The following is a 57,469-nucleotide window of genomic DNA, read 5'->3' as shown; positions in this document are numbered from 1 at the left end:
AATTTCAGGCCGTTGCCGGCGATGGCACGGTTGATCTCGACATCCTGTTCCACGATCTCATCGGCGCGCGCATAGGCAGCTTCCGCCCGCTCCAGCGGATCAATCGGCGCGAGACTCGCGTGCATCTCGTCGAGCGCCCATTTCAGATTGATCGCAGTCGGCCGCGCCACGACGAGCCTGTCGTAGGCGCGTTTCAGGCCGGCATCGGAGGAATCCTCGCGCATCGCGAGCGCCATGCCATAGGCCGCAGTGGCGCCGATCAGCGGCGCGCCGCGCACCAGCATGTCGCGGATCGCGACCGCCGCGTCCTCGCACGAGGTAAGCCGCGCGACCACGAACTCATGCGGCAGCCGGCGCTGGTCGATCGCGCCGACCGACCAGCCGTCATGCTCGCGCCAGATGCTGCGGAAATGCTTGCCGTCGACCTTCATGGCATTCTGCCTTTCGTCTCAACCGCGCAGGATGCGCCCCGCCACGGCATCGAGCTTCTTCAGGAGCTCGGGATCGCGCGCCTCTGGCGCAGTGATCAGCGCGGTGTCGAGCGCACGGTCCGAGCCAATCGGGCACGGCTCATGCTCGCGCGGAAAATCCTTGGCGAGCCGCGCCACCAGCGACTTCGCCTTGTCCGCGTTTGTGGTCAGCACGCGGATGATGTCCTGAACGGTGACCGCGTCATGATCGGGATGCCAGCAGTCGAAATCCGTCACCATGGCGACGGTGGCGTAGCAAATCTCGGCCTCCCGGGCGAGCTTCGCCTCGGGCATGTTGGTCATGCCGATCACCGAATAGCCCAGCGTCTTGTAGGTCATGCTTTCCGCATAGGTGGAGAATTGCGGCCCCTCCATGCAGACATAGGTGCCGCCGCGCGCGAACGCGATGCCCTCGGCTTCGGCGGCCGCGGCGAGGTGAATATGCAAGCGCGGCGACACCGGATGCGCCATCGACACATGGGCGACGCAGCCCCGGCCGAAGAACGAGCTCTCGCGCTTGTGGGTGCGATCCACGAACTGGTCGACGAGGACGAAGGTGCCGGGTGGCATCTCCTCCTTGAAGGAACCGCAGGCCGACAGCGAGATCAGGTCGGTGACGCCGGCGCGCTTGAGGACGTCGATATTGGCGCGATAGTTGATGTCGGAGGGCGACAGCCGGTGACCCTTGTCATGGCGCGGCAGGAATACGATCGGCAGGCCGGCAATGGAGCCGCGCCGCAGCGGCGCCGACGGCTCGCCCCAGGGACTCTGGATCACCTCTTCGCGAGCATTCTCAAGCCCCGGCAGATCGTAAATGCCGGAGCCACCGATGATGCCCAATACCGCCTGCGTCATGCCTGCTCCACCCTGTCAGCTACGTGCGACAAGGTTAAGCTATGCCAGTTTTGCGGCGGTTTTGGAACGGGGGTGGAGCGGCCTTGCAGTCCGGACGAGACGAGCGTTTGACTAAGCCGCGGTCGCCGGCTGCAGCTGGGTCGCGACCATGCGCTCCAGCGTCTCGACCGACTGGAAGTTCTCCGGCGTGATCTCGGACTGGGGAATGGTGAAGTCGAACTCGGCTTCGACGCCGAGCATCAGGTTCACCATGTCCATCGAGGTCAGGCCGACGTCGACGAGCTTGGTCTGCGGCGTGACGTCGGCGACGAGCGAGTTCTGCTCGAGGATACCCTTCACCAGCTTGATGATGCGATTGCGCACGTCAGTATCGAAGGCCTGCATCGGCAAATTCCCGTTTGTCTGTCATAAGGTCGGACCGGTTGCCGGGTACGATGGGCACGACGCGACGATCCTGCAATGGTCGGTACCATTACTTCGCGTTTCTTAGTAAACGATGACTCAGATTGTCTGGAATTCGAGCTTCTTCCAGATTCCTAACGCGATTGCGGAAACTTGGGTGATGCAAACAACCCGACCTTAACTGTTCATTCGGAATTGCAGATCGTTTACCCTGTATTTCATCGACGAATTTGAATTAAATCCGTAGCCTCCAATCACAAGCAAAGATGGTCGGAAGATCGCTTTAAGCGGCATCGCGAATGATGCCGGCGATCTCGAACGGCAAACCGGAGGCGGACGAGCATGAACGTGCGTGAAGCAGTTCTCACTGTCGACGAGACGCAGACGAGCTTTCTCGAGCAGGGTCCTTCCCTCATCGAGCGCGCCGCCCGAACCTCCGCCGCGGCGGCGGCCGACGCAGACGGGGTCGATCGCGACGCCCGATTCCCGCACAAGGCTTTCGAGATCGCGCGCGAGCAAAAGCTGCTCGGCGTCATGGTCCCGGTCGAGTTCGGCGGGCTTGGTGCCTCGATCCACGACGTCACCGACATCTGCTATACGCTGGGACGCGCCTGCGCCTCGACCGCGATGGTCTATGCGATGCACACGACCAAGGTCGCCTGTGTCGTCAGGCACGGCCACGGCATTCCCTGGATGGAAACCATGATGCGGCGCGTCGCACGCGACCAGTGGCTGCTCGCCTCCTCCACCACAGAAGGCCAGAACGGTGGCAACATCCGCGCCAGCGCGGCTGCCGTCGATCACGCCGGCGACACCGTCTCGCTCGTGCGCGACGCCACCGTCATCTCCTACGGCGCCGAGGCCGACGGCCTCGTCACCATCGCCCGCCGCGCCACCGAAGCCGCCGCCTCGGACCAGGTGCTGCTGGCGCTCGCCAGGGACGATTATTCGCTGAAGCAGACGCAGGGATGGGAAACGCTCGGCATGCGCGGCACCTGCTCGACCGGTTTCGAGCTGAGGGTCGACTGCCCCGCCGACCGCGTCTTCCCTGAATCCTACGACAAGATCCACGCCCAGACCATGACGCCCTTCGCGCATCTGTGCTGGTCATCCGCCTGGGCCGGCATCGCCGCTGCCGCGGTCACGCGCGCGCAGGCCTTCGTCCGCAAGGCGGCGCGCGGCTCCGGCGGCCAGATGCCCCCGGCCGCGGCGCATTTCACCGCCGCGAAGATGTCGCTGGCCAAGCTGCGCGCGCTGATCTCGGCCAATATCGACGCCTTCGCCAACGCCGAGCATGACGAACGCGCCCTGAGTTCACTCGACTTCCAGTCTTCGATCACTCTGTTGAAGGTGCAGGCCTCCGAGCTCGCAGTCGAGACTGTGATGCATGCGATGCGCACGGCCGGTCTTTCGGGCTACCGCAACGACGGTGAGTTCACCATGGGCCGCCACCTGCGCGACGTGCTGTCGTCGCCGATCATGATCAACAATGACCGCATTCTGGCCAATGCTGCGACCTCGACGTTGATGAGCGGCGTGCCAACCAGCCTTCGCGATTGAAAAGCTTTCGGGACTGACGTGCCTTACGGACCGACAAATCTTCTCGACCAACAACAATAATTTCAAATAGCAGGAAGTCGAATATGAACATTGCTGTTCTTCCCGATTCACCCGAGACCGCCCCGCAAGCCATCGATCCGCTCGATCATCTCGCCGACAAGCTGTTTCACCCCATGGGTTCGGACGGCGTCTACGCCCGCACCGCGCTTTATGAGGGCGTTGTCGAAAAGCTCGCCGCACTGATCACGAGCCATCGCGAGGCCGGCACCGAGGTGATGCGCTTCCCGCCGGTGATGAGCCGGGCCCAGCTGGAAAAATCCGGCTATCTCAAGAGCTTTCCGAACCTGCTCGGCTGCGTCTGCGGCCTGCACGGCACCGAGCGCGAGATCAACGCCGCGGTGAGCCGCTTCGACGCCGGTGGCGACTGGACCAGTTCGCTGTCGCCCGCCGACCTCGTGCTGTCGCCCGCCGCCTGCTATCCGGTCTATCCGATCGCGGCGAGCCGCGGCCAGTTGCCGAAGGGCGGCCTGCGCTTCGACGTCGCCGCCGACTGCTTCCGCCGTGAGCCGTCGAAGCACCTCGACCGGCTGCAATCGTTCCGGATGCGCGAATATGTCTGCATCGGAAGCCCCGACGACGTCGCCGATTTCCGCGAGCGCTGGATGGTGCGCGCGCAGGCGATCGCGGCCGATCTCGGTCTCACCTTCCGCGTCGATTATGCCAGCGATCCCTTCTTCGGCCGCGTCGGCCAGATGAAGGCGGTGAGCCAGAAGCAGCAGCAGCTCAAGTTCGAGCTGCTGATCCCGCTGCGCTCGGAGGAGCAGCCGACCGCCTGCATGAGCTTCAACTATCACCGCGAGCATTTCGGCACGACCTGGGGCATCCAGGACGACGATGGCGAGCCGGCCCACACGGGCTGCGTCGCCTTCGGCATGGACCGCCTGGCCGTCGCGATGTTCCACACCCACGGCACTGATCTTTCCGCCTGGCCCGCCAAGGTGCGCGAGCTCATGGGCATGCAGCCGCACGTCGCGGCCGATGCTCATGGCGAAGGCTGGCGCTAACGGAACGAGGCCTGTCATTTCCACGGGAAAGACGAGCGTGATCCACACCAAGGTCCGATGCCGCGAGATCACCGAGGCCGACGTCGAGGCGGTCGCAGACCTTTTGACGCGCGGCTTCGTGGGCCGCTCGCGCGACTATTGGATCCAGGGCCTGCGCCGGCAGGCCTTCCGGCCGGTGCCGGAAGGCTACCCGCGCTTCGGCTACATGCTCGACAATGACGGCACACCGGTCGGCGTGCTGCTGCTGATCTACACGACGCGGAAGGCCGGCGACGAGGTAGCCATCCAGTGCAATTTGTCGAGCTGGTACGTCGATCCGGCTTACCGCAACTATGCGCCGCTCCTGACCAAGATCGCCCAGCGGCACAAGGACGTCACCTATCTCAACATCAGCCCGGCGCCTTGGACCTGGCCGATCATCGAGACGCAAGGCTTTCGCGCCTATTGCCGTGGCATATTCTTCTCCGTACCCGCGCTGGCACGCGTCCCGCGCTGGAGCAAGATCGAGGTCATCTCGCAGCACGCCAAGACGATCGATGGACTTTCCGAAGTCGAAACCGAGCTCCTGACGCGGCACGCGCGCTACAATTGCCTCAGCCTCGTCTGCCGTACCCCGAAGGGAACGTTCCCCTTCATCCTGCAACCGGTGCGCATCCGCCGCGGCTTCATTGCGCCGCCCGCGATGAAGCTGATCTATTGCCGCAACGCTGCCGAGTACGTCGAATGCGCAGGGCGCATCGGCCGGCTGCTGCTGCGGCTCGGCAAGATCTCGGTCGCCGTCGACTCCAATGGCCCGGTTCCCGGCCTCGTCGGCATCTACACCGAGCGGCGCGGCCGCAAATATTTCAAGGGTCCGCACCGGCCGCAGCTCGCCGACCTCACGGATACGGAACTCGTGCTGTACGGACCGTAGGAGGTCGCGCCCTCCTGTAGCCCGCATGAGCGTAGTCTGTACGGCCCACTCTCCGCCTTGCTGGTCACCCTCCGTAAACTACTGCGCTTAAGGGAATTTTCCCGCCTCTTCGCTACCCTCGGCGGCTGAATTACGCTGCGTTAAGTCTATTGCCCGCCGAGACCTGCCGATCCCATGACGTCGACCCGCGACAACGAGCTTGGTGCACGCCGCGAAGAGGGCCCGCAGGCCCTGGTCGGGCTGAGCCAGCTTGCGCTCGATCACATGGAGCAGGGCGTCTGCGTTTACGACGCCGCCAACCGGATCGTGCTGGTCAACCAGCGCTATCTCAGCCTGTTCAACATGTCGGCCGAGACCGTCCGGGTCGGCACGAGCTACCGCGACGTGCTCGCCCACAGCGCGACGCTCGGCAACATCCCCGCAGGGGAAGTCGATGCGCTCTATGCAGCGCGCATGGCGCGGATCGCGGCCGGCCAGCCGTTCCGGACTGAACAGACGCTCGCGAGCGGCCTCGTCATGGCGCTCGAGCTGAAGCCGCTCCCCGGCGGCGGCTGGATGACGATCTGTGACGACGTCAGCCGCCTCGCACGGCTCGAGGCGGAGCTGCGCGTGCAGACCGAGCGCAGCCAACACGCGCTTGCCAACATGTCGCACGGTCTCATCATGTATGATTCCGACAGTCGCGTCGTCGTCTGCAACGAACGTTTCCTGAAGCTCTACAATCTCGACCCCGAAATCGTGAAGCCGGGCGCCACGCACGGCACGGCCATCGATCACTGGCTGTCGCGCGGCAATTTGCCGGGGATGTCGGCCGACGAGTTCCATGACGCCAGGCTGGAGGACGTGCGCGCCAGGAAGGCGAAAACCCTGCTGGTGATGCGCTATGACGGGCGGATGGTGCAGGCGGTCTCCCGCTTCCTGCCGGACGGCGGCTGGGTGACGGTGCATGAAGACGTCACGGAGCGGCTGCAATACGAGGAGACGCTGCGGCAACAGAACTTCATTCTCGATGCGGCGCTGGAGAACATGGCGCACGGGCTCGCCTTCTACGACAGCGGGATGCGCCTGCGTGTCTGCAACACCACCTACCGGAAGATCTATCGGCTGTCGCCGGAGGAGACCAAACCGGGGACGCATCTCGCCGAGTTGATCGAGCGCTCGATGGCGAAAGGTGCGTTCTCCTCCGAATATAGTCCGCAGCAGCTCCTGGAAGCCGCCAGCGCGAGGATCGCCAACCGCGATTCCTCGCCGATGCGCCGGCGCATGTCGAACGACACCATGATCTCGGTGCGATACTGCGCGCTGGCCGAGGGCGGCTTCGTCGCCACCTATGAGGACATCACCGAGCGCGAGCACGCAATCGAGGAGTTGAGCGAGCAGTATCGGCGCTTCGACGCGGCCTTGAACAACATGAGCCAGGGCCTCTGCATGCTGGATTCGAGCCTGCACGTGATCGTCTGCAACCGCCGCTACATCGAGATGTACGGCCTGTCGCCGGACGTCGTGAAGCCAGGTGTCTCGATGCGCGAGATCATGGAGCACAGCTGCGAGCTCGGCACCCATCCGAACACCACCGCCGCGCGGCTCTATGCCGATTATGTCGAGAGGCTGCGCGAGGGCGAGCACACGCTGCACCGCCATTTGAGCGACGGCCGGATCATCAAGCTCAATCACAAGCGAATGGAGCACGGCGGCTGGGTCGTCACCTACGAGGACGTCACCGAGCGCCACAAGGCCCAGGCTCGCGTGGCGCACATGGCGCGGCACGATTCGCTCACCGACCTGCCCAACCGCACTCTGTTTCGCGAGAAGATGGGCGAGGGACTGAACCAGGTCGCGATCGCCGGCGGCGCGATGGCCGTGCTGTGCTTCGACCTCGATAATTTCAAGACCGTCAACGACCGCCTCGGCCACGCGGCCGGCGACCGGCTGTTGCGCTGGGTCGCGGCGCGGCTGAAGGAGAATGTCGGCGAGCACGACACCGTCGCGCGGCTCGGCGGCGACGAATTCGCCGTCCTCCAGCGCGGACCGCAGCCGCAATCGGCGGAAAAGCTCGCACGCCGCCTGGTGGAGATCATCGGTCACCCGCCGCCGCTGGAGAACCAATCGATCCATGTCGGCGTCTCCGTCGGCATCGCCATCGCGCCCGATCACGGGCTCGATGCCGACGAGCTGATGAAATGCGCCGACCTCGCGCTGTACCAGGCCAAGGCCAAGGGGCGCGGCGCCTTTCAGCTGTTCGAGCCCGAGATGGAGGAAGAGGCGCGCAGCCGGCACGCGCTGGAGCACGATCTGCGCGGCGCGCTCGAGGCACGTGAGTTCGACCTGGCATTCCAGCCGCAGGTGCGGCTCGACACCACCGAGCTGACCGGCTTCGAGGCGTTGCTGCGCTGGAAGCATCCGTCGCGCGGCTTCGTCTCGCCAGCCGAATTCATTCCGATCGCGGAAGAGAACGGACTGATCGTCCCGATCGGCGAATGGGTGCTGCGCACCGCCTGCGCGACCGCCGTGTCCTGGCCCGATGTCACCGTCGCGGTGAACCTGTCGCCGGTGCAGTTCCGCTCGCGCGGGCTGGTGGCGATGGTCACGAGCGCACTTGCGGAAGCCGGCCTGCCGCCGCAGCGGCTCGAGCTCGAGGTCACCGAGACGGCGCTGCTCGACGACAGCGAGGCGACGATCGAGATCCTGCACCAGCTTCGCGCGTTAGGGGTGCGCGTCAGCCTCGACGATTTCGGCGTCGGCTATTCCTCGCTGAGCTATCTGCGCAAGTTTCCGTTCGACCGCATCAAGATCGATCGCTCCTTCGTCGGCACGCTCGGCGAAAGCCCGGAGAGCATTGCCATCGTCCGCACCATCGCCAGCCTCGGCTCAGTGCTCGGCGTCGAGACCACGGCCGAGGGTGTCGAAACGATCGAGCAGCTCGACTTCGTCCGTGAATGCGGCTGCACCGCCGTGCAGGGCTATTATTTCGGCAGGCCGTGTCCGGCGTCCGAGGTCGGACGCGCCATCGAGACGCTGAACGCGGTTCGACGCGTGGCGTAAGGATCTGCGTTGGGTGGGTTAGCTCGCAGCCGCGCGAAGCGCGGTCCCTACCCCGCCGCAGGCAGCGCGCTATCCGGCGGCGTGCCCCACGGCCGCTCGGCCGACGCCAGCCCGATCAGGCGACCCTGGATGTAGTCGCAGCCCCAGTCGCGAAGCATGTTTGCGGCTTCTTCGTCCTGCACCCATTCGGCGACCGTCTTGATGTCGAGGCGGCGGGCGAGATCGATCAGGGTCTGCACGAAGGCGCGGTCGTCGGCCGAATGGGTGATGTTCTGCACGAAGGCGCCGTCGATCTTGACGATATCGACGCCGAGCTTGCGCAAATTCCGGAACGAGGTGTAACCGGCGCCGAAATCGTCGATGGCGATGCGGCTGCCGAAATTCTTCAGCCGGGTGACGAAGCCGCGCACGTCGTCGATGTCCTGGATCGCGACCGTCTCGGTGATCTCGACGATCAGCCGTTCGGCAACGCCGGGATGGGCCAGCATCAGCGACTCGATGCCCGCCCACCAGTCCGGATCCATCGTGGTATCCGGCGAGATGTTGAGGCTGAGGCAGATGTCGGGCGCGGCCGCGAGCTCGGCGACCACCAGCTCGAGCACGCGATGATCGACGAGGCGGATGAGGCCGAGTCGTTCGGCGACCGGCACGATGTCGGGCGCCAGCAGCACCTGGCCGTCGCCCTGGTCCATCCGCACCAGGCATTCATGGAACGCGCGCTCGCGCGAGGCGGCAGCAACCACCGGCTCATAGGCGAGCTTGATCCGGCGCTCGTTCAGCGCGGTGACGATCTCGTCGGTGACGCGGATGTTGACGCGGCGCTGGGCGTCGCGCGCGGCATCCGGGCGCCAGGCCGCGAACGAGCCGACGCGGCGCCGCTTCGCGGCGTCCAGAGTCTCGTGGGCGCGATTGACGGCCTCGTCGGTGTTGCGGGCATAGCGCGGCACGCTGACCGCGCCGATCGAGGCGGTGACCGAGACTGGGCCGGATTTGGTCGGCACAACCTCGTCGCGGATGCCGGCGAGGAAGCGCTCGGCGGCGACGTTCATGTCGTCGACGGTGCAGTTCTTCAGGATCAGGCCGAACTTGTTGCCGGAGAAGCGCCCGAGCACGTCGCCGCCGCGCAGGCGCGCGCGAATGCGCTTGGCGACGTCGAGGATCACGGCGTCGGCAACGTCGAAGCCGAAGGCGTCGTTGACGCGGGCGAGATGATCGATGCCGACCAGCATGAAGGCCGCGGTCGAGCGGAAGCGGGTCGTCTCCTCGATCGCCTCGGCCAGCGCCGCGATCAGATGCGAACGATTGAGCTCGCCGGTCAGCGGATCGAGCCGGGCCAGCTTCGTCAATTCCTCGTCGCGGGCGTGGCGCTCATTGTTGATGCGGACGGAGCCGATCGCACGCACCGGGCGGCCGTCGGGCCCGGCGAACCAGCGCCCGGTCTCCTCGATCCAGACCACGGGATCGGCGGCGCTCAAGCGTACGCCATATTCGACCCGGTAGGGCGTGCCGTCGGCGCCATGTACGGCGGCGGTTTGCGCCAGCGCCGCGGTCCGCAGCGATTGCACGGGCTCGATCAGCTTGGCGAACTCGGCGCCGGTGGCCAGCCGCTCGGCGGGAATGCCGGGGAAGATGGCACTGGCCTGATCACCCCAGACGATGGCATCGCTGGCGACGTCCCAGGCGAACACGGCCTGGCCGAGAGCAGCCAGGATGTCGGAGGCTTGCGGCAATGCGGGGGTCAAAATCGCCTCGTTTCGGGACAGCGGAGAGTCCTGGGTCGGCACAGGATAGAACCAGATTCGCCTTTGACCCTAGGCAAAGTTCATAAACAATTTGGAAACCACGTTCTGCAGGCCTGCGGAACTAAACCGGCCCGGCCGGCATAGGCCTTGCGAGTACGTGACACGCACCGGCGCCAGCGTCCCGAAACGCGACAGGCTCGCCGGACCAACGGTGATTGCGATGTTCAGTACTGATCGATCGGTCCAGGCGGACAACGGCACTGGCACGGCCCTGGTGCCGCTGCTGCCGCTTCTGCGCTTGGCCAACAAGGCGCCGCTATCGCGCCCCGATTCGAGCTTCGTCACCCAGCTGATCGCCAATGCCGAGCACCTGCCGCAGACGAACCGGCTCCGCTGCGCGTCTTCCGAAGACGCGCAGATGGCCTATGGCAGCAAGCATCCGCTGGGAAGCGTCAGCGCGCGGACGCGACAGGTGGCTTGAGGCCGATCAGCGCGGCGGCGCGTCGGGAGACGGCGGCGTGCCGTTGCCCGGCTGCAAATCCGGCGAAGGCATGCTCTGGACGGGCTTCGGTGCCGGGTGGTCCATCAGCACGGATTCGGCGACCGACTGCGCAGTGGGCGCGGGCGGCGCCGCCGGGGCCGGCTGCGGCGCAATCAGCGGCTCGAACTTGGGCTCGGCGACGGCTTCATCGGCCGGCGCTTCGGCCTGACGCCTGGCCTTGCGCGAAGCGGGCGCTGTCGTCTCGCCGGCATAGGCGACGCGGCGGCGCGTGCGCTGGGCGATGCCGCCGAGGAAATCGGCCATCGCGAGCAGCACCAGCAGGAAATAGGTGGAGTTGCCGAATTTCGGCCACATCACGAATTCGGCCGCAGCCGCGCCAAACACGATCAGCGACAGCAAATGATCCATCAGGAATCTCGCGCCCGGCCGCGCGCCCTTCACCACCTCGAGCAGCAGCAGCACGATTCCGAGCGCGAGCATCACGTCGGCGAGCGTGACCGGCCAGGCCTCGCCCGTGATCATGGGCACCTTGAACAGCACGTCCGTAAAGGACACGCTCGGCATCAGGAAGGCGATGATATTGTAGACCGCGAGCGGGATCAGGAGCAGCGGGAAACCGACCATCGGCGAAATGCCTTCTCGATCAAGATATCCAGACAGGACAATGCGGCGGCGAAGCATTCGCTCCGCCGCCGTCACCGTCATATCTCATGGGTTGGCCGAAATCAGGCAGGCGAAATGATCCCGCCCGGAGAAAGATCCTTAACTCAGGACTCTTTCTTCTTCAGGACCTGACGGCCCTTGTACATGCCGGTCTTGAGGTCGAGATGATGCGGACGACGGAGCTCGCCGGAGTCCTTGTCTTCCACATAGGTCGGCTTCTTGATGGCGTCTGCCGAGCGGCGCATGCCACGGCGCGACGGCGAGGTTTTTCTTCTCGGAACGGCCATTTCAATATCCTCTAGGGATTGGTGTCATCAGGGCATCGTCCACAGGACGGCTCAGCACCCAAACGGGGCGAGCGGAATGCCGATCAAGGCCGCGCTTATAGAGGAAGGCTGGCCCTAAAGCTAGGCTCTTGGACCGGAAAATACGTCCGGAAAGGGCCAGAAATCAGCGATTTTCCCGCCAACAGGTCGAAAGCGAGCTGGCCTGCGCCCTGGCAACATAGGTCCCGGCCAGGCGCCTGACACCCGGTCCAGGGGTCCTGGCGCTGCGTTTGACCGGATTCGGCAGGATCGAGGCCAGAAGGGCGGCTTCCCGGGGGGACAGGTTGGCCGCCGACTTGCCGAAGGCATAGGCGCTGGCGGTCTCCACCCCGAACTGGCCCTGCGGTCCCAGCTCGGCGATGTTGAGGTAGATCTCCAGGATCCGCGCCTTGGGCAGGACGAAGTCGATCCACAGCGCCAACGGGAATTCCAGCGCCTTGCGGACGAAGTCCCGCCCCTGCCACAGGAACAGGTTTTTTGCGACCTGCTGGGTGATCGTCGAGGCGCCCCGGAACGGCGTACCGTCTTCGTTCGCGTCGTCGATCGCCTCGCGCAGCGCGCCCCAATCGATGCCGTGATGCTTGCAGAAATGGGCATCCTCGGCCGCCACCGCCGATCGCGGCAGTGAGGCCGACATCGCCGCCAGATCGATCCATTCCCGATGCATCGGCGCGCCCCGCAAGCTTCGCCAGGCCATCAGCGTCGAAACCGGATGGCCGGTGCGGTAGAACGGCGCGATCACATAGGGCGCGAGAGCCACGACCGCGAGCGCTACCAGCAGGATTTTGACGATGCGCAAATCGACCTTCCCGGCGCAAAATGAAACGCGGCCACGGCTCTCGCCATTAAGTCTGTGATAATTCGGGCCTTTTCCAGCACTTTTTAGCCCTTCCAAACGATTGACTGAAGCGGGCGCATAAAGGATTGTCCCGCCGAATTTTGGTTCTGGAGCCCTTCTTGATGACCGGCACGTCCCCGTCCGATTTCGCCAAACGTCTGGACAAGACCGCTGATGACACCGAGGCCCTGCTCGGGCGCCTGTTGGCGGACGACATCCTGCCCGATGAGATCGCCCGGCCCAAGCGACTGATGGACGCAATGCGCTATTCGAGCCTGAACGGCGGCAAGCGCCTGCGACCGTTCCTTGTGGTCGAGAGCGCGGCCGTGTTCGGCGTGCCGCGCGAGGCGGCGCTGCTTGCCGGTGCCGCGCTCGAATGCATCCACTGCTACTCACTGATCCATGACGATCTGCCGGCGATGGACAATTCGGACCTGCGCCGCGGCCGCCCCACCCTGCACAAGAAGACCGATGACGCGACCGCGATCCTCGCGGGCGACGGCCTGTTGACGCTCGCCTTCGACATCATCACCCGCGACGAGATCCACCGCGACGCCAATGTGCGGCTGCTGCTGACGCGCGCGCTGGCGCGCTGCGCCGGCATCGGCGGCATGGTCGGCGGCCAGATCCTCGATCTTGCCGGGGAAGGCCGTTTCGGCGACCGCGAGCCGGTCGATGTCGCCCGTCTCCAGCAGATGAAGACCGGCGCATTGCTGCGCTATGGCTGCATCGCCGGAGCGATCCTCGGCCAGGCCTCGCAAAAGGAATATCAGGCGCTCGACGATTACGGCCGCGCACTTGGCGAGGCCTTCCAGATCGCCGACGACCTGCTCGACGTGGAAGGCGACGCGGCTGCGCTGGGCAAGCCGTCGGGCCAGGACGCCGCGCTCGGCAAGACCACCTTCGTCACCCAGCTCGGCATCGAGGGCGCCAAGCAGCGCGTGCGCGACCTGCTCGCGCGAGCCGACAGCGCCGTGTCAATCTTCGGCGACCGCGCCGCAGTGCTGCAAGCCGCGGCGCGCTTCGTGGCCGAGCGGAAGAACTAGCCACGCGATGACGGGCGGCAACAAAGAGGATCCCGCCCTCGTCCGCTTCCGCCAGATGTCGCGGCCGATGCGGCTGATTTACGCCCGGCCGCGGACGTTCATCTCGCTCGGTATCGGCGTCCTCGTCTGCCTGCTAGCGCCGGGCTCACCGCGGCTGACGACGCGGCTCGTGCTCGGCTGGGATGCGCTGATCGCGGTTTATCTCGTGCTGGTCTATGCGATGATGCTGTGCAACGACCACGAGCACATCCGCCGTAGCGCCGCGATGCAGGACGACGGCCGCTTCGTGATCCTGCTGGTGACGGCAATCGGCGCGTTCGCCAGCATCGCAGCGATCGTGGTCGAACTCGGCACCCATCGCGGCGCGGCGGAGCTGACCATCGCGATCACCACCATCGCGCTGTCCTGGGCCGCCGTGCACACGACTTTCGCGCTGCATTACGCGCATGATTACTACCGCCACGCCGAGCCGGGCGGTCTTCAGTTTCCGAGCGGCGACAAGGAAGATCACGCCGATTATTGGGACTTCGTCTATTTTTCGTTCGTGATCGGAATGACCGCACAGGTCTCCGACGTCGGCATCACCGACAAGACCATCCGCCGCACCGCCACGGCGCACGGCATCGTATCCTTCATCTACAACACGGCGCTGCTGGCGCTGACGGTAAACATCGCGGCGAGCGCGATCGCGACCTGATCCCAGCGACATTGTCACGGCTTCGCCGGACAATGTCGAGGGACGCAGTGCCCTCAGTTGCAGACCTCGGCATTGGCATCAACGTGAGGGCCGCCGCCACCGCGATATACGAGGTGGCAGCCGCGCTGGACCGGACGGCAGAGAAGATCGTTGCAATAAATCTGACCACTGCCGCCCGAGGCGCGACCAGCGCCGGCCGCGGCGCCCGCGATGCCTGAGCCATACCCTCCGGCGGAGCCCGTCTGCACGCGCTTCTTTGCCTGACGATCCTCGCTGTCGTCACGTCGCGAGGTCGCGGGCTTGGAAGTCGTCGGCTTTGCGGCACGCTTCTTCTCGCATTCGTTGTCGTCGTTCAGCGCGAAGCCATCGCCGCAAACGATCCTGGTGCACTTGTCGCCGTCGACCTTGAAGCCGTGCTCGCACACCAGCGGGCAGACGCGCGACGGTTTTGACTTGACGGTGTCGAGCGCATCGGTGCTTGCCACCTTCACGTCGAGCTTGGTGCCAGCATAGCGGTTGAACTGCGACAGCGACCGCTGCGCGGACGTGTTCCAGTTGCCGTCGGCGGCGCCGGAGAAGCAGCCGACGCGGCCGAGCTCAGTCTGCACGGAACGGTTGAGATCGGCCGGCGCAGTGGCCGGTGTCAGCGAAGCAACGTTGGTGCCTGAGGGGCTCGCCGTGCTGGCTGGCGCAGCACTCGGCGCCGTTGCGGCGAGATTGACGCGCTGCTGCTCGGCGGCGGCCGCCTGCTGCTGTGCCTGTTCCTTGGCTTTCTGCGCGGCGAGTTGCACCTGCTCCGCGGCCTTTGCATCGGCCGCAGCCTTGGCCTGCGCATCCTTCTGCGCGCCAAGCGCGGCAAGACGATCTCGTTCAGCCTCGGCCTGCTTGGCCTTTTCCGTCGCCGCCGCATGGACCTGCTCGGCGCTGATTTTCTCGAGCTGAAGCTTGGCGAGGCTGGCATAGAAGCCGTCGGGGTGCTGGGCGAGAAACGCGTCCCAGGCCGGCCTGTTGCCGACCTGGAGCGCGAGCTCGTAATCGCGGCGGATGTCGGCCTGAGGATTCGGCGCGGGCGCAGCGGCAGCCGTCACCTTGACCGGCACCAGCGGCACGTCGTCGCCACCGAGCGAGCCGTAGACGAACGGTTCCTGCTTGTTACCCGTCGACTTGAGCACGTCGTCGCGCACGAAGCCGAAGGCGCGGCGGACGTCGAGGCCGGGCGTCGTCAGGTGCTTCGACAGCGCCACGGTAAAGGGGCTGTTGGCGCCGTCGCCGTCCTGCGCCGTGAAACCGGCCTTGGCCGAATAGGCGATCAGCGTGTTGGAGCTGGTCGGCTCGACCTGGGCGAGGCCGCGGCCGATACCGCGCGAGGCAATCGTGCGCTTCATGGTCTTGCCGAACGGATTGTCGCGGCAGGCGTCCAGGATCACGAGGCGAAGCTGTTTTGCGGGTTCGACCGCGACCAGAACGCGGTCGAGCGACAGCGCCTCGTCAAACACGTCGGTGTCGCGCTCGAGCTTGGCGTCGACGGGGATCAGATAGTTCGAGCCTTCGACCTCGATGCCGTGGCCGGCATAGTAGACCACGGCGATATCGGCATCGCGGGTTGCGTCGGCGAATTCGCGCAACACACGCCTCGTCTCCAGCGCCGACAGGTCATGCCGGGAATCCACGATGTCGAAGCCGGCCTCCTTCAGCGTCCTGGCCATCACCGTGCCGTCGTTGACGGGATTGGCGAGCGACGGCGCGTGCTGATAGGCCGAGTTGGCGATCACCAGCGCCACGCGCTTTCCGGCGAACGCAGGCCCGGCGCCGAACAGCAGCGTGAGAGCGAGGAGAAGCGGACCAAGTCTGAGCAAATGGCGCATGACACGACTTCCGAGTTCAGGGCCGTACGGGCCCCCTTGGGATCGCTTTAGCAAGTTCCGGCGCGGGTGCTTGTGATGGAGGTCACGAAGGCCGCGCCCGCGGGGTGCCGCAAAAGGCCCCTTTTGTTTGTCGTGCCAGCCCTGCCGGGGTTCGCTGACGGGCGCACGCGCGGGCCGGGTTCCCTCAGCCATCTCCAATATGCCCCCGATATTGCGGTAGATCGTCTGTAATTTCGTGCCAGGGCGCCTTCGAGCCCACGAAAATGTGGGCGCCCGGCCGGATCGAGGGGGCATCGACCAGGGTTCCCATGGCGACATGGACCCATTTTCCCTCGCGCACCCGGGAATAAAGCAGCGAGCCGCAGCGAGCACAGTGGGCGTCATGGGTGGTGTCGTCACCATAGATGGTGCGCTGGTCCTCACCCCTGACGATGCGCAGCTTGCTCCGCTCGATCCCGGCGAACGGCTTGAAGGCGGCGCCGGTGGTGCGGCGGCAATTCGAGCAGTGGCAGTTCATCGCATAGGAGAACGCGTCAGCCACCTCGTAGCGCACCGCGCGGCAATAGCATTCGCCGGTCAGGATGGGAGCGTTCGCATTCTCTGATCCGGTCATCACAGCGTCCTTGCGCAAATGGTACGGACACCATAGCGCATTTTGACATGTACGACTAAGTTCACCCCGAGCCATCATTCAAAGGGATGACCCATGAGCCAGAACCGTTCGAGCGTCGAAGCCGTCGTGCAATCCTATTTCGACGGACTTTACGAAGGCGACGCCGAAAAGCTCGGCGCCATCTTTCATCCCTCCGCCGATTTACGCTGGGTCGAGAAGGGCGAGCTCCAGGTGCTGACCGTGCCCGACTGGCTCGACCGCGTCCGCAAGCGTCCCTCCGGCAAGGCCGAAGGCAAGCCGCGCGAGGATTTCATCGTCACCATCGACCGTTCGGACGACAAGACCGCCTTCATCAAGGTCCGGTGCCAGTTGCCGCCGCGGTTTTTCACCGACTATCTGGTGGCGATGAAGCTCGCCGACGGCTGGCAGATCGTGTCCAAGTCTTATCGGTATGACCTGAGGGAATGAGGGGCCTGATCTTTCGTTGCCCGAAATCGGGCGCACTCGTTGCACGGATGGCGTGCACACCGCATCTCCACCTGCCCGTCTCTCTCAAAAGGCCCCCCATGCCTCTCGACCGCCGTTCTCTGCTCGCCTCGCTGTGCTGGTTTGCCGCCTCTCCCGCGCTCGCCGCGGAGACGCTGCCGGAACTCGAGGCCTATGAGCGCGACAGCGGCGGCCGGATCGGGGTCTATGCGGAGAACCTTGCGACCGGCGCGACGATCGCCTGGCGCGCCGACGAGCGGTTCGTCATGTGCTCGACCTTCAAGGCCTCGCTCGCGGCCTGCGTGCTGGCGCGGGTCGATCGCAGCGAGGAGCAGCTTGCGGCCATGATCCCTTACGGCCAGGCCGATCTTCTGGACTACGCGCCGGTCGCCAAGCAGAATCTCGCGGCCGGTGCGATGTCGGTCGCCGACATGTGCAAGGCGATCATCGAGCTCAGCGACAACACCTGTGCCAATTTGCTGCTGGCGCGGATCGGCGGTCCGGCCGCACTCACCGCGTTCTGGCGGTCGCTTGGCGACGCCACCTCGCGGCTCGACCACAACGAGCCCGAGCTCAACCGTTCCCCGCCGGGCGATCCCCATGACACGACGACGCCGGTGGCGATGGCCGGCAATCTGCGCCGGCTGGTGACGGGCGAGGCGCTGTCGCCGGCCTCGCGTGCTCAACTCACCGAATGGATGGTGGGCTGCAAGACCGGCGCGAACCGGCTGCGCGGCGGGCTCCCCGCGAGCTGGAAGATCGGCGACAAGACCGGCAACAACGGCAAGGACGCCTCGGGCGATATCGCGGTGGTCTGGCCCAAGCCGGATACACCGGTCCTGATCGTGGCCTATACCCAGGGCGGCACGCCGAGTGCGGCACGGATCGAAGCCGTGTTCGCCCGCATCGGCCGCATGGTGGCCGAGCGGCTGGCGTGAGCCGCGCGCATTGACCTTGCGGTTGCTTCCGGGCCAAGACAGGCCATGATCGCCGCTAAATTTCAGACCTTTCTCATCCTGCTCGCCGTGCTGGCGGGCACGGCACTTGTCGCGCGCCGCTTCAACATCGCGCCCGCCATTCTCCTGATGCTCTCCGGCGTCGGCCTCGCCTTCGTGCCGGGCATGCCGCCGGTCGAACTGCCGCCGGAACTGGTGCTGCTGATGGTGCTGCCGCCGCTGATCTACTCGGCCAGCGTCGCCATGAGCTGGCGCGAGTTCAGGAACAATCTGCGCCCGATCGTGCTGCTCGCGGTCGGCGCGGTGATCTTCACCGCAGCACTGGTGGCGGCCGCCACTCATTATATGATCGGGCTGCCCTGGACGGTCGGATTCCTGCTGGGGGCCATCGTCGCGCCGCCGGACGTGGTGGCGCCGCTCGCAATCGCGCGGCGACTGCACCTGCCGCGCAGGCTCATGGTCATCCTCGAAGGCGAAGGGCTCGCCAACGACGCCACCGCGCTGATCCTCTACCGCTTCGCGCTCGCAGCGATCATGGTCGGGAATTTCTCGCTGCCTCTGGCGGGCGGCGAGTTTCTGCTCATTATCGCCGGCGAGATCGCCTTCGGCATCGGCGTCGGCTGGCTCTCCTTGCGCTTCCGCAAATGGTCGGGGGATCCACAGGTCGAGCTGACACTGTCGCTGATCACGCCCTACGTCTCCTACTGGCTGCCCGAGCATCTCGGCGGCTCCGGCGTGATCGCCACGGTCGCCTGCGGCCTCTATGTGAGCTGGAACGGCCCGCTGCTGATCTCGGCATCGACCCGGCTGCAAGGCATCTTCTTCTGGGACCTCGTGATCTATCTCATCGAGGGCTTGCTGTTCCTGCTCACCGGATTCCAGATGCGCGCGCTCTACGAGAAGTCGAAGGCGTTTCCGCTCGACGACATCATGATCGCGACCGCCGTGGTGCTGGCGGTCGTCGTGATCGCACGCTTCGCCTGGCTCTATCCCGCGACCTATCTGCCGCGGATGCTCAGCAAGTCGCTGCGCGCGCGCGACCCGTCGCCGCCATGGCAATGGCCGTTCGTGCTCGCGTTCACCGGCGTGCGCGGCGCCGTGTCGCTGGCGGCAGCGCTGGCGCTGCCGTTCACGCTGCCGGGCGGCGAGGCGTTTCCGTTTCGCGACCTGATCCTGTTCGTCGCCTTCGGCGTCATTTTCGTCACGCTGATCGGGGTCGGCTTGACGCTGCCACCGGTGGTGCGCTGGCTCGGCGTCGCGGACGCCGGCCGCAACGAGCATGTCGCCGAGCACGAGGCCGAAATCGCGGCCCGGCGCCAGGCCCTCGACGCGGCGCTGAAGTCGCTCGACGCGCTGACCGGGGAAAAGGACGTGTCGGACGAGGTGATGCGGCTCCTGCGCGCGCGCCACGAGATCCGCGTCAACCAGCTTCCCGATTCGCTCGATCCCACCCACCATGACGTTTCCGCCGCCGGCACCGCGCTGACCCGCGACCTGATCGCCGCCGAGCGCAAATTCATCCACGACCTGCTGCGCGACGGCCAGATCACCGACGAGACGCGTCGGCGGATCGAGCGCGATCTGGATCTGGAGGAAGCGAGTTTGGCGAACCGGGAGTATCGGGGGACACCGCTGTAGCTTCTGTCATCGCAAGCAAAGCCGACTACCGCTTCCCGCAAAACTCCCGCGCCGCTACCGCCACGGCGTCCGCAATCTGGTCCTGTCGCTCCTGCGAGTTCATCGTCATTTCCTCGTCGCGGTTGATGATCGAGCCGGCCTCCAGCAGCACGGCGGCGCTGCGGGTTTGCGACAGCACGACGAGCCCGTCGTAACGGTAGACGCCGACATCCTTGTCGAGCAGCTGACGCCGGTAGCGGCCCATCACCGGCAGGGTGTATTGGCTGGCATAATGCAGTCCCTGCTCCTTCAACTGCCTGCCGATCATCCGGGCCAGCATCAGGCTGGTGGCGAAGTGCGGATTCCGCTCCGACACGAACAGCGAATGGCCTGAAAACCGGTCGCTGAAATAGCTGTTCGCGCCATCGAACTCCCACGTCTCGAGCAGCTTGTCCGGCACCGAATCGTGATGGATCGACAGGAAGAGATCGGCCCGGCCGTCATTCGCGGCACTGACGCGCTTGAACAGGCTCGGCCGCGCCTTGCCGTCCGTGACGAGCAGGCGGGTTGCGCCAAAGCCTTCGGACTTGAGCTTGCCCGTGATCAACCTTGCAAGCCGGAAATTGAAGCCGAACTCCGTGTCGTTGCGCGCGCTCAACGCGCCGTAGGAGTCCGGCGTGTGCCCGACATCCACGACGATCCGGAATTTCGACATCTCGCATTTGGCCGCGGATTGCGTCGGCTTCGGTTTTACCATTTTTCGCAGCGCAACGGCTTGACCGCTGCCGAGCGTCGACAGCACGATCGACGCGACGAGCGGCGAGACGAGAATTGCGATGATGCTCCGCGATCGCCTCAAGTCCTACTCCGCTGCCGCAATCCTGGGGTGGCCGACGAATCCCGCGACGTCGCCAAAGCGTTCCAGCATCACCGCGGGCAGGTCTTTGGCCTTGCTGGTGACGCAGGCGCCGGAGCGCACGGCGTAGCGATCCTGATGCGCAGCCTGCGGCGGCGGCACGCCCTGCTGGAGCGCACGCGCCAGCTCCATCACTGTCTTGCGGAAATGCATGATGCCGAGATCGGTCGGGCCGAGATGCTCACGGGTGCGGTCGGCAATCGGGCCCTGACTATCCTGCACGGCGGCGTCCTGTTCGGAGACGCCCTTGATGCCGGTATAGCTCCTGGTCTTCTGCAGCTTGCGGTCGATCAGATAGTCGTTGCCCTTGTGGCGCAGTGGAACGTAATTGTCGTCGACTTCCGCGATCACGCCATTGCCTCGGTCGAAGGCGTCGCGCTCGGCTTGCGTCAGTCGACGGTCCGGATTCCAGGCATAAGTGTAGATCCAGCAATTGGTGTCCGTGACCGGAACGAAGGTCTGGCCAAAGATGTTCTCGCCCGGCATCGCGCTCGGCGCATAGGCGTGGAACGGCATCAGGAACTGCGCGATGCGCCAGTAGATGTTGTCGCCGCCGGTGAGCCGGCCGCCTGCGATGGTGAGGCCGGCGTCGTGCGGGGCGATCTTGATCACCGGCCGCGGGTCCTCCGCGATCCAGCGCATGTGATCGCTCGACATCCGCGCGATCGGGTTCACGAAATGCTTCTTGATGTCCAGAATCTCGTTCTCCTCCTTGTCGAAGGAGAGATGCGCGAAGGTGAAGTGCGCGGTGTCGATCGAGCCTTCCAGCGCCTGCACCCAGTTGCAATCCTGCCATTTCTTGCTGACGTAGCGGTGCGAGGACGGCAGCAGCGCCATTTCGAGATCGGGCAGCTCGGGCATCGCATTCGCGGGGCCCATATAGGCCCAGATCATCTCGCCCCATTCGCGCACCGGATAGGACTTGATGCGGATGAGATCCTTGGCGTTGAGATCGGGATAGGAGGTCGGCATGTCGACGCAGCGACCTTCGGTATCGAACTTCCAGCCGTGATAGACGCAGCGGATGCCGCATTCTTCATTGCGCCCGAGCCAGAGATTGGCGCCGCGATGCGGGCAGTACTGGTCGATGATTCCGACGACGCCGCGTGAGTCGCGGAAGGCGAGCAGCTCCTCGCCGAGGACGATGATCTTCTTCGGCTCGCCATCGGGTTCGGGAAGCTCCTTCGACAGGAGCACGGGAATCCAGAAGCGGCGCAACAATTCGCCCATGCCCGTTCCAGGGCCGGACTCGGTCAGGAACTTGTTGTCCTCGGCTCGGAGCATGGCTGATCCCCCCGATTTGTTTTTGGGAAGATTGGCGCGGGAGCAGGAGGACGTCAACGCAAGAAGCGGCGTCTACACCGGCCTCTCGCCCTTCACCGTCACCCGCGTGCCGGACCGCGTATGGGGCCAATAGTCCCACATTGCGCGGTGCTGGGTGCAGCGGTTGTCCCAGAACGCGATGGCGTTCTCGGTCCAGCGGAAGCGGCACTGGAATAGCGGGTTTTCCGCGTGCTGATAGAGGTAGGCAAGCATCGCGTCGCTCTCGTCGCGCGGGACGCCGTTGATGTGGCGGGTGAAGCCGCGATTGACGTAGAGCGCCTTCTTAGCCGTGACCGGATGCGTGCGCACCACGGGATGCTCGGCACTCGGATAGGATGGACGGTCGGCGACGCCGTAATTGGCGTAGAGCCCGCGATAGATCGGCTCGCCGTCGTGCAGCGCAGTCAGCCCGTCGAGATAGGCCTTCATCCGATCCGACAGCGCCTCATAGGCCGCATACATGTTGGCGAACAGCGTGTCGCCGCCGCGCGGCGGGCATTGCTTGATGTAGAGGATCGATCCCATCGGCGGCTCGAGATCGCAGGACACGTCGGAATGCCAGCCCTCGCCATTGGCACGCGGCGAGTTCGCATCAGCATAGATCTTCATCAGCGCCGGGTCTTCGTCCTCGTGCGGGGCGGCGGGATGGAAATGCAGCTCGCCGAACTTGCGGCCGAAGGCCAGATGCTGCTGCGGCGTGATGTGCTGGTCGCGCAAGAAGATGACGAGGTTTTCGGCCAGCGCGCGCTGGATCTCGTCCATCTGCCGGTTGGAGCGGGCATCGTCCGAGACGAGCTTGCCGATGTCTACGCCGGATATTTCCGCGCCGATGATAGGGGTCAGCTTTTCGACCGCGATGGTTTCGTAAGGCGTGCCGTCTTCCGCCGTGTGGCGGTAGCGCGGGCCCTGCTTGCCGGCGAGTGAGCTCATGGGTGTTGCTCCCAATCATTGTTGATTGAGAGCCATCGTAGCGCGCGGTGACAGATACGCAATCTGCGCTGCAAGCACAGCCGTCGTCCCGGGGCGCGCAAAGCGCGAGCCCGGGACCCATAACCACAGAATTGGGTTTGACGATGATTCGGAGTGACAGTTCACATAACCACAACGGCCTGTGGTTACGAGCCCCCGCCTTCGCGGGGGCGACGAGCAGAGCGCGGGTTACAGCTGAGTGAAATCACTCCGCCGCGGTCACCGGCACCTTGGCGCCCTGGCCGTAGCGCTGGTCGATGTAATCGATCACGAGCGCCTTGAAGTCGGCGGAGATGGTCGGGCCGCGCAGCGTGCGGAACTTCTTGCCGTCGACGAACACCGGGGCGGCCGGCGCTTCGCCCGTGCCCGGAAGCGAGATGCCGATATTGGCATGCTTGGATTCGCCGGGGCCGTTGACGATGCAACCCATCACCGCGACGTTGAGTTCTTCCACGCCGGGATATTTCGTCTTCCAGGCCGGCATCTCGTCGCGGATGAAATCCTGGATCGAGCGCGCCAGCTCCTGGAACGTGGTCGAGGTGGTGCGGCCGCAACCGGGGCAGGCCGCGACCAGCGGCACGAAGGTGCGAAAACCCATGGTCTGCAAGAGCTCCTGGCCGACCTGCACCTCGCGGGTGCGATCGCCGCCCGGCTCCGGGGTCAGCGAGATGCGGATGGTGTCGCCGATGCCCTGCTGCAGCAGGATGCCGAGCGCGGCCGAGGACGCCACGATGCCCTTGGTGCCCATGCCGGCTTCGGTCAGACCGAGATGAATCGCATAGTCGGAGCGGCTGGCAAGATCCTGATAGACCGCGATGAGATCCTGCACCGCCGAGACCTTTGCGGACAGAATGATGCGGTCCTTCGGCATGCCGAGCTCTTCGGCACGCGCGGCCGAGAGCAGCGCGGACTGCACCATGGCCTCGCGCGTCACCGCGCGCACGTCGCGCGGGTTGGCGGACGCGGCGTTCTCGTCCATCAGCTTGGTCAGCAGTTCCTGGTCGAGCGAGCCCCAATTGGCGCCGATGCGCACCGGCTTGCTGTTCTTGTTCGCGATCTCGATAATGTCGGCGAACTGGGTGTCGCGCTTGTCCTTGAAGCCGACATTGCCGGGATTGATGCGATATTTGGCGAGCGCCTCGGCGCAGGCCGGATAGGCGGCGAGCAGCTTGTGGCCGATATAATGGAAGTCGCCGATCAGAGGCGTGGTGATGCCTCGCTTGAGCAGGCCGTCGCGGATGTGCGGAACGGCGGCAGCGGCCTCCTCGCGGTCGACCGTGATGCGGACCATTTCGGATCCGGCGCGCGCGAGCGCTGCGACCTGGGCAATGGTGCCGTCGATATCGGCGGTGTCGGTGTTGGTCATCGACTGCACGACGATCGGCGCACCGCCGCCGACGGCGACGTCGCCGACCTTGACCTGGGTGGTCCTGTGCCGGGGCGCGGGGCCCGCGACGTCGGAATCGATGGGGTTTGCGAGCTTGTTCATGGCGTCCAAATATCAGGTTTTGGTGACGTTCAGCAATGCATCAGGCGGCGCCACAGCCGTTCGGCTGGGACGGTTAACCAGAAAAAGCCCAGCAATTACAAGGACGGCCGCCGCGCCGAAAGTCAGGCTCAAGGTGTCGTGCATGATGAAATAGCTACCCACCACGCCAAACAAAGGGGTGATGAAGGTAAAAGCCGACAATTTGCTGGCCGAATAGGTCTTCACCAGCGCGAACCAAAGCGTGAACGTGGTTCCCACCACCCAGATCGCCTGAAAGGCCATCAGGCCGAGCGATAGCGGGGACGGCGTGTGGGTTATGGATTCGCCGAACAGCCAGGCTGCCAGCCCCAGGATCGGGATCGAGGTCGCGACCTGATAGCCCAGCGCCTTCTCGGGCGCGGCGAAGCGCAGCCGCGTGCTCTTGGCGACCAGTGTGGTCGCAGCCCACAGCGCCGCGCCGCCGACGATCATGAGGTCGCCGAGCAGAACGTGGGAATCGACATTGGGCTGCGGCACGCCGATGGCGAGCGCGACGCCGGCAAAGCTGATGGCGAGCCCCAGCCATTGCGTGCCGCCGAGCCGCTCGCCGAGCACCTGATAGGAGCCAAGCGCGACGAAAAACGGAGCGGTGTAGAGAAACACCACCGCGCGGGACGCAGGGGTGAGGCGCAGCCCCTGGAAGATCAGCACGAATTCGATGCCGAACATCAATCCGGCGATGAGGCCCGGTTTCCAGGTGCCGTCGCGCTCGAAGAATTTGACGCCACGCAAGCTGCCTATGATGAACAGCACCGGCAACGCGCCCATCGAGCGGATCATCGCCTGAAGCATCGGCGGGATGTCCGGCAGCACCAGCTTCACCGCGATCTGGTTGAACCCCCAGGTCAGGCACAGCATGAGCATCAGCGCGATGGCGCCGGCACTGAGAGGGCGCCCGGTGGACGGTATGGCTTGTGGTGAGGACATGTCTTCCCGAAAAACCGGCTTTGCGCCGTTGTTGCTTATGCAGCTTTCTGACAATGGGCGCAGACGCCCGTGATTTCCACCACGGACAATTTGGGGGCGAAGCCTGAGCTGCGCGCGGCGGAGTTGAGGTCCCTGGCGAAGGAGGCCGACGGAATCTCGCCGACGAGGCCGCAGCGCTCGCAGATCAGGAACGTCACCGCCGACGTCGCGTCATGATCGTGGGCGGCGCAGGCCAGATAGGCATTTCGGCTTTCGATGCGGTGCACGAGGCCGTTGGCCATCAAGAAATCGAGAGCACGATAGATCGTGATCGGCGCCGGCCGCGGCATCGATTTAGCCAGTTCGTCGATCACCTCGTAGGCGCCGAGCGGACGATGGCTGGAGAGCAGCGCTCCCAGCACCTGGCGCCTGATCGGCGTGAATTTCTGCGCGCGTTGCTCGCAAACGGCCTCGGCATGCGACAGCGCGTCCGCGGTGCAGCGGCCGTGATCGTGGTCGGGCGTCGGAAATGCCGGCTTTGCGAGGGTCATGTGGCCTGACTTCTAGCATTTCGCCGATGGAACCCAAAGCGCGACCGGGGGTCTTGGCCACCAGCCATGCTTTCGCGGCGGGACAGCGTCCCGCTAACCCGCCGTGAAATAATCATAAGCTTGCTTATCATATGCGAGCTTATAGGAGACAAAGCTTATGACCCGCGGGTCGGTCGACCAGAACTTCCTGTTCACGCTCGGTGAGCTCTACCGCCTGTTGCGCGTCTACGCCGACAAGGAGGCCTCGCGCTTCGGCATCACCCGCGCGCAATGGGCGGTGCTGTCCAAGGTCGAGCGCAGCGAGGGCATGAAACAATCGGAACTCGCCGAGCTTCTGGAAATGCAGCCGATCACGCTGACGCGGCTGATCGACAAGCTCTGCGACAGCGACTGGATCGAGCGCCGCAACGACGCCTCGGACCGCCGCGTCAAACGGCTCTACTTGAAGAAGGCCGGCCGGACCTTGCTCGGCAAGATGAGCGGCCTCAAGTCCGAGCTTACGGCCAACGCGCTCGACGGCATCAATCCGGCGGACGCTCACCGTCTTCTCACCCAACTCGAATCCATCAAGGAAAACGTGCGTAACGCGATCCAGACCAGCGGAGCGGAACAAGCGCGTAAGGAGCAGCGCTATGGCTGACCAGGTTCTCAAATTCCAGCCTGAGCAGAAGAGCGACAGCGGCAAGCCGACCAAGAAGGCCGGCACCGATCCGCGCCGCCGGCTGATGGCGGGTCTGCGCCGCTATCGCCGCGTCCTCCTCCTGGTCGTGCTGCCGATCGTCGTCGCCATCGGCGGCATCACCTTCTATCTCAACGGCGGCCGCTATGTCGGCACCGACGACGCCTATGTCGGCGCCCAGAAAGTGCTGGTGACGCCCGACATCCCCGGCAAGATCCTGAAGGTGGTCGTGAAGGAAGGCCAGTCGGTCAAGCGCGGCGACGAGCTGTTCGAGATCGACCCCGTGCCGTTCCGCCTCGCGGTGGACGAGGCCAGGGCGCAGCTGATGCAGGCGCAGTCGACCTATGACAATCTCGTTGCCAACATCAAGATCTATGGCGACATGCTCAACCTTGCCCAGCAAGGCATCGATCTGAAGCAGCGCGACGTCGAGCGCAAGCAGGCGCTGGTGAAGAACAATTTCGGCTCGCAGCTTGATCTCGACAACGCTTCGAATGCTCTGGTCACCGCCGGCGCACAGGCGCAATACATCAAGCAGCAACTCTCCAACGCCAAGACGCAGCTGCTCGGCGACCCCGCCTTGCCGCTGGAGCAATTCCCGCCCTACGCACAGGCGAAAGCCAAGCTGGACGATGCCCAGCGCAACCTCGACCACACCGTGCTGCGCGCTCCGATGGACGGCGTGGCGACACAGGTCGAGCAGATCCAGCTCGGCCGCTTCGTCACAGCCGGCACGCCCGTCTTCTCCATCATCGACGTCGCCCATCCCTGGGTCGACGCCAATCCGAAGGAGAGCGACCTCACCCACGTTACCGAAGGGCAGGCCGTCACGCTCGAGGTCGACGCGTTCCCGAACCACGTCTTCAAGGGCAAGATCGGCTCGCTCTCGCCCGGCACCGGCGCGCAATTCGCGATCCTGCCGCCGCAGAACGCCACCGGCAATTTCGTCAAGGTGGTGCAGCGCGTGCCGATCCGGATCTATTTCGACGAAACCGACAAATACGTGCGGAAGCTGAAGGCCGGCATGAGCGTCTATGCCACCATCGACACCGGCCATCAGCGCTCGCTTGCCGGCCTGTTAGGCCTGTCGGCAACGGCGAACCAGGACAAGGACTGATCCGGTGTCCGGCCCCAATGCCCATTTGATGGTCCCCGGCCTGCGCCGGAACATGGTGACGATCTGCGCCATGACCGCGACCATCATGCAGGCGCTGGATACCACCATCGCCAATGTCGCCCTGCCCTACATGCAGGGCACGCTGTCGGCCTCGCAGGACCAGATCAACTGGGTGCTGACCTCCTACATCGTCGCCGCCGCGATCATGACGGCGCCGGTGGGCTGGATCGCCAACCGCTTCGGCCGCAAGCGCATCTTCATCATCTGCGCAGCCGGCTTCACCATGGCCTCGGTGCTGTGCGGCCTCGCGCAAGACATCAACCAGATGGTGCTGTTCCGGCTGCTGCAGGGCGTGTTCGGCGCGGCCCTGGTGCCGCTGTCGCAATCGGTGATGCTCGATTATTACACGCTGCAGGAGCGCGCCAAGGCGATGTCGATCTGGGGCATGGGCGTGATGATGGGCCCGATCATGGGCCCCTCACTCGGCGCCTGGCTGACCGAGACCTATTCGTGGCACTGGGTGTTCTTCGTCAACTTGCCGTTCGGCTTCATCACCGTGCTCGGACTGATCGTCTTCATGGACGAGACAGACAGGAATCTCAGCCTCAAATTCGACTGGTTCGGCTTCGCCGCGCTGGCGGTGGCGATCGGCTCGCTGCAGCTTGCGCTCGACCGCGGCGAGCAGCTGGGCTGGTTGGAATCCAATGAGATTCTCGCGGAGTTCATCATCTCGGCCGTCGCCTTCTACTACTTCCTCGCGCACTCCTTCACGACCTCGACGCCGTTCATCCGCTTCGCGCTATTCCGGGATCGCAACTTCGTCACCGGCTGCATGTTCATGGTCGTGATGGGGCTCGTGCTGTTCTCGACCATGGCGCTGGCTTCGCCCTACATGCAGAACGTGATCGGCTATCCCATCATCACCGCGGGCCTGCTGCTGGCGAGCCGCGGTTTCGGCACCTTCTTCGCCATGATGCTGGTCGGCCGCATGATGCGTTATTTCGAGGCGCGCACGCTGATCATCTCCGGCCTGACGCTGACCGCCGGCTCGCTCTACCAGATGACCGGCTGGACCGATTTGACCCAGGTACCGGAGATCGTGACCGTGAGCGTCATCCAGGGCTTTGGCTTCGGCCTCGTCTTCGTGCCACTCTCGACAGTGGCGTTCCTGACGCTGTCGAACAATCTGCGCACCGACGGCACCGCGATGCTGACCCTGATGCGCAACGTCGCGAGTTCGGTCGGCATATCCGTGGTCATCGCCCAGCTGACCCAGGGCACGCGGCGGACCTATGCGATCCTCTCCGAGGACATAAACCCGTTCAACCACACGTTGCAGATGCCCAACGTCAGCGGCATGATCAACCTCTCCACCGACGCCGGCCGCGCCATGGCAGACAGAATGGTCAGCGTGCAGGCGCAGATCATCGCCTTCGCACACGACTACCAGCTGGTGATGGTCTTCATCCTCTGCACCATCCCGCTCGCTCTTTTGATCGGTTCGACCAAGGCCACTCTGCGCAAGCAGGCCGCGGGGCCGGAGCATGCGGTGATGGAGTAAGGGGGATCACAACTTCCGCCGTCGTCCTGGACAAGCGAAGCGCAGGTTCAGCACCCCTACCCCAAAAACTCTTCGCAGCCGAGATCGTCGACAGCGAGCATCACGCGCTCCAGATTATTCCACCAGATCACCGGGGGGATATTGATGCTCCATTGCCAGACCGGCTTGGTGATGTGCCAGAGCACCGACCAGCGATAGTCCTGATCGAGCGCGCCGCGCGTATAGCCGCTGACGCCGTGCGCGATCAGCGTGTCGTGGTAATGGTTGAGCAGAAGGCGCTCGAGCGCCTGCCGGCGTTCCGGATACCAATGCAGCGCCATCATATAGGCGAGGTCGCGGGTCGGCACGCCGATCCGCCACTGGTCGAAATCGAAGATACGGACGGTGTCCGTCACGCCGGCACGCGGCAGCAGAAAATTCCAGATATGGGCGTCGCCATGGGTGATGGTGAGGTGGCGGTGCGAATGATAGCGCCGCAACAGCCGGTCGGACTGATCGATGAAGCGGCGGTAGAGCGTGCGGCGCTCTTCACTGAGACGATCGCCGAGCTGATCGGCGAACCGGTCGTAATGGGATGCGAACGTCTCCAAATCTGCGGCTGTATCGTCCGTGCTCGCCCAGGTCCCGGCGGTCTCGCCGAGACCGGCATGGTCCCACCACGCCGCGTGCCAGCGCGCGAGCGCGGTGACGATGGCCAGCGCCTGACCGCGCGATGGCGGCAGCGGCCATTGGCTCGCGATCTCGTGGCTGTCGGTGAGATCCTCCAGCAGGAGATGCCAGGCGAGGCTCTCCTCGTCGAAATTCCCGTCGAAGCAGCGCGGCACCAGCTGCGCCGGCATTCTGGGCGCAAGCTGTGTGTAGTAGGCCACCTCGTGGCGACCGGCATTCGCCAGCGGCTTGGCGAACGCGGCATGCGGCGTCTTGAGAATCAGAGACTGCGGCGAGCCGGCGGATTCCCCGACATAGCGCAGGCCGAGCCGGGTGATATGCGACACGACCGTGTCGCGCTCATGCAGCACCTTGACCTCGCGCACGGCACCTGCGTCCAGCGCGCCGGCCTTGCGCAGTGCCGCGGTGAGATGTGCGGCGTCCGCCGCCTCCGGCAATCGTGAATCTGTCATGAGCGCCCGACCCCCGTCGCGTTGCTCCATTCTGCACAACCGCGCTGCCGGGCGCCAGCGGCCGCAGCCGCCGGCTCAAGCCGCCGCTGTCGAGTCGCGCACCGTCCGGACCACGACCGACCGCAGCGCTTCGAGATTGGCCGCCATGCCGGCGATCGCCTGCCTGACCTCCGCGGCCCGCTCGTTCACGGAGGCGGCGTCGCGGCTGACATTGCCGATCTTGGCCGAGACCTCATTCGCGGCGGACGCCGATTCGGAGATCGACCGCGTGATCTCGCGCGTCGCGGCGTCCTGCTCTTCCATCGCCGCGGCAACCGAGGTGGCAACGCCGTCGATCTCGACGATATGGCCTCCCATGGTTTCGACGGCGTCCACCGCGGCCTGCGTCGAGGCCTGGACCTCGGCAATCAGCCGCCCGATCTCCTCGGTGGATTTGGCGGTCTGGTCGGACAGGGATTTCACTTCCGCGGCGACCACCGCGAAGCCGCGGCCGGCCTCGCCAGCGCGCGCCGCCTCGATCGTGGCGTTGAGCGCCAGCAGGTTGGTCTGCCCCGCGATGCCGCCGATGAGGTCGGAGACCTCGGCGATCTTCTTCACCGCGCCCGCCAGCGCCTGGATGGTCGAACGCGCCTGCTCCCGACCGGCGACCGCCGATTTGGTGACCGTGCTGGTCCGCGCGACCTGGGTCGCGATCTCGCGGATCGAGGCACTGAGCTCTTCCGCCGCGGCCGAGACGGTCTGCGAGCTGCCAAGGGCCTGGGTGGAGGCCGCGGCGACCGCCTGCGACTGCGCGGAGAGCGACCTCGCGATCTCGGATAGGCTGGTAGCGGCGTGCTCCACGCCTTGTGTCGCCGCGCTCGCGGTGTCGACCGATCGGCCGGTCTCGCGCTCGACGATTTCGGCCATCTGGTGCAGGGCTCCGCGCTTGGCAAGCGCCGCGTCCTGCTCCTTTTGCAATTGTTCCTCGCGCAGGCGGGAATTCTCGACCGCGGCCTGCTTGAACACCAGCAGGGCGGCCGCCATCGAGCCGACTTCGTCCTGGCGGTGCGCGAACGGAATGTCGGCGGCCAGATCGCCGGTCGCGAGCTTCTGCATCGTGCCCGTCATGCGGACGATCGGGCGCACCACGCCGAGGGCAACCCCGAGCAGGCCGGCGGCGATGAAGGTGAGCACGGCGGCCGAGACGCCGAGGAGGACATAGAGCATCGAGCTGTCGCGCTCCGCGGCCAGCTTCTCGATGTCGGCATTCTGCTTGTTGGCGCTCTCGACGATGCTGTCGATGACGGCGCGATGCGCGGTGTAGGCATCCTTCAGCTGCGCATAGGCGCGCTCGGCGGCAGCCATGTCCTTGGCCTTGAGGGCCGGCAGTAGCTGGTCGGACAACAGCTTCCAGAACTTCTGCACCTCGGCATCGGACTTCGACACCAGCGCCGTCTTCAGGTCGGCAGAAAGGCTGGAGCCGACCCAGAATGCCTTGCGATCGTCGTAGTCCTTGCGGAGCTGGACCAGGCGCTCGCCATGGGCCGCCAGCTGGTCCGGCTCGCGCATGGCGAGGGTGGCCTCGAGATAGGCCTCGATGACGTATTCCGGCGGCGGCAGGATGTCCGCGATGAGATCGTTGCCCAGCTTGATGTCGGAATAGAGCGGCCCACCGACCTTCAGTTCTTTCAAGGCGTACAGGCTGGTCGAAACCACGGCGGTAAAGCCGATGGCGAGCGCGATTCCGAACGCGATGATCGCGGAGGACAATGACAAGCGAATGTTCATGGAAGGATCCGGAGCCCCGCATCAGATTCGGTGATCCTAGATCGTTACGGTAAATACGGACTTGCCCGCGGGAGCGACAGCAAGAGAAATGCTCCGCAAAACTACGGGAAGTAGGCCCTCAAGCGATCAGGTTTGAGTCAGCGAGACTGACACATAAGCGCGAAAGAGAACGATCTCAGGTGTGATTCGCCACACACCGGCGTCGCTTGCGCTGGATGAGAAAGCCTGCCGGCGACTGACACCGCCGGAGCGCCTCATCCCGAACGTCGAAGTCCCGTCTCGCCGTCGCCTGCGAAGGCAGGTCAAGCCGATGGACCGGCTGTCTACCTCGTGCGTCGCGATCAGGCCGCAACGGCCTCGCCGAAATTGCGGGCGAGCCAGCCAGCGAGATCGGCACTCTGAGCGGCGTCCAGCCTGAACGCAACATGTGCGGCCTCGCCATCGTGAGTTCGAACGGTAAATGGCAGCGCCGACGCCAAGCCCCTGATTTGCAGCAGGCCGGTTTCCCCGACATGGATTTGCGGCGCGCAACGAACCCAGGCGCCGCCTTCCGAAAGGTCGACCAGCGTCGCCGCGTGCACGGCCTGCCTGGCGTCGGTCACCGACACCTGCAGATCGGTCGGATAGCGCCGCGCCGAACGACGATCGACCTCTGCCGTCGAGCTGCGGACCGTGCGGACCAGGACGGATTTGAGCGACGCCAGGTTCGCCGACACGCTGGAGATTGCCTCACGCATCTCGCTGGCACGCTCGTTGACCGAATCGGCATTGTGGCTGACATGGACGATCTTGGTGGAGACCTCCTTGGCCGCGGACGCCGACTCCGAGATCGAGCGAGCGATCTCGCGCGTCGCGGCGTCCTGCTCTTCCATCGCGGCCGCGACAGAAGTCGCAACGCCATCAATCTCGATGATATGGCTGCCCATATCCTCGACGGCGGCAACGGCCGCCTGAGTCGATGCCTGGATCTCGGCGATCAGGCGCGCGATCTCCTCGGTCGATTTGGCCGTCTGGTTGGACAACGACTTGACCTCGGCGGCGACCACGGCAAATCCGCGTCCGGCATCACCCGCACGCGCCGCCTCGATCGTGGCGTTCAGCGCCAGCAGGTTGGTCTGGCCGGCGATGCCGCCGATGAGATCGGTGACCTCCGCGATCTTCTTCACCGAACCCGACAGGGCCTGGATGGTCGTGCGCGCCTGCTCGCGGCCCGCGACGGCTGATTTCGTCACCTGGCTTGCGCGCGCGAGCTGGCTCGAAATCTCGCGAATTGACGCGGTCAGCTCTTCGGCCGCCGACGATACGGTTTCCGCACTGGCCAGCGCCTGCTCGGATGCAGCGGCGACGGCTTGCGATTCCGTCGACAGCTCGCAGGCGATCCCCGAAAGGTTGGAAGCGGTCCGCTCCACGCCTTGCGTTGCCGCAGCGGCCATCTCGACCGACGCGCCGGTTTCCCGCTCGACTGTCTCCGCCATGCCCAAGAGCGCTTCACGTTTGGCTATAGCCGCCTGCTTTTCTGTCCGCACCTGTTCGTCACGCAGCCGGGCATTGTCCAGCGCGCTCTGCTTGAATACCGCAAGTGCACTCGCCATGGAACCGACCTCGTCGCGACGGGCGGCGTAGGGTACTTCCGCCGTCAAGTCTCCCGTCGCCAGCTTCTGCATCGCGCCGGTCATGTTGACAATCGGGCGGACAACCCCGAGGACGACGAACGCGAGGCCTCCAGCGATCAGCGCGAGAACGGCGGCGGACACGCCTTGCACGACATATGAGATTGACGAGTCGCGATCGGCCGCGAGCTTCTCCATATCTGCGTTCTGCTTATTGGCGCCCGCCACGATGCCATCGATGATGGTGCGGTGAGCGCTGTAGACGTCTTTCAATTGGGCATAGATACGCTGGGCAGCGGCCTCGTCCTTGCTCTTCAGTGCCGGCAGAAGCTGGTCGATGACGAGTTTCCAGAACTTCTGCACTTCGGTGTCCGATCGCGTGACAAGCACGGTCTTCAGATCCTGAGCCAGCGGGGAAGTGCTCCAGAACGCCTTGCGATCTTCATAGTCCTTGCGCAGCTGAACGAGCCGCTCGCCATGAACAGCAAGCTGATCCGGCTCGCGCATCGCCAACGTCGCTTCCAAATAGGCCTCGAGCACATAGGCGGGTGGCGGCAGGATATCGGCGACGAGGTCATTGCCGAGCTTGATGTCGGAATAGAGCGGCCCACCAACCTTGAGCTCGCGAAGCGCGTAAGCACTGCTGGCGACGACAGCCACAAAGCCGAGGACGAGCAGAACGCCGAAGAGAATGATCGCTGAGGAGATCGACAAACGAAGCTTCATGAAAGGACCCGCAGTATGAGTTGTCCTATTCGTAGCCCGTTGTCCTCAACGGACATTGAATGAAGCTGTCGGAAACTGGCAGCGAGAGCTACGTACGATACCGGAGGTCGCGGGCTCGCGGGTGAAGGCCCATATCGAGATACCAATAACTTGTGAGCCAAAACGCGAATGCCCGGGCGGCCCCGGGCATCTCAACATGGACGGACAACAAACTCCGTCGTTTCACACGTCGAAGAACACCGTCTCGTTGTCGCCCTGAAGCCGCAGGTCGAGGCGATAGACCGCCTTGCCGGCTTCGCGCACCGCCGTCAGCGTGGCGCGGCGGTCGGCGGGTACCAGCGCGAGCACCGGGTCGGCGGCATTGCCGGCCTCGTCGCTGAAATAGATCCGGGTATAGAGATGCCGCAGCATGCCGCGCCCGAACACCGCAAGAAGAATGTGCGGCGCCTGCGGCTTGCCGTCGGGATCCGGCACCACGCCCGGCTTGATGGTCTCGAAAGCGTAGTTGCCATCCTTGTCGGTGCCGCAGCGCGCAAAACCGCGGAAGCTCGCATTCGGCAACGCGCGCTTGTCCTGCGGGTCGGCAAAGCGGCCCTGCGCGTCTGCCTGCCAGATCTCGAGCATGACGTCAGGCACGACGACGCCGTCGCCATCGAACACGCGCCCCTCGATCCGGACGCGGTCGCCGGTAACGTCAGGCGTGAGCGTGGAGCTGGTGAACGCGTCGTTCCAGGCGTATTCGCCGGTCGGCGTCAGGCCGTATTTGAAGAACGGGCCGACCGTCTGCGATGGCGTGATCCCGTTGTCCTTCACATTGTCCTGCACTTAATGGTTCTCCATAGGCGTGGCGTTCTTGCCGCGCAGCACGATGTCAAAGCGGTAGCACAGCGCCCATTCGGGCTGGGTGTTCTCGAGGTCGAACGCGGAGACCATCCGCGCCCGCGCCTTCTCGTCCGGCACCGAGTTGAAGATCGGATCGAACGGAAACAGGGGATCGTTCGGGAAATACATTTGCGTCACGAGCCGCGTGACGAAGGAATGACCGAACACCGAGAGATGGATGTGGGCCGGGCGCCAAGCGTTGTGATGATTGCCCCAGGGATACGCGCCGGGCTTGATGGTGACGAAACGATAGTACCCGGAGGCATCGCTGACGGTGCGGCCCGCGCCGGTGAAATTCGGATCGAGCGGGGCCGGGTGCTGGTCGCGGACGTGAACGTAGCGGCCGCAGGAATTGGCCTGCCAGATCTCGACCAGCGAGTTCGGCACGCCGCGGCCGTCCTCGTCGCGCACATGGCCGTGCACGATGATGCGCTCGCCAATCGGCTCGCCCGTATGCTGGGTGGTGAGATCGCTGTCGCCCTCGCGCACGGTCTCGTGGCCGTAGACGGGGCCGGTCAATTCCGACAGCGTGTGGCGCATCGGGATCAAGGGCTTGTTCGGCGCGCGCTTGATCGAACTCTTGTACTCGGGCGACAGCGGCAACGGATGCGCCTTGTTGCTGTCGACGGGATAGATGAATGTCATGGGCGAACTCCTCCCCGGCCATTTCGGATCGGCCGGTCAACGCTTCCGTCAATCATTATAGGATATAACTAATTTGGGGAAGCGAGTTTGGCAGTCCTCCTGCGCCCGGTGCCTGGCACAAGCGGCCTATTTGATCGGCGGACGCGGCAGCACGGCTTCGCCGGCCTCGAGCCGGTAGGTGTGGTCGAGCGAATACCAGGGCGTCGCGACATCGCGCTCGGTCGGATGCGGCGAATCATGGCGCAGGAAATGGCCGATCAGCGCTTGTGTCACACCGAACTGCACGTCGCTGTCGATATGCGGATCGGCGGGGTCGTAGACCTGCGAGATCAGCACCTTGAATCCGGGCTTGAAGACCAAAGCGTGCAGGTGTGCGGGACGATAGGGGTGCCGGGTCTGCGCCTTGAGCAGGCGGCCTACCACGCCATCGGTCGGGATGGGATAACCGATCATCATCACCGAACGGAAAGCGAAGCGCCCATCCTCATCGGTCGTGAACTTGCCGCGCAGGTTCATGTCGGCCTGCTCGGGATCCTGGTTCTCATAGAGCCCGACCGGTGAGGCGTGCCAGACATCGACCTCGGCGCCGGCGATCGGCCGGCCGGCCTTGTCCACGACGCGGCCGTTGACGAACAGCGACGCCCCCGGCGTCTCGGAGCGCACGATCGATCCGCCGTTCTCTACCCGCGGCGAGTTCAACCGCCAGAAGGGTCCGAGCAGCGACTGATCCGTCTCCGTATTGCCCTGATCGCCGTTGTTCAGCAGGCAGACGAGCGGGGAGACCCCGAGCGAGCCCGCCATCAACACGACTTCATTATGCGTGTCGGTGGTCAGCTTGCCGAGCTCGGCCACGATCGCGGTGGCGTCGCGGAATTCCTTCTCGGTCAGGCGCACATCGCGGACGAAGCCATGCAGGTGCTTGACCAGCGAGACCATGATCTGGCGCATCCGCGGATCGGAGGTTCGCTCCATCACCGCCAAGGCGGCGGCCGTGACGTCCTGCTCGCGCGCGATGATCATGGCACGATCCCTGAAACCCTCTCCCCGCAAGCGGGGAGAGGGAGGAGAGAGCTCAATTCAACTTCTCGATCGCGACGGCAACACCCTGGCCGACACCGACGCACATGGTGGCCAGCGCCAGCTTGCCGCCGCGCTTTTCCATGCCGTGCACGGCGGTGAGCGCCAGCCGCGCGCCGCTCATGCCGAGGGGATGGCCGAGCGCAATGGCGCCGCCGTGCGGGTTGACGAAATCCGCATCGTCGGCAACGCCGAGCTGGCGCATGCAGGCGATGCCCTGCGAGGCGAAGGCCTCGTTGAGCTCGATCAGGTCGAAATCGCTGATCTTCTTGCCGAGCCGTTCCATCAGCTTGCGCGTTGCTGGCACCGGGCCGATGCCCATGATGCGCGGCGGCACGCCGGCCGAGGCGAGGCCGAGGATACGCGCGCGCGGCGTCAGGCCGTGCCTCTTCACGGCCGCCTCCGAGGCGAGGATCATCGCGGCGGCGCCGTCATTGACGCCAGAGGCATTGCCGGCGGTCACCGTGCCGGGATTGCGCACGATCGGCTTCAGCTTGGCGAGGCCCTCCAGCGTGGTCTCGGGACGCGGATGCTCGTCCTTGTCGACCGTTATCGGGCCCGCCTTGCCGCCGGGAATGGTGATCGGAATGATCTCTTCGGCGAAATAGCCGGCGGCGATCGCCGCACCGGCACGCTGCTGCGAGCGGATCGCGAAGGCGTCCTGGTCGGCGCGCGAGACCTGGAATTCCTCGGCGACGTTCTCGCCGGTCTCGGGCATTGCGTCGACACCATACTGCGCCTTCAGCAGCGGATTGATGAAGCGCCAGCCGATGGTGGTGTCAAAGATCTCGGCGGAGCGGGAGAACGCTTCCTGAGCCTTGCCCATCACGAACGGTGCGCGCGTCATGGATTCGACGCCGCCCGCAATCGCAAGCTCGATCTCGCCGGAGCGGATGGCGCGGCCAGCGGCGCCGACCGCATCGAGGCCGGAGGCGCAAAGGCGATTGAGCGTCTGGCCGGGAACCGAATCCGGGAGCCCTGCGAGCAGCAGCGCCATGCGCGCGACGTTGCGGTTGTCCTCGCCGGCCTGGTTGGCGCAGCCGAAAAAGACTTCGTCCACCTGCGCCCAGTCGAGATTGGGATGTTTTGCCATCAGCGCCTTGATCGGGGCTGCCGCCAGGTCGTCGGCGCGAACCTTGGCGAGCGAGCCGCCGAAACGACCGATCGGGGTCCGCACGGCATCGCAGATAAAGACGTCACGCATCGCTGTTCTCCCTGAATGCCGCGGTTCGGCCAGAATTCTTCAATGACGGCGGAGTTTTAGGAGGGCGCCCGCGGCAGGTCAATTGACTGATACGCGCTTGTTCCGTGGGGGGCGCACGCCGGCCACGCATGCCGCGGTGCGGACAACGTGGAAAACCTCCCGTCCCCGGCCAAAGCGATAGTTTGGCTGGACGAAATTGGGTAGTTTCCGCCGCTCATGACACTACAGCAGCCCATTCCCGCGCCAGAACCTGAACCCACGCCCGCGCCGCAGGTAGAAGCGGCCGCGCGCGTCACGCCGATGATGGAGCAATACCTTGAAATCAAGGCGGCGCATCAGGGCCTCTTGCTGTTCTACCGGATGGGCGATTTCTACGAATTGTTCTTCGAGGACGCCGAGATCGCCTCAAAGACGCTCGGCATCGTGCTGACCAAGCGCGGCAAGCATCAGGGCGCGGACATTCCGATGTGCGGCGTGCCGGTCGAGCGCTCCGAGGATTATCTGCACCGCCTGATCACCGCCGGCCACCGGGTCGCGGTGTGCGAGCAGACCGAGGATCCCGCCGCCGCGAAAGCGCGCGGTAACAAGAGCGTGGTGCGCCGCGGCGTGGTACGGCTGGTCACGCCGGGCACGCTGACCGAGGACACGCTGCTCGACGCGCGCGCCAACAATTACCTGCTGGCGATTGCGCGCGCCCGGTCCTCCGGCGGCGGCGACCGCTTCGGCCTCGCCTGGATCGACATCTCGACCGCCGAATTCACCGTGATGGAATGTTCGGGCGGCGAGTTCGCCGCGACGCTGGCGCGCATCAACCCGAACGAGGCCATCGTCACCGACGCGCTCTATAACGACAGCGAGCTCGGGCAGACCTTGCGCGAATTGCCGGCGGTGACGCCGCTGACCCGCGACGTCTTCGACGGTGCCACCGCCGAGAAGCGGCTGTGCGACTATTTTGCCGTCGCGACCATGGACGGGCTGGCGCAGCTGACACGGTTGGAGGCCACCGCCGCGGCGGCCGCAGTCACCTATGTCGACCGCACCCAGGTCGGCAAGCATCCGCCGCTGTCGCCGCCAGCCCGCGAAGCCTCAAGCGCCACAATGGCGATCGATCCGGCGACGCGTGCCAATCTCGAATTGACGCGAACGCTCGCCGGCGAGCGCCGCGGCTCGCTGCTCGACGCGATCGACTGCACGGTGACCTCGGCCGGCTCGCGTTTGCTGGCGCAGCGGCTCGCGGCACCGCTGACGGATGCACCCGCGATCGCGCGGCGGCTCGATGCCGTCAGCGCTTTCGTTGCGGATTCGGCCGCGCGCGAGGACATCCGCAGCATCCTGCGCGGCGCGCCCGACATGTCGCGGGCACTGGCCCGCCTCTCGGTCGGCCGCGGCGGACCGCGCGACCTTGCCGGCTTGCGCGATGGCATCATCGCCGCCGACCAGGTGCTGTCGCGGCTCGGCGAGATCGACCAGCCGCCGCAGGAGATCGCCGCGGTCATGGCAGCCCTGCAACGTCCGTCGCGCGAATTGGCATCCGAACTTGCCTGCGCGCTCGACGATCAATTGCCACTGATCAAGCGCGACGGCGGCTTCGTTCGTCAGGGCTACGAGCCCGCGCTGGACGAAACGCGAAGCCTGCGCGATGCCTCGCGCCTGGTGGTCGCTTCGATGCAGGCCCGCTACGCCGACCACACGGGCGTCAAGGGCCTCAAGATCCGGCACAACAATGTGCTCGGCTATTTCGTCGAGGTCACCGCGCAGCACGGCGACAAGCTGATGTCGGCGCCCTTGAACGCCACTTTCATTCACCGCCAGACGCTGGCGGGACAGGTTCGCTTCACCACCTCCGAACTCGGGGAGATCGAAGCCAAGATCGCCAACGCCGGCGACCGTGCGCTCGGGCTCGAGCTCGAGATCTTTGAACGGCTCTGCGCCAGAGCACTGGATATCAGCGATGACCTGCGCGCCGCCGCCCATGCCTTCGCATTGCTCGACGTTGCGACCTCGCTGGCCAAGCTCGCAATCGACGACAATTACGTGCGGCCCGAGGTCGACGAGTCCCTCGGCTTCGCCATCGAGGCCGGCCGCCATCCCGTGGTGGAGCAGGCGCTCAAGCGCAACGGCGAGCCGTTCATCGCCAATGCCTGCGACCTGTCGCCGGGACCTGCGCAAAAATCCGGCCAGCTTTGGCTGCTGACCGGTCCCAACATGGCCGGTAAATCGACCTTCCTGCGCCAGAACGCGCTGATTGCGCTGCTCGCCCAGGTCGGCAGCTTCGTGCCGGCGACGCGCGCGCGGATCGGCATCATCGACCGCCTGTTCTCTCGCGTCGGCGCCGCCGACGATCTTGCCCGCGGCCGTTCCACTTTCATGGTGGAGATGGTCGAGACCGCCGCGATCCTGAACCAGGCCGGCGAGCGTTCACTCGTGATCCTCGACGAGATCGGCCGCGGCACCGCGACCTTCGACGGCCTCTCGATCGCCTGGGCCGCGATCGAGCATCTGCACGAGAGCAATCGCTGCCGCACGCTGTTCGCGACGCATTATCACGAGCTGACGGCGCTCTCGGCAAAACTGCCGCGGATGTTCAACGCCACCGTGCGCGTCAAGGAGTGGCAGGGCAATGTCGTGTTCCTGCACGAGGTGCTGCCGGGCTCGGCCGACCGCTCCTACGGCATCCAGGTGGCCAAACTCGCCGGCCTGCCGCCTGCGGTCATCTCGCGCGCCAAATCGGTGCTGGCAAAACTCGAAGCCCAGGATCGCGGCCAGACCGCGCGCGCCCTCGCCGACGACCTTCCCCTGTTCGCGGTGCCCTCGCGCGCCGCGGCCGAAGCAGCACCGCCGAGCGAAGCCGAACTGCTGACGGACGCGGTGAAGGCGCTGCACCCCGACGAGATGTCGCCGCGCGAAGCGCTCGATGCGTTGTATGCGTTGAAGGCGAAACTGCCGAAGCAGTGACAGACGCGGTCGGTTACGCCTTCGGCTAACCCACACACCGAAGCTCACGCCAGCCGCTTCCTGCGCCCGTACCACCACAGCGTCAGATTCCACGCGATGCAGGTCGTGAGCGCGAGGCTGAGGCCGATCGCGGAGCCGAAATTGGCCGCGCCGACATGCACCACGGCGATCGCCATGCCGAATCCGAGCAGACCCCAGGCCGAATTGGCCAGCACAGCCGCCGTCGGCGGACCGCCGATGCGCGGATGCAGGATCACCATGATGCTGGAGAACACCACCGGATACAGCGCGATGATGCCGCTGATCCTGGGGCCGACCCAGCTCGACGTCGAGACCACGATGGCGACAAGGGTTGCAACCAGCGCAGCGCGCATCGGCACGTCATACCAGCGGCGCGTCACCAGCGGCATCTTCACGTGGCGATAGCCCGCCAGCAGCGGAATGCAGATGCCGAACGCGATGAAGTTCACGACCAGCCCGGCGATGAGCGACCAGTCGAACTGGCGGATGATTGAGGCCAGCACGATCCAGACCGCGAACGCGCTTCCGCAACTCACCACGACACTGTGCCGCTGCGCCAGCACGACATAGGTGAGGCACATGAAGATCGTCGCCGCATTGACCGGCAGGCTCGACAGCGCGCCCTGCGCGATGAAGGCGGCGTCATGGTCGAGCGCGAGGAAGACATAGGACGGGCCGGCCGAGATCGGCAGGGTCGCCACCAGCGCGCCGATCACCGGGCCCGAACGCTCGGTGATGACAGACGCCGTCACGACGAACGCGGCCGCGATCGCCATGCGCAGTAGAAGGAAGAGGATGAAGTGGGGGTCGGGGGACATGGGTGGCCGTGAACACCCTCCCCTGGAGGGGGAGGGTCGGCTCGCAGCGCGTCAGCGGTGCGAGACGGGGTGGGGTGATATCTCAACACGGGCAGTGTGCGACGTGGAGAGACCGTCACCCCACCCCGCTCGCGCTGCGCGCGATCGACCCTCCCCCTCCAGGGGAGGGTAAGAAGTCACATCCGCTGCATCGACACCGAGACCTTCGGGCCGTTCTTGATGGTCTGGTAGACCACGCAATAGCGTTCGGTGAGCTTGAGCAGCAGATCGAGCTTGTCCTGCGGAGCGTCGGTATCAACCTCGAAGCGCAGGCGGATCTCGGCGAAGCCGACCGGGGTCTCCTTGTCGATGCCGAGCGTGCCGCGAAAGTCGAGATCGCCCTCGGCATAGACGTTGCCGGTCTTGAGCGGCACCTCGATCGCAGTCGCAACCGATTTCAGCGTGACGCCGGCGCAGGCAACCAGCGCCTCGAGCAGCATGTCGCCGGAGCAGAGCTCGAGGCCGGAGCCGCCGGTGCCCGGATGCAATCCGGCCATCGCGATGGCGCGGCCGGTCTCGACCTTGCAGGCGATGCCTTCGCTGTCAGTCGACCCCTTTGCCTTCAGCGTGATCATCGCGGTCTTGGGATCGGTCTTGTAGCGTTCCTTGATCGGAGCCTGCATCTGGCGCAGTTCGGCGGCGTCCATCTTGTTCTCTCCCGGAAAATTCGTCTCTACGAAGTACCGGCTTGCGATGTACCGGCCCAGAGAGAAAATGTCACCACCACATGGCCTGACCGGGACCCTGGGTTGCGTCAAGGTCGGGCACGCTGCGGTCGAGTGACGTCAGCACACTTCGCTTGAAATTCTCGAACAGCGGCGAATTGCAGTCGCGCGGCCGGCCCAGATTGATCTCGATCCGGTCGAACAGCCGGCCCGGGCGGGGCCTCATCACCAGCACGCGGTCGGCCAGCACCACAGCCTCGTCGATGTCGCAGCGGATCAGCGCGGTCTTGCCGTCCGCGTGCTGAAGCAGCACCGGCGTGATGTCCTTCTCGCTCAGGCCTGCGCCCAGCAGCGCGCGCACCAGGAAGATGTGCGGATCGGCGCCGCGCGTCACCGCGACGCGCTCGCCCTTCAGATCGGCGATGCTTGCGGATTTCCTTGAGCGGATCCGCCGCCTTCGCCGCTTGGGTCACAGCAAGAGCCACCGCTCCCGCCAGCAGAATGCGTCGTACAATGTTTGTCCTGCCCAGCGCCATCTAAAACTTCATTGTTTTTCAAGGAGTTATACCTAGAGATCAAGGAGAAAATGCCGCCCTTCAAACCGGGTCGCCTGGGAACAACTTTGCCCGATGCCGGGCTTTTCAAGCATGGAACGACTATTGCCAGAGAATGGCGGGTGACAGCGCCTGCCGCCTCTTATATCCGGTGAAGCATGGACAGCGTCGCGACTGAGCAGAAGGCCGAGGTGGATGATCGCTTCGACACCGCGCGGATCACCGCCGCGGTCGATGCGCTTGCCGAAAGGCACCAGGGACGCGAGGACGCGTTCCGCACCGCCATGGCACAATTGCTCAAGGCCGAGCTGATCGCTGCGCGTGCCGCCGCACAGGCGATCCTGCTGAAGGACCGCCACGGCCGCCGCTGCGCAGAGCGGCTCTGCCACGTGCAGGACGAGATCATCCGCATCCTGTATTCGGCCGCGACCCGCCATCTCTACCGCTCGCCGATCCCGAGCGGCGCGGAGCGCATGGCGGTGGTCGCGACCGGCGGCTATGGCCGCGGCCTGATGGCTCCCGAGTCCGACATCGACCTGCTGTTCATCCTGCCCTACAAGCAGACCGCCTGGGGCGAGCAGGTCGCCGAAGCCATCCTCTATTGCCTCTGGGACATGGGGCTGAAGGTCGGGCACGCCACGCGTTCGGTCGACGAATCGATCCGCCAGGCGCGCGGCGACATGACCATCCGCACCGCGATCCTGGAGACGCGCTTCCTGACCGGCGACCAGCCGCTCTATGACGAACTGGTCGAGCGTTTCGACAAGGAAGTGGTCCAGGGCACCGCGTCCGAATTCGTCACGGCAAAGCTCGCCGAGCGCGAAGAACGTCACCGCCGCGGCGGCCAGTCGCGCTATCTGGTCGAACCCAACGTCAAGGACGGCAAGGGTGCCTTGCGCGACCTGCACACGCTGTTCTGGATCGCCAAATACGTCTATCGCGTCCGCGACACCGACGAGCTGGTCGAACGCGGCGTGTTCGACGCGCAGGAATACCGCACCTTCCGCCGCTGCGCCGACTTCCTCTGGTCGGTGCGCTGCAACCTGCACTTCTACTCCGGCCGCGCCGAAGAGCGCCTCTCCTTCGACCTCCAGCGCGAGATCGCGGTCCGGCTCGGCTACACCTCGCATCCCGGCATGCAGGACGTCGAGCGCTTCATGAAGCACTACTTCCTGGTCGCCAAGGAAGTCGGCAACCTCACCGCCATCCTCTGCGCCAAGCTCGAGGACCAGCAGGCCAAGCCCGCGCCGGTGCTGAGCCGGATGATGGCGCGGCTGCGCCCCACCCCCGTGAAACGGCGCGTCCCGGACAGCGACGACTTCATCGTCGACAACAACCGCATCAATGTCGCCGCGCCCGACGTGTTCAAGCACGACCCGGTCAACCTGATCCGCATCTTCCGCCTGGCGCAGAAGAACAACCTCGCCTTCCACCCGGACGCGATGCGTGACGTGACGCGCTCGCTCGGCCTGATCAACGCGCAGATGCGCGAAAACCCGGAAGCGAACCGGCTGTTCATGGAGATCCTGACCTCCGATAACGCCGAGATCGTGCTGCGGCGGATGAACGAGACCGGCGTGCTCGGCCATTTCATCCGCGCCTTCGGCAAGATCGTCTCGATGATGCAGTTCAACATGTATCATCACTACACCGTCGACGAGCATCTGATCCGCTGCATCGGCTTCCTCCAGGACATCGAGCGCGGCGGCATCGAGGAGTTCACGCTCGCCAGCGACCTCATGCGCAAGAGCCGGCCCGAGCACCGGTCGGTGATCTACATCGCGACGCTGCTGCACGACGTCGCCAAGGGACGGCCCGAGGATCACTCGATCGCCGGCGCCAAGGTGGCGCGGCGGCTGTGCCCCCGGCTCGGCTTCAGTCCGGCCGACACCGAGCTCGTGGCCTGGCTCATCGAGGAGCATCTGACGATGTCCACGGTCGCCCAGTCGCGCGACCTCTCCGACCGCAAGACCATCGAGAATTTCGCCGCCGTGGTGCAGTCGGTCGAGCAGATGAAGCTGCTGACGATCCTGACCACCGCCGACATCCGCGGCGTCGGTCCCGGCGTATGGAACGGCTGGAAGGCGCAGCTGCTGCGCTCACTCTATTACGAGACCGAGCCGGTGCTGACTGGCGGTTTCTCAGAAGTCGACCGCGGCAAGCGGCTGACAGCCGCGCACGCCGAATTCCGCATGGCCTTTGCCGAGTGGCCGCCGGAGGAGCTCGATGCCTATATCGGCCGCCATTATCCGGCCTACTGGCTCAAGGTCGAGCTGCCGCGCAAGATCCGCCACGCCCGCTTCGTCCGCTCCAGCGAGCAGGCCGGCCACAAGCTCGCGATCAATGTCGGCTTCGACGAGGTCCGCGGCGTCACCGAGCTGACCATCTTCGCCGCCGACCATCCCTGGCTGCTGTCGATCATCGCGGGCGCCTGCGCCTCGGCCGGCGCCAACATCGTCGACGCCCAGATCTACACCACGACCGACGGCCGCGCGCTCGACACGATCTCGATCTCCCGGGAATACGACCGCGACGAGGACGAGGGACGGCGCGCCACCCGCATCGGCGAGATGATCGAGGACGTGCTGGAAGGCAAGCTGCGCCTGCCCGAGGTGGTGGCACGGCGCACCGTGCGCAGCAAGGCGCGGCCGTTCGTGATCGAGCCGGAAGTGACCATCAACAACCAATGGTCCGACCGCTACACCGTGATCGAGGTCTCCGGGCTCGATCGCCCCGGCCTGCTCTACGAGCTGACCACGGCGATCTCCAAGCTGAACCTCAACATTGCCTCGGCCCATGTCGCCACCTTCGGCGAGCGTGCCCGCGACGTGTTCTACGTCACCGACCTCCTCGGCGCGCAGATCAACGCGCCGACCCGCCAGGCCGCGATCAAGAGCGCGCTGACCCATGTGATGGCGGGCGAGAAGCCGGTTCAGCCGGCGGCGTGAGCACGCCGAGACCTAAACCTCCACCCCTTCATGCCGCAGCAGCCAGCGCTTGCGTGCGAGGCCGCCGCCGTATTTCACCAGCGAACCGTCCGCGCCGATCAGGCGGTGACAGGGCAGCACCACGCTGATCGGGTTGGAGCCGTTGGCATGGCCAACGGCACGTATGGCCTTGGGCATGTCGATCTCTGCGGCGAGCGCACCGTAGCTCATCGTTGTGCCGGCAGGTATTTTCGTCAGCGCGGTCCAGACCTTCTGCTGGAACGGCGTGCCGGCAATGCGCCATGCGATGCCTGAGAGCTGGTCGAGATCGCCGTCGAAATAGCGCGACAGCGCAGTCCGCATGGCCGCCGGCGCGGACCGGTCACTCAGATCCACCGTACCGTAGTGCAGGCGCAAAAGCTCGCGCATGCGGTGCTCATAATCCTCCCAGTCGAGCGCGCGCAAGGAGCCGTCAGTATCGGTGACGAGCAGCGCGATCCCGATCGGCGTCGGCAGGCGATCGATGCCGAAGCTTGCAGACAGTTTGCTTGATCGCGCGGCCATTGCGGCACCATTGCATCGGAACATGCCATCGCACTTGCCATGCCGGCCGTGCTAACGTCCACCCGAAAGCTGACGCTTTTGGGGGAGCTCAACTTGATCTGGATCGCCAATGTTTTGGTGGCGCTGGTCGCCGCACTGCACATCTTCTTCCTGATCCTGGAGATGTTTCTCTGGGACCAGCCGCTGGGCCTGAAGGTCTTTCGCAACACGCCGGAGAAGGCCGAGATCACGAAAGTGCTGGCCGCCAACCAGGGGCTCTATAACGGCTTCCTGGCCGCCGGCCTGATCTTTGGCCTCGTCCACGGCAATCCGGCCTTCGCATTCCAGATCAAGGCATTCTTCCTGCTCTGCGTGATCGTGGCCGGCGCTTACGGCGCGGCGACCGTCAGCACGCGCATCCTGATGGTGCAGGCGCTGCCGGCGGCGGTCGCCCTGGTTGCATTGTTTCTCGCCTGAGACGCTACGGCGCAGTGCCGCGATCCTTGCGCGGCGGCGAACGTTCCTCCACACTCTTCGGCAGCGATGGCGACCGTTGCAATCAACGGGAAAAGACCATCGACCGGAAAATTCCGTCAGGAGGAACAACCCCACATGAGCAATCGCACAGCTTTTATAGCTACGACGGCGGCGCTCGCCTTCGCGTTCACCGCCAGCCAAGGCTTCGTAAGCCAGGCCCTCGCCCAGAAGAAATACGACACCGGCGCGAGCGACACCGAGATCAAGATCGGCCAGACCGTGCCGTTCTCCGGCGCCTACTCCGTCTACGCCAATATCGGCAAGACCCAGGCGGCCTACTTCAAGATGATCAACGATCAGGGCGGCATCAACGGCCGCAAGATCAATCTGATCCAGTATGACGATGCCTATTCGCCGCCGAAGACCGTCGAGCAGGTGCGCAAGCTCGTCGAAGGCGACGAGGTCCTCTTCACCTTCCAGATCATCGGCACCGCGGCCAACGCCGCCGTGCAAAAATATCTCAACGGCAAGAAGGTCCCGCAGCTGCTGGCCTCGACCGGCGCCGCGCGCTTCAACGATCCCCAGAACTATCCCTGGACCATTGCCTATAATCCCAACTACGTGTCCGAGGGACGCATCTACGCCAAGTACATTCTCAAGGAGCATCCGAACGCCAAGATCGGCGTGCTCTACCAGAACGACGACATGGGCCGCGATTATCTCGCTGGCCTCAAGAGCGGCCTCGGCGACAAGGCCGCCAGCATGATCGTCGGCGAAGTCTCCTACGAGGTCACCGATCCGACGGTAGACTCGCAGGTGGTCAAGCTGAAGTCGCTGGGGGCTGATCTTTTCTACGATGCCTCGACGCCGAAATTCGCGGCGCAGGCCATCAAGAAGGTCGCCGAGCTCGGCTGGAACCCGGTGCATATCCTCGACATCAATGCGAGCCCGATCTCGGCGACGCTGAAGCCGGCCGGCCTCGACATCTCCAAGGGCATCATCTCGACCCAGTACGGCAAGGAGCCAGGCGATCCCCAGTGGAAGGACGATCCGGGCGTGAAGGCCTTCTTCGCCTTCATGGACAAGTATTTCCCCGAAGGCGACAAGCTCAACACGGTCAATACCTATGCCTATTCGGTCGCCGAGCTGCTGACGCAGGTTCTGAAGCAATGCGGCGACGACCTGTCGCGTGAAAACGTGATGAAGCAGGTCGCCAACATCAAGGACTTCACCCCGAGCTTTGCGCTCCCCGGCATCAAGATCAACACCGGACCGAACGACTACCGCGTCAACAAGCAGATGCAGATGATGAAGTTCAACGGCGAACGCTGGGAGCTGTTCGGACCGATCATCGAGGATGCGGGACCCTCGGGTTAGCCTCCCTTAGCGGGGTGGGTTGCACCGGCGGACTACCCCTCGCGTAGCCGCGGGCGCACCCCACCCTACGAACTGCGGGCGCGTCCCCGCCTTGCGTTGCAGCAACGCCTCCTCCACAATCGCCCTCAGCGATGACATCAGGTGCGCAGGAGTGCTCGGATCGATCATCGGCGATAACAAATTGAGGAAATTGCGAATGAGGAACGGTATTCTGCATCTGGCCACGGCAACGGCGCTGACCCTGGCGCTGTCGGTCTCAGCGGCCAATGCCCAGAAGAAGTATGATCCGGGCGCGAGCGACACCGAAATCAAGATCGGTCAGACCAACCCGTTCAGCGGCCCCGCCTCCGCTTACGCCACGATCGGCAAGACGCAGGCCGCCTACTTCAAGATGATCAACGATCAGGGCGGCATCAACGGCCGCAAGATCAACCTGATCCAGTACGACGACGCCTATTCGCCACCGAAGGCCGTGGAACAGGTGCGCAAGCTCGTCGAGAGCGACGAGGTGCTGCTCACCTTCCAGCTTCTCGGCACCCCGTCGAACGCTGCCGTGCAGAAATATCTCAACGCCAAGAAGGTACCGCAACTCTTCGCGGCCACCGGCGCCTCGAAGTTCACGGACCCAAAGAACTTCCCATGGACGATGGGCTTCAATCCCAACTACTTCGTCGAAGGCCGCATCTACGGCCAGTATATCATCAAGAACCATCCGAACGCCAAAGTCGGCGTTCTCTACCAGAATGACGATCTTGGAAAAGACTATCTGAACGGCATCAAGGCCGGGCTTGGTGACAAGGCCTCCAGCATGATCGTTGCGGAAGCCTCATACGAGGTCTCCGATCCCACCGTCGATTCGCAGATCCTCAAGATCAAGTCGGCGGGTGCCGATTTGTTCTTCAGCGCCACGACGCCGAAACAGGCCGCGCAGGCGATCAAGAAGATCGCCGAGCTCGACTGGCATCCCGTGCACATTCTCGACATCAACGCCACTTCGGTCGGCGCCGTGATGAAGCCCGCAGGACTTGAAGCCTCCAAGGGAGTGATCAGCGTCAACTATGGCAAGGATCCGCTCGATCCAAGCTGGAAGAACGATCCGGGCATGAAGAAATATTTCGAGTTCATGGCCAAGTACTATCCGGACGGCGACAAGGACTCGAGCTTCAACAGCTACGGCTACTCGACCTCGCAGTTGATGGCTTACGTGCTCCAGAAATGCGGCGACGACCTAACCCGCGAAAACGTCATGAAGGTCGCCACCAGCCTGAAGGACGTGGAGCTCGACCTGTCCCTGCCCGGCATCAAAGCCAACACCTCGCCGACCGACTACCGCGTCAACAAGCAGCTTCAGATGATGAAGTTCAACGGCGAGCGCTGGGAGCTGTTCGGCCCGATCATGGAGGACGCAGGCCCGGCAGGTTAGCGGTTGTGCGAATTCTGAATTGCGATCGGCGGCCTGCGGGCCGCCGATTTTTTGGCGTCGCCCAGTCCATCACCGTCAGCCTGAGGTGGCCGCTTCTTCAGCGGCCCTCGAAGGGCGACGGCCCGGCTGGCAGCTTGGCCGTGCATCCTTCAAGGCTCGCAAGAGCTCGCATCTCAGGATGACTGGGAGAGATCGTCGCTTTGGGCGACGTCTACTCCGGTATTTCCCCAAAATTCTTCCCCACCGGCAGCACCGCGTGCCGGATCAGGCGCGAGTCCTCCACGGCCGCCTGCCTGTGCTTCACTGCTTCGCGATAGACGGGATCGCGGATCATTTCGACGAACGCACTGACGCTTGGGTATTCGGCGATGAAGCAATGGTCCCAGCGCTCCTCTTGCGGGCCGATCAGCATCAGCTCGAATTTGCCCTGCCAGACGATGCGGCCGCCGAGGCGCTCGAACACCGGGCCGCTCTCGCGGCCATAGGCCGCATAGGCTTCCGCGCCGCTCGCCTTGCGACCGTCGGGATAGGCCGCCTCGCTGCGCAGGCGCACCAGATTGAGCATGTGGATCGGACCGGGGCGGTCGTTGTCCCGGAACTGCGCGAAGATTTCCTTGGTCGGATCGATGTGGCCCATGCCGGTGTTCCCTCTTGTTTTATGACGGCGATCCTAGCTCCAGCCTCGAAGAGGCGGAACTGCGGCCAGCGAATGCCGCACCTCCTAATCGCGCGTTAACGTCCGGGTAACCGGGCCTTAAACAGCGACCGCTAGCGTGCGGCAGGGCGGGCTGACCGGGCGTTTGCGTATGGGGTTGGGAAAGAAAAAGGGTGGGCGGAAGGAGCCGCTGTTCGGCTTGCCCGCGGCGCTCTCCGATCTGCGCCTGAGCGCGGCGGACCGCATCCCCGGCGGCGACGACAAGCCGAAGAAATCAGCCAAATCGTCCGCCAAGCGCAAGAGCGAGGATTCCGGCGACGAGCCGCCGCGGAAGGCCCCGGCCCGCAGCGGCGCCAAGCGGCGATCCAAATCGCGCATCGGCGCCGGTCTCGGCCGCCTGGTCTATTGGGGCGCGGTGCTGAGCCTGTGGGGCGTGATCGCCGTGATCGGTGTCGTGATCTATGTCGGCGCCCATCTGCCGCCGATCCAGTCGCTCGAAATCCCCAAACGGCCGCCGACGATCCAGATCGTCGGCATGGACGGCAGCCTGCTGGCGCAGCGCGGCGAGATGGCCGGCGCCAACGTCTCGCTGAAGGACCTGCCGCCCTATCTGCCGAAGGCGTTCATCGCCATCGAGGATCGCCGCTTCTACTCGCATTTCGGCATCGACCCGGTCGGCATCCTACGCGCGCTGGTCACCAACGTGCTCCATCGCGGCGTGTCGCAGGGCGGCTCGACGCTGACGCAGCAGCTCGCCAAGAATCTGTTCCTGACCCAGGAACGCACCATGGCGCGCAAGCTGCAGGAGGCGGAGCTTGCGATCTGGCTGGAGCGCAAGCATTCCAAGAACGAGATTCTCGAGCTCTACCTCAACCGCGTCTATTTCGGCTCCGGCGCCTATGGCGTCGAGGCCGCCGCGCAGCGCTATTTCGGCAAGCCGGCCAAGAACGTCACGATTGCCGAGGCCGCGATGCTGGCCGGCCTCGTCAAGTCGCCCTCGCGGCTCGCGCCGAACCGCAATCCGGAGGGCGCCGAAGCGCGCGCGCAGATCGTGCTCGCGGCGATGGCGGACGCCAAGTTCATCACCGAAGCACAGGCGCAGGCCTCGATCGGCCAGCCCTCCTACAACGTGAAGCCGGTCGGCGCCGGCACGATCAACTACGTCGCCGACTGGATCGGCGAGGTGCTGGACGATCTCGTCGGCCAGATCGACGAGAGCATCAAGGTCGAGACCACGATCGATCCGAAGCTGCAAAGCGTGGCGGAAGCCGCCATCATCGACGAACTCGCGGCCAAGAGCGTCAAGTTCAATGTCAGCCAGGGTGCCCTGGTGGCGATGACGCCCGACGGTGCGGTGCGCGCCATGGTCGGCGGGCGGAACTATTCCGAGAGCCAGTACAATCGCGCGGTGACGGCCAAGCGCCAGCCGGGCTCCTCGTTCAAGCCGTTCGTCTATCTGACCGCGCTCGAGCAAGGTCTGACGCCGGACACGGTTCGCCAGGACGCCCCGATCGAGGTCAAGGGCTGGAAGCCCGAGAACTACACCCATGAATATTTCGGCGCGGTGACGCTGACGCAGGCGCTGGCGATGTCGCTCAACACGGTCGCCATCCGCCTCGGCCTCGAGGTCGGGCCGAAGAACGTGGTGCGCACCGCGCACCGGCTCGGCATCTCCTCGAAACTCGAGCCCAACGCCTCGATCGCGCTCGGCACCTCCGAGGTCTCCGTGGTCGAACTGGTCGGCGCCTATGCGCCGTTCGCCAATGGCGGCCTCGCGGTGGCGCCGCATGTCGTCACGCGGATCAGGACGCTCGGCGGCAAGCTGCTCTACATGCGCCAGCCCGATGAGCGCAACCAGGTGATCGAGCCGCGCTATGTCGGCATGATGAACGCGATGATGCGCGAGACCTTGATCAGCGGCACCGCCAAGAAGGCCGAGATCCCCGGCTGGCCGGCCGCCGGCAAGACCGGCACCAGCCAGGATTACCGCGACGCCTGGTTCATCGGCTACACCGCCAACCTCGTCACCGGCGTCTGGCTCGGCAATGACGACAATTCGCCGACCAAGAAGGCAACCGGCGGCGGCCTGCCGGTCGAAGTCTGGTCGCGCTTCATGAAAGCGGCGCACGAGGGTGTGCCGGTAGCGAACTTGCCGAGCTCACCCGGTGGCTGGGGCCTGTCGAACCTCGCGCAGGCCGCCTCGCAGGTGTCGCCGCCAACAGCGGCCGCAACAGCTCCGGCAAGCAATGGCGGCTATCGCCCGCCGCCCACGCGCGCCAATGTGCGGCCGGAGGCGTCGGCAGGACTTGATGGCTGGCTGATGGACCGGCTGTTCGGCGGCAACAGATAGCTTCCGCCTGAGGCCTTGGTGGCCTCAAGACAAAACCGCGAAAACAACCCCATGCACAGTAGCCAGTGATTGCCGGCGTGATGCGCGCTGAATCCATCGAAGGGTTTGATGCGGCGGATCAATCAGGCGCCGTGACGCAAAGCGCTGGCATCGCCGCATTTTCCGTTGTCTTCGCCCGTGAGGCTGGCAACGGAAGCCTAATCCTCGGCCCCGTAGCGGTGCAGGTCGTTGCCGTGGGTATCGAGCCACTTCTTGGCACGCTCCATCGACGGACACACCTTGCCACACACGCGCCAGAACCGCGCCGAGTGGTTCATCTCGACGAGATGGGCGACCTCGTGGGCGGCGAGATAGTCGAGCACGAACGGCGGCGCGAGGATCAGGCGCCAGGAGAACGACAACGAGCCGGCCGAGGTGCAGGAGCCCCAGCGGCTGGACTGATCGCGGATCGAGAGCCGCTTCACCTTGACGCCGAGTTCCGCGGCATAGGCTTCCGCCGAGCGCTGGAGATCGCGGCGCGCCTCGCGCTTGAGGAAGTCGCTGACGCGGCGATCGACATGTTCGACGCCGCCGGCAACGCAGAGAATGCGTTCCCCGCTATCGCGCACCTCGGTCCACACCGTGCCGCGGGTGCCGGCGCGATGCACGATGCGGTGGGAAACGCCGCGAAGCGGTATCACCGTGCCAGGCTGAAACGGCGCGGCCTTCGGCAAACGGCCGAGACGCGCCGCGATCCACGCGCCGTGACGCTGCGCGAAATCCTTGGCTTCGGCCAGCGTGCCGCGCGGCGGCATGGTGAGGATGGCTTCGCGATCGCTCGGATGAATTCTGAGCGTGTAACGGCGCGCGCGGCGATGCCGCCGCAGCCTGATCGCGAAATATTGCGATCCATGGGGGATGAGGAGGGTCTTGGGTTCGTGGGGCCGCCGATAGAGGAGCGCGCGAGTGGCCATGTCTGTCAGTCCGGGGGGCAGGAGTGCGCCCGGATTCTGCCATAACCGCCGCCAGGGAAAGCGCTCGGCGCAAAAACAAATCATTTGCCCAATATACAGGGGTCTGGCGTCCGGGAGACCCTACAGACTGGGGTTGGAACCAGCTTTTTTCGCCCCCTCCGGACGCATGCGGCACCCCCAAGAGGTGAGGGAGGACTCACTCCTATAAAGCTACCTAAATACCGCGAATCTGGCGGGAACCTGGCCTGTCGGAACCTCCGACAGGGCGACGATTTTCAGCGGGAAAGCCGAAAAACGCGCCCAGAGCCGTTCCGATGGAATCGGAACGGCTCTGGATTCCTATCTTGACGCGTTTTCTTTACGCGAACCGGACGCCACTTCGCTCGAAAACGCTCTATTCGGCCGCGAGAGCCTGCAACGAGCTCGGATTCGCAGCCGAGACCATGAAGTCATGGATGCGCGGCACGATTTCCGACTTGAAACGCGAGCCGTTGAACACGCCGTAATGTCCGACGCCCTTCTGCACGTAATGAACGCGGCGGTGATCGGGGATCGAGCTGCACAATGTGTGCGTCGCTTCGGTCTGACCGAGCCCGGAGATGTCGTCGTTCTCGCCTTCGACCGTCATCAGAGCCACGCGCGTGACCTTCGAGGGATCGACGCGTGTTCCACGATGGGTCATCTCGCCCTTCGGCAGCGAGTGCTTCACGAACACGGTGTCGACCGTCTGCAGGTAATACTCGGCGGAGAGGTCCATCACCGCGAGATACTCGTCGTAGAAGTCGCGATGCTTGTCGGCGAGGTCGCCGTCGCCTTTCACCAGATGGGCGAAGAGCTGCTTGTGGGCGTCCATATGGCGGTCGAGATTCATGCTGATGAAGCCGTTCAGCTGCAGGAATCCCGGATAGACGTCGCGCATCATGCCAGGATGCGGGAACGGCACCTTGGTGATGACGTGATTGCGGAACCAGTCGATGCCGCGCTCCTGTGCGAGGTCGTTCACCCCGGTCGGATTGCGGCGGGGGTCGATCGGCCCGCCCATCAACGTCATCGACGTCGGCACGAACGGATCGCGCTGCGCTTCCATGATCGAGACGGCAGCGACGACGGGCACGGAAGGCTGGCACACCGCCAGCACATGCGTATTGCCGCCGAGGACGTGCAGCATCTCGATGACGTAGTCGATGTAGTCGTCGAGATCGAAGCGGCCGTCGCTGAGCGGCACCATGCGGGCATCGGCCCAATCGGTGATGTAGACCTCATGCGCCGGCAGGAAAGCCTCGACCGTGCCGCGCAAGAGCGTCGCATAATGGCCGGACATCGGCGCGACGATCAGCACGCGCGGCTGCGGGCTGCGCAAGGGACGGGTGAACTTGCGATCGAAATAGAGCAGCCGGCAGAACGGCTTTTCCCAGACCGAGCGGACCTCGACGGGAACGCGGATGCCGTTGACCTCGGTGTCGTTGAGACCCCATTCCGGCTTGCCGTAGCGGCGCGTGGTGCGTTCGAACAATTCGCAGGCTGCGGCAACCGATTTGCCGACCTCGGTGCGCGCCCACGGATTCAGCGGATTCTGAAACAGCAGCTTGGTCGCGTCGGTGACTGCACGGGCCGGATTGAGAGAGGCGTGCGCCATCTCGTACATCCAGTACATCGGCGTCGTCAGGATCGGACTGCCCTCTGCAGCCAGGGGCGGGGCGCCGCCAAACTCACCAATAGGCATCGCTATATCCTTCTTCGCATCGCAGCATACTGCCGAATGCGTAATATTGCGTCAATGCATGGTTCCGTACATTTACGTGGTGATGACAGTTAAACCAGCCTGAATCCACGAGAAAGTGACGTTATTCGCCGCCTGACAGCAGCGACCCTTGCTTCCTGGCGCTGCGCAAAAGGGCAAGGAATGCCCCAAAAGATGCAACCAGCAGCACCGCGTTGATGGCCAACGCACTCAACATCAGATCGGTCCTGAAGGCGTTTTGGATCAGCAACGCGCGCATGCCTTCGAACACGTAGGTCGGCGGCAGCGTCCAGGCGACATATTGCAGCCAGACCGGCAGCACGCTGACGGGATAGTAGACGCAAGCGAGCGGCATGATCCCGAACATCAAGGTCCAGACGATGCTCTCGGCGCCGAGGCCGTTTCGCAGCACCAGGCCGGATACGAAGATGCCGACCGACCAGCTCGTGAAGATCAGATTGCAGAAGAACGCGATCAGCGGCAGGCCGAGCGCATAAACGTTGAAATGAAACAGGAACAGCGCGAGCAGCGTCATCGGGATGACGCCGATCGCGAGCCGGATCAGGCTCATGATCATCAGCGACAGCAGAAACTCGATGGGCTTGAGCGGGCTCATCATGAGATTGCCGAGGTTGCGCGCCCACATCTCCTCCAGGAACGAGATCGAGAAGCCGAGCTGGCCGCGGAACAGGATGTCCCAGAGGATGACGGCGCCGATCAGGGTGCCGCCGGCGCGCGCGAAGAAATTGGCGTTCTGGGCGATGTAGAGCTGGAGGAAGCCCCAGGTGATCACCTGCAGCGCCGGCCAGTACAGCAGTTCCAGCAGCCGCGGCCACGATGACAGCAGGAGGTACCAATAGCGCAGGATCATCGCACCGATGCGCTGCAAGGAGATGCCGCGATGGAGGGAGGCCTGGTTCATCGCGCCGTCTCCTGAACCCCGTTCACCCGGCCGCGCGCGACGTCGAGGAACACCTCCTCCAGCGTGGTGCGATTGTAGCGGGCCATGATGGCTTCGGGCGTGTCATCGTCCTCGATGCGGCCGCGCTTCATGATGATGACGCGGTCGCAGAGCCGCTCGACCTCGAGCATGTTGTGCGAGGCCAGCAGGATGGTGGCGTTGTTCGCCTTGCGGTAGCGCTCCAGATGGCTGCGGACCCAATCGGCCGTGTCGGGATCGAGCGAGGCGGTCGGCTCGTCCAGCAACAGCAGCTCGGGCTGGTTGATCAGCGCCTTGGCGAGCGCGACGCGGGTCTTTTGCCCTGCGGAGAGCTTGCCGTTGGCGCGGTCGATGAAATCGGTGAGGTCGAGATCGGCGGCGAGCGTCGCGATGCGGTCGGACAGGTTCTTCACCGCATAGAGCTTGCCGAACACGGTGAGGTTCTGCCGCACCGTGAGCCGCATCGGCATGTCGACATAGGGGCTCTCGAAATTCATCCGCCCCAGCACGGCCGCGCTCTCCTCGGGCATGCGATGCCCCAGCACCTGCACGCGGCCGGAGGTCGGCAGCACCAGGCCCATGATCATCGCGATGGTCGTGGTCTTGCCGGCGCCGTTTCCGCCCAAAAGCCCGGTGATGCTGCCGCGCGGAAGCGAAAACGAGATATCGTCGACGGCGCGCGTCTGCTTGTAGACCTTGACGAGGTGATCGACCGCAATGGCCGCAGAGGAGCTGCGCTCCGCGACAGTCGGCGGACTTGAAGCTTTGTCGTTCCCGGTCATGCTGGGCGTT

The 57,469-nt window shown here is 64.8% G+C and carries 49 protein-coding genes and 1 pseudogene (1 of these 50 cut by a window edge); 19 read left to right on the top strand and 31 right to left on the bottom strand.

Translation table 11 applies throughout. From position 1 onward, the window contains the following. From mtnA to NR187_RS29500, 3 genes are all read right to left on the bottom strand, one after another. A protein-coding gene (gene mtnA / locus NR187_RS29510) for an S-methyl-5-thioribose-1-phosphate isomerase (protein WP_211384030.1) crosses the window boundary here: on the bottom strand, positions 1–431 show its start. It extends 676 nt beyond the left edge of the window; only the first 431 of its 1,107 coding nucleotides appear in the window; its start codon is at positions 429–431; its stop codon lies beyond the left edge, outside the window. Positions 432–449: 18 nt separating this feature from the next. Further along, positions 450–1,325, bottom strand: a complete 876-nt coding sequence (locus NR187_RS29505; protein WP_256808617.1) for an S-methyl-5'-thioadenosine phosphorylase — start codon at positions 1,323–1,325, stop codon at positions 450–452. Positions 1,326–1,436: 111 nt separating this feature from the next. Next, on the bottom strand, positions 1,437–1,709 hold the full coding sequence (locus NR187_RS29500; protein WP_256808616.1) for a phosphopantetheine-binding protein: 273 nt from the start codon (positions 1,707–1,709) through the stop codon (positions 1,437–1,439). A 360-nt stretch (positions 1,710–2,069) separates the two neighbouring features. Between NR187_RS29500 and NR187_RS29495 the strand changes: the two genes are divergently transcribed. From NR187_RS29495 to NR187_RS29480, 4 genes are all read left to right on the top strand, one after another. Beyond that, positions 2,070–3,287 carry an acyl-CoA dehydrogenase family protein gene (locus tag NR187_RS29495; protein ID WP_256808614.1) on the top strand — a complete coding sequence of 406 codons (1,218 nt, stop codon included), beginning with the start codon at positions 2,070–2,072 and terminating at the stop codon, positions 3,285–3,287. Positions 3,288–3,370: 83 nt separating this feature from the next. Next, on the top strand, positions 3,371–4,351 hold the full coding sequence (locus tag NR187_RS29490) for an amino acid--[acyl-carrier-protein] ligase (protein WP_256808613.1): 981 nt from the start codon (positions 3,371–3,373) through the stop codon (positions 4,349–4,351). Positions 4,352–4,388: 37 nt separating this feature from the next. Next, positions 4,389–5,264, top strand: a complete 876-nt coding sequence (locus NR187_RS29485; protein WP_211384025.1) for an acyl-CoA acyltransferase — start codon at positions 4,389–4,391, stop codon at positions 5,262–5,264. Between the two features lie 174 nt (positions 5,265–5,438). After that, a complete protein-coding gene (locus NR187_RS29480) occupies positions 5,439–8,306 on the top strand; it encodes a PAS-domain containing protein (protein WP_211384024.1) in 2,868 nt (955 codons plus the stop codon). A gap of 47 nt (positions 8,307–8,353) precedes the next feature. Here the strand turns inward: NR187_RS29480 and NR187_RS29475 are convergent, their stop codons facing one another. Next, entirely contained in the window at positions 8,354–10,048 is a 1,695-nt protein-coding gene (locus NR187_RS29475; RefSeq protein ID WP_256808611.1) for a GGDEF domain-containing phosphodiesterase, read from the bottom strand. Between the two features lie 220 nt (positions 10,049–10,268). Here NR187_RS29475 and NR187_RS29470 point away from each other — a divergent pair, with 220 nt between their 5' ends. Then, positions 10,269–10,529, top strand: coding sequence for a hypothetical protein (locus NR187_RS29470; RefSeq protein ID WP_211384022.1), 261 nt, complete (start codon positions 10,269–10,271; stop codon positions 10,527–10,529). A 6-nt stretch (positions 10,530–10,535) separates the two neighbouring features. Here the strand turns inward: NR187_RS29470 and NR187_RS29465 are convergent, their stop codons facing one another. The 3 genes from NR187_RS29465 to mtgA form a co-directional block, all read right to left on the bottom strand. Continuing rightward, a complete protein-coding gene (locus NR187_RS29465) occupies positions 10,536–11,174 on the bottom strand; it encodes a hypothetical protein (RefSeq protein WP_256808610.1) in 639 nt (212 codons plus the stop codon). A 143-nt stretch (positions 11,175–11,317) separates the two neighbouring features. After that, on the bottom strand, positions 11,318–11,500 hold the full coding sequence (gene rpmF / locus NR187_RS29460) for a 50S ribosomal protein L32 (protein ID WP_007598106.1): 183 nt from the start codon (positions 11,498–11,500) through the stop codon (positions 11,318–11,320). A 163-nt stretch (positions 11,501–11,663) separates the two neighbouring features. Then, entirely contained in the window at positions 11,664–12,338 is a 675-nt protein-coding gene (gene mtgA, locus NR187_RS29455; RefSeq protein WP_211384020.1) for a monofunctional biosynthetic peptidoglycan transglycosylase, read from the bottom strand. 161 nt (positions 12,339–12,499) lie between these two features. On the opposite strand from mtgA, the gene NR187_RS29450 reads away from it, so the two are divergent. Together NR187_RS29450 and NR187_RS29445 are read left to right on the top strand one after the other, a co-directional pair. After that, positions 12,500–13,423 carry a polyprenyl synthetase family protein gene (locus tag NR187_RS29450; protein ID WP_211384019.1) on the top strand — a complete coding sequence of 308 codons (924 nt, stop codon included), beginning with the start codon at positions 12,500–12,502 and terminating at the stop codon, positions 13,421–13,423. Positions 13,424–13,430: 7 nt separating this feature from the next. Beyond that, on the top strand, positions 13,431–14,120 hold the full coding sequence (locus NR187_RS29445; protein WP_211384018.1) for a DUF1345 domain-containing protein: 690 nt from the start codon (positions 13,431–13,433) through the stop codon (positions 14,118–14,120). A gap of 53 nt (positions 14,121–14,173) precedes the next feature. On the opposite strand, the gene NR187_RS29440 is transcribed toward NR187_RS29445, so the two are convergent. Continuing rightward, a complete protein-coding gene (locus NR187_RS29440) occupies positions 14,174–15,985 on the bottom strand; it encodes a caspase family protein (protein ID WP_211384017.1) in 1,812 nt (603 codons plus the stop codon). 184 nt (positions 15,986–16,169) lie between these two features. Continuing rightward, on the bottom strand, positions 16,170–16,598 hold the full coding sequence (locus tag NR187_RS29435; RefSeq protein ID WP_256808598.1) for a GFA family protein: 429 nt from the start codon (positions 16,596–16,598) through the stop codon (positions 16,170–16,172). 93 nt (positions 16,599–16,691) lie between these two features. Between NR187_RS29435 and NR187_RS29430 the strand changes: the two genes are divergently transcribed. The 3 genes from NR187_RS29430 (at position 16,692) to NR187_RS29420 (ending at position 19,678) form a co-directional block, all read left to right on the top strand. Beyond that, complete coding sequence (locus NR187_RS29430; protein ID WP_007598116.1) at positions 16,692–17,066, top strand: nuclear transport factor 2 family protein; 375 nt, start codon at positions 16,692–16,694, stop codon at positions 17,064–17,066. Between the two features lie 98 nt (positions 17,067–17,164). Then, entirely contained in the window at positions 17,165–18,022 is an 858-nt protein-coding gene (gene bla / locus NR187_RS29425; protein ID WP_256808595.1) for a class A beta-lactamase, read from the top strand. A gap of 45 nt (positions 18,023–18,067) precedes the next feature. Next, entirely contained in the window at positions 18,068–19,678 is a 1,611-nt protein-coding gene (locus tag NR187_RS29420; RefSeq protein WP_256808592.1) for a Na+/H+ antiporter, read from the top strand. A 25-nt stretch (positions 19,679–19,703) separates the two neighbouring features. Here NR187_RS29420 and NR187_RS29415 read toward each other — a convergent pair whose 3' ends face one another. The 6 genes from NR187_RS29415 to NR187_RS29390 all read right to left on the bottom strand — a co-directional run bounded on the left by NR187_RS29415 (position 19,704) and on the right by NR187_RS29390 (position 25,850). Then, positions 19,704–20,516: an N-acetylmuramoyl-L-alanine amidase gene (locus NR187_RS29415; protein WP_256808591.1), complete on the bottom strand. Its 813-nt coding sequence runs from the start codon at positions 20,514–20,516 to the stop codon at positions 19,704–19,706. 3 nt (positions 20,517–20,519) lie between these two features. Next, entirely contained in the window at positions 20,520–21,857 is a 1,338-nt protein-coding gene (locus NR187_RS29410; protein ID WP_256808589.1) for a Rieske 2Fe-2S domain-containing protein, read from the bottom strand. 72 nt (positions 21,858–21,929) lie between these two features. Continuing rightward, on the bottom strand, positions 21,930–22,826 hold the full coding sequence (locus NR187_RS29405) for a TauD/TfdA family dioxygenase (protein WP_256808587.1): 897 nt from the start codon (positions 22,824–22,826) through the stop codon (positions 21,930–21,932). Between the two features lie 244 nt (positions 22,827–23,070). Continuing rightward, positions 23,071–24,354, bottom strand: a complete 1,284-nt coding sequence (ispG, locus tag NR187_RS29400) for a flavodoxin-dependent (E)-4-hydroxy-3-methylbut-2-enyl-diphosphate synthase (protein ID WP_256808586.1) — start codon at positions 24,352–24,354, stop codon at positions 23,071–23,073. Positions 24,355–24,366: 12 nt separating this feature from the next. After that, positions 24,367–25,320, bottom strand: a complete 954-nt coding sequence (locus NR187_RS29395; RefSeq protein ID WP_211384009.1) for a DMT family transporter — start codon at positions 25,318–25,320, stop codon at positions 24,367–24,369. A 35-nt stretch (positions 25,321–25,355) separates the two neighbouring features. Continuing rightward, complete coding sequence (locus NR187_RS29390; RefSeq protein ID WP_211384008.1) at positions 25,356–25,850, bottom strand: Fur family transcriptional regulator; 495 nt, start codon at positions 25,848–25,850, stop codon at positions 25,356–25,358. Positions 25,851–26,007: 157 nt separating this feature from the next. Here NR187_RS29390 and NR187_RS29385 point away from each other — a divergent pair, with 157 nt between their 5' ends. The 3 genes from NR187_RS29385 to NR187_RS29375 are packed head-to-tail and all read left to right on the top strand — an operon-like array spanning position 26,008 to position 29,207. After that, positions 26,008–26,490 carry a MarR family winged helix-turn-helix transcriptional regulator gene (locus tag NR187_RS29385; RefSeq protein WP_211384007.1) on the top strand — a complete coding sequence of 161 codons (483 nt, stop codon included), beginning with the start codon at positions 26,008–26,010 and terminating at the stop codon, positions 26,488–26,490. Continuing rightward, on the top strand, positions 26,483–27,646 hold the full coding sequence (locus NR187_RS29380) for an HlyD family secretion protein (protein WP_256808584.1): 1,164 nt from the start codon (positions 26,483–26,485) through the stop codon (positions 27,644–27,646). Before NR187_RS29385 ends, NR187_RS29380 begins: the two co-directional genes overlap by 8 nt. Before the next feature lie 4 nt (positions 27,647–27,650). After that, positions 27,651–29,207, top strand: a complete 1,557-nt coding sequence (locus tag NR187_RS29375) for an MDR family MFS transporter (RefSeq protein ID WP_256808580.1) — start codon at positions 27,651–27,653, stop codon at positions 29,205–29,207. A gap of 56 nt (positions 29,208–29,263) precedes the next feature. Here NR187_RS29375 and NR187_RS29370 read toward each other — a convergent pair whose 3' ends face one another. The 7 genes from NR187_RS29370 to pcaF all read right to left on the bottom strand — a co-directional run bounded on the left by NR187_RS29370 (position 29,264) and on the right by pcaF (position 38,239). Beyond that, the gene (locus NR187_RS29370; protein WP_211384004.1) at positions 29,264–30,328 is read right to left on the bottom strand and encodes a phosphotransferase; all 1,065 of its coding nucleotides are present in this window, start codon (positions 30,326–30,328) and stop codon (positions 29,264–29,266) included. A 75-nt stretch (positions 30,329–30,403) separates the two neighbouring features. Continuing rightward, on the bottom strand, positions 30,404–32,095 hold the full coding sequence (locus NR187_RS29365) for a methyl-accepting chemotaxis protein (RefSeq protein ID WP_256808578.1): 1,692 nt from the start codon (positions 32,093–32,095) through the stop codon (positions 30,404–30,406). A gap of 341 nt (positions 32,096–32,436) precedes the next feature. Further along, positions 32,437–34,431 (bottom strand): methyl-accepting chemotaxis protein, encoded by a 1,995-nt coding sequence (locus tag NR187_RS29360; protein WP_256808577.1) that lies wholly within the window; start codon positions 34,429–34,431, stop codon positions 32,437–32,439. A gap of 222 nt (positions 34,432–34,653) precedes the next feature. Beyond that, positions 34,654–35,256 carry a protocatechuate 3,4-dioxygenase subunit alpha gene (gene pcaG, locus NR187_RS29355; protein ID WP_211384001.1) on the bottom strand — a complete coding sequence of 201 codons (603 nt, stop codon included), beginning with the start codon at positions 35,254–35,256 and terminating at the stop codon, positions 34,654–34,656. Then, positions 35,257–35,958: a protocatechuate 3,4-dioxygenase subunit beta gene (gene pcaH / locus NR187_RS29350; protein WP_256808576.1), complete on the bottom strand. Its 702-nt coding sequence runs from the start codon at positions 35,956–35,958 to the stop codon at positions 35,257–35,259. 126 nt (positions 35,959–36,084) lie between these two features. Next, positions 36,085–36,978, bottom strand: a complete 894-nt coding sequence (locus NR187_RS29345) for a dioxygenase (protein ID WP_211383999.1) — start codon at positions 36,976–36,978, stop codon at positions 36,085–36,087. 52 nt (positions 36,979–37,030) lie between these two features. Then, on the bottom strand, positions 37,031–38,239 hold the full coding sequence (pcaF, locus tag NR187_RS29340) for a 3-oxoadipyl-CoA thiolase (RefSeq protein ID WP_211383998.1): 1,209 nt from the start codon (positions 38,237–38,239) through the stop codon (positions 37,031–37,033). 216 nt (positions 38,240–38,455) lie between these two features. Between pcaF and mutS the strand changes: the two genes are divergently transcribed. Next, positions 38,456–41,194, top strand: coding sequence for a DNA mismatch repair protein MutS (mutS, locus tag NR187_RS29335; RefSeq protein ID WP_256808573.1), 2,739 nt, complete (start codon positions 38,456–38,458; stop codon positions 41,192–41,194). 44 nt (positions 41,195–41,238) lie between these two features. Here the strand turns inward: mutS and NR187_RS29330 are convergent, their stop codons facing one another. The 3 genes and pseudogenes from NR187_RS29330 to NR187_RS29320 all read right to left on the bottom strand — a co-directional run. Continuing rightward, the gene (locus NR187_RS29330) at positions 41,239–42,033 is read right to left on the bottom strand and encodes a hypothetical protein (protein WP_256808570.1); all 795 of its coding nucleotides are present in this window, start codon (positions 42,031–42,033) and stop codon (positions 41,239–41,241) included. A 176-nt stretch (positions 42,034–42,209) separates the two neighbouring features. After that, complete coding sequence (locus NR187_RS29325; RefSeq protein ID WP_211383995.1) at positions 42,210–42,719, bottom strand: OsmC family protein; 510 nt, start codon at positions 42,717–42,719, stop codon at positions 42,210–42,212. A gap of 70 nt (positions 42,720–42,789) precedes the next feature. After that, a pseudogene (locus NR187_RS29320) lies at positions 42,790–43,005 on the bottom strand (ABC transporter ATP-binding protein); the annotation flags it as partial. A gap of 444 nt (positions 43,006–43,449) precedes the next feature. Between NR187_RS29320 and NR187_RS29315 the strand changes: the two are divergent. After that, positions 43,450–46,239 (top strand): [protein-PII] uridylyltransferase, encoded by a 2,790-nt coding sequence (locus NR187_RS29315; protein WP_211383994.1) that lies wholly within the window; start codon positions 43,450–43,452, stop codon positions 46,237–46,239. A 12-nt stretch (positions 46,240–46,251) separates the two neighbouring features. Here the strand turns inward: NR187_RS29315 and NR187_RS29310 are convergent, their stop codons facing one another. Further along, entirely contained in the window at positions 46,252–46,782 is a 531-nt protein-coding gene (locus NR187_RS29310; protein WP_211383993.1) for a methylated-DNA--[protein]-cysteine S-methyltransferase, read from the bottom strand. A 39-nt stretch (positions 46,783–46,821) separates the two neighbouring features. Between NR187_RS29310 and NR187_RS29305 the strand changes: the two genes are divergently transcribed. From NR187_RS29305 to NR187_RS29295, 3 genes are all read left to right on the top strand, one after another. After that, complete coding sequence (locus NR187_RS29305) at positions 46,822–47,238, top strand: DUF1304 domain-containing protein (protein ID WP_249129073.1); 417 nt, start codon at positions 46,822–46,824, stop codon at positions 47,236–47,238. 135 nt (positions 47,239–47,373) lie between these two features. Continuing rightward, on the top strand, positions 47,374–48,615 hold the full coding sequence (locus NR187_RS29300) for an ABC transporter substrate-binding protein (protein WP_211383991.1): 1,242 nt from the start codon (positions 47,374–47,376) through the stop codon (positions 48,613–48,615). Between the two features lie 196 nt (positions 48,616–48,811). Next, a complete protein-coding gene (locus NR187_RS29295; protein ID WP_211383990.1) occupies positions 48,812–50,038 on the top strand; it encodes an ABC transporter substrate-binding protein in 1,227 nt (408 codons plus the stop codon). Positions 50,039–50,249: 211 nt separating this feature from the next. Here the strand turns inward: NR187_RS29295 and NR187_RS29290 are convergent, their stop codons facing one another. Next, complete coding sequence (locus NR187_RS29290) at positions 50,250–50,675, bottom strand: DUF1330 domain-containing protein (protein ID WP_211383989.1); 426 nt, start codon at positions 50,673–50,675, stop codon at positions 50,250–50,252. A 169-nt stretch (positions 50,676–50,844) separates the two neighbouring features. Between NR187_RS29290 and NR187_RS29285 the strand changes: the two genes are divergently transcribed. After that, positions 50,845–53,043 (top strand): transglycosylase domain-containing protein, encoded by a 2,199-nt coding sequence (locus tag NR187_RS29285; protein WP_211383988.1) that lies wholly within the window; start codon positions 50,845–50,847, stop codon positions 53,041–53,043. Positions 53,044–53,240: 197 nt separating this feature from the next. On the opposite strand, the gene NR187_RS29280 is transcribed toward NR187_RS29285, so the two are convergent. The 4 genes from NR187_RS29280 to NR187_RS29265 form a co-directional block, all read right to left on the bottom strand. Further along, entirely contained in the window at positions 53,241–54,080 is an 840-nt protein-coding gene (locus NR187_RS29280; protein WP_211383987.1) for a M48 family metallopeptidase, read from the bottom strand. A 310-nt stretch (positions 54,081–54,390) separates the two neighbouring features. Beyond that, on the bottom strand, positions 54,391–55,719 hold the full coding sequence (locus tag NR187_RS29275; RefSeq protein WP_256808565.1) for a polyhydroxyalkanoate depolymerase: 1,329 nt from the start codon (positions 55,717–55,719) through the stop codon (positions 54,391–54,393). Positions 55,720–55,840: 121 nt separating this feature from the next. Next, positions 55,841–56,659, bottom strand: coding sequence for an ABC transporter permease (locus NR187_RS29270; RefSeq protein ID WP_256808564.1), 819 nt, complete (start codon positions 56,657–56,659; stop codon positions 55,841–55,843). Then, entirely contained in the window at positions 56,656–57,459 is an 804-nt protein-coding gene (locus NR187_RS29265; protein WP_256808562.1) for an ABC transporter ATP-binding protein, read from the bottom strand. The genes NR187_RS29270 and NR187_RS29265 overlap by 4 nt, the downstream gene beginning before the upstream one ends. Between the last annotated feature and the right edge of the window lie 10 nt (positions 57,460–57,469).

It is taken from the genome of Bradyrhizobium sp. Bra64, from assembly GCF_024519875.1.
Taxonomy (GTDB): domain Bacteria; phylum Pseudomonadota; class Alphaproteobacteria; order Rhizobiales; family Xanthobacteraceae; genus Bradyrhizobium; species Bradyrhizobium japonicum_G.
This window is presented reverse-complemented; position numbering and strand designations above follow the sequence as displayed.

Bases quoted from the DNA above. Each gene is read 5' to 3' on its own strand.
- NR187_RS29505 (WP_256808617.1), bottom strand. From the start codon at position 1,325: ATGACGCAGGCGGTATTGGGCATCATCGGTGGCTCCGGCATTTACGAT.
- NR187_RS29500 (WP_256808616.1), bottom strand. From the start codon at position 1,709: ATGCAGGCCTTCGATACTGACGTGCGCAATCGCATCATCAAGCTGGTG.
- NR187_RS29495 (WP_256808614.1), top strand. From the start codon at position 2,070: ATGAACGTGCGTGAAGCAGTTCTCACTGTCGACGAGACGCAGACGAGC.
- NR187_RS29490 (WP_256808613.1), top strand. From the start codon at position 3,371: ATGAACATTGCTGTTCTTCCCGATTCACCCGAGACCGCCCCGCAAGCC.
- NR187_RS29480 (WP_211384024.1), top strand. From the start codon at position 5,439: ATGACGTCGACCCGCGACAACGAGCTTGGTGCACGCCGCGAAGAGGGC.
- NR187_RS29470 (WP_211384022.1), top strand. From the start codon at position 10,269: ATGTTCAGTACTGATCGATCGGTCCAGGCGGACAACGGCACTGGCACG.
- NR187_RS29465 (WP_256808610.1), bottom strand. From the start codon at position 11,174: ATGGTCGGTTTCCCGCTGCTCCTGATCCCGCTCGCGGTCTACAATATC.
- rpmF (WP_007598106.1), bottom strand. From the start codon at position 11,500: ATGGCCGTTCCGAGAAGAAAAACCTCGCCGTCGCGCCGTGGCATGCGC.
- NR187_RS29450 (WP_211384019.1), top strand. From the start codon at position 12,500: ATGACCGGCACGTCCCCGTCCGATTTCGCCAAACGTCTGGACAAGACC.
- NR187_RS29445 (WP_211384018.1), top strand. From the start codon at position 13,431: ATGACGGGCGGCAACAAAGAGGATCCCGCCCTCGTCCGCTTCCGCCAG.
- NR187_RS29440 (WP_211384017.1), bottom strand. From the start codon at position 15,985: ATGCGCCATTTGCTCAGACTTGGTCCGCTTCTCCTCGCTCTCACGCTG.
- NR187_RS29435 (WP_256808598.1), bottom strand. From the start codon at position 16,598: ATGACCGGATCAGAGAATGCGAACGCTCCCATCCTGACCGGCGAATGC.
- NR187_RS29430 (WP_007598116.1), top strand. From the start codon at position 16,692: ATGAGCCAGAACCGTTCGAGCGTCGAAGCCGTCGTGCAATCCTATTTC.
- bla (WP_256808595.1), top strand. From the start codon at position 17,165: ATGCCTCTCGACCGCCGTTCTCTGCTCGCCTCGCTGTGCTGGTTTGCC.
- NR187_RS29420 (WP_256808592.1), top strand. From the start codon at position 18,068: ATGATCGCCGCTAAATTTCAGACCTTTCTCATCCTGCTCGCCGTGCTG.
- NR187_RS29410 (WP_256808589.1), bottom strand. From the start codon at position 21,857: ATGCTCCGAGCCGAGGACAACAAGTTCCTGACCGAGTCCGGCCCTGGA.
- NR187_RS29405 (WP_256808587.1), bottom strand. From the start codon at position 22,826: ATGAGCTCACTCGCCGGCAAGCAGGGCCCGCGCTACCGCCACACGGCG.
- ispG (WP_256808586.1), bottom strand. From the start codon at position 24,354: ATGAACAAGCTCGCAAACCCCATCGATTCCGACGTCGCGGGCCCCGCG.
- NR187_RS29395 (WP_211384009.1), bottom strand. From the start codon at position 25,320: ATGTCCTCACCACAAGCCATACCGTCCACCGGGCGCCCTCTCAGTGCC.
- NR187_RS29390 (WP_211384008.1), bottom strand. From the start codon at position 25,850: ATGACCCTCGCAAAGCCGGCATTTCCGACGCCCGACCACGATCACGGC.
- NR187_RS29385 (WP_211384007.1), top strand. From the start codon at position 26,008: ATGACCCGCGGGTCGGTCGACCAGAACTTCCTGTTCACGCTCGGTGAG.
- NR187_RS29380 (WP_256808584.1), top strand. From the start codon at position 26,483: ATGGCTGACCAGGTTCTCAAATTCCAGCCTGAGCAGAAGAGCGACAGC.
- NR187_RS29370 (WP_211384004.1), bottom strand. From the start codon at position 30,328: ATGACAGATTCACGATTGCCGGAGGCGGCGGACGCCGCACATCTCACC.
- NR187_RS29365 (WP_256808578.1), bottom strand. From the start codon at position 32,095: ATGAACATTCGCTTGTCATTGTCCTCCGCGATCATCGCGTTCGGAATC.
- NR187_RS29360 (WP_256808577.1), bottom strand. From the start codon at position 34,431: ATGAAGCTTCGTTTGTCGATCTCCTCAGCGATCATTCTCTTCGGCGTT.
- pcaH (WP_256808576.1), bottom strand. From the start codon at position 35,958: ATGACATTCATCTATCCCGTCGACAGCAACAAGGCGCATCCGTTGCCG.
- NR187_RS29345 (WP_211383999.1), bottom strand. From the start codon at position 36,978: ATGATCATCGCGCGCGAGCAGGACGTCACGGCCGCCGCCTTGGCGGTG.
- pcaF (WP_211383998.1), bottom strand. From the start codon at position 38,239: ATGCGTGACGTCTTTATCTGCGATGCCGTGCGGACCCCGATCGGTCGT.
- mutS (WP_256808573.1), top strand. From the start codon at position 38,456: ATGACACTACAGCAGCCCATTCCCGCGCCAGAACCTGAACCCACGCCC.
- NR187_RS29330 (WP_256808570.1), bottom strand. From the start codon at position 42,033: ATGTCCCCCGACCCCCACTTCATCCTCTTCCTTCTACTGCGCATGGCG.
- NR187_RS29325 (WP_211383995.1), bottom strand. From the start codon at position 42,719: ATGGACGCCGCCGAACTGCGCCAGATGCAGGCTCCGATCAAGGAACGC.
- NR187_RS29315 (WP_211383994.1), top strand. From the start codon at position 43,450: ATGGACAGCGTCGCGACTGAGCAGAAGGCCGAGGTGGATGATCGCTTC.
- NR187_RS29310 (WP_211383993.1), bottom strand. From the start codon at position 46,782: ATGGCCGCGCGATCAAGCAAACTGTCTGCAAGCTTCGGCATCGATCGC.
- NR187_RS29305 (WP_249129073.1), top strand. From the start codon at position 46,822: ATGCCGGCCGTGCTAACGTCCACCCGAAAGCTGACGCTTTTGGGGGAG.
- NR187_RS29300 (WP_211383991.1), top strand. From the start codon at position 47,374: ATGAGCAATCGCACAGCTTTTATAGCTACGACGGCGGCGCTCGCCTTC.
- NR187_RS29295 (WP_211383990.1), top strand. From the start codon at position 48,812: ATGAGGAACGGTATTCTGCATCTGGCCACGGCAACGGCGCTGACCCTG.
- NR187_RS29290 (WP_211383989.1), bottom strand. From the start codon at position 50,675: ATGGGCCACATCGATCCGACCAAGGAAATCTTCGCGCAGTTCCGGGAC.
- NR187_RS29285 (WP_211383988.1), top strand. From the start codon at position 50,845: ATGGGGTTGGGAAAGAAAAAGGGTGGGCGGAAGGAGCCGCTGTTCGGC.
- NR187_RS29280 (WP_211383987.1), bottom strand. From the start codon at position 54,080: ATGATTTGTTTTTGCGCCGAGCGCTTTCCCTGGCGGCGGTTATGGCAG.
- NR187_RS29275 (WP_256808565.1), bottom strand. From the start codon at position 55,719: ATGCCTATTGGTGAGTTTGGCGGCGCCCCGCCCCTGGCTGCAGAGGGC.
- NR187_RS29270 (WP_256808564.1), bottom strand. From the start codon at position 56,659: ATGAACCAGGCCTCCCTCCATCGCGGCATCTCCTTGCAGCGCATCGGT.
- NR187_RS29265 (WP_256808562.1), bottom strand. From the start codon at position 57,459: ATGACCGGGAACGACAAAGCTTCAAGTCCGCCGACTGTCGCGGAGCGC.